54 protein-coding genes, 2 riboswitches and 2 other annotated features (2 of these 58 only partly in view) are annotated in these 57,671 nt (G+C 29.6%); of the genes, 6 read left to right on the top strand and 48 right to left on the bottom strand.

What is annotated here, in order from left to right; translation table 11 throughout:
- A protein-coding gene (locus tag BFN48_RS05955) for a DUF4364 family protein (protein WP_069649985.1) crosses the window boundary here: on the top strand, nt 1-99 show its 3' end. Its footprint begins 447 nt before the window's first position; the window shows 99 of its 546 coding nt (coding positions 448-546); the start codon falls outside the window, past its left edge; its stop codon occupies nt 97-99.
- 141 nt (nt 100-240) lie between these two features.
- On the opposite strand, the gene BFN48_RS05950 is transcribed toward BFN48_RS05955, so the two are convergent.
- The 6 genes from BFN48_RS05950 to pgsA form a co-directional block, all read right to left on the bottom strand.
- A complete protein-coding gene (locus BFN48_RS05950; RefSeq protein WP_069649984.1) occupies nt 241-1,182 on the bottom strand; it encodes a YncE family protein in 942 nt (313 codons plus the stop codon).
- 90 nt (nt 1,183-1,272) lie between these two features.
- On the bottom strand, nt 1,273-1,497 hold the full coding sequence (locus BFN48_RS05945) for a hypothetical protein (protein WP_069649983.1): 225 nt from the start codon (nt 1,495-1,497) through the stop codon (nt 1,273-1,275).
- 56 nt (nt 1,498-1,553) lie between these two features.
- Nucleotides 1,554-2,849, bottom strand: a complete 1,296-nt coding sequence (locus BFN48_RS05940; protein WP_069649982.1) for a bifunctional folylpolyglutamate synthase/dihydrofolate synthase — start codon at nt 2,847-2,849, stop codon at nt 1,554-1,556.
- Between the two features lie 329 nt (nt 2,850-3,178).
- On the bottom strand, nt 3,179-5,827 hold the full coding sequence (locus tag BFN48_RS05935; protein WP_069649981.1) for a valine--tRNA ligase: 2,649 nt from the start codon (nt 5,825-5,827) through the stop codon (nt 3,179-3,181).
- Between the two features lie 124 nt (nt 5,828-5,951).
- Complete coding sequence (locus BFN48_RS12425) at nt 5,952-6,122, bottom strand: hypothetical protein (RefSeq protein WP_176718834.1); 171 nt, start codon at nt 6,120-6,122, stop codon at nt 5,952-5,954.
- Between the two features lie 61 nt (nt 6,123-6,183).
- Nucleotides 6,184-6,404: a binding site (T-box leader), on the bottom strand.
- Between the two features lie 57 nt (nt 6,405-6,461).
- Nucleotides 6,462-7,010, bottom strand: a complete 549-nt coding sequence (pgsA, locus tag BFN48_RS05930) for a CDP-diacylglycerol--glycerol-3-phosphate 3-phosphatidyltransferase (protein ID WP_069649980.1) — start codon at nt 7,008-7,010, stop codon at nt 6,462-6,464.
- A gap of 378 nt (nt 7,011-7,388) precedes the next feature.
- Here pgsA and BFN48_RS05925 point away from each other — a divergent pair, with 378 nt between their 5' ends.
- Complete coding sequence (locus BFN48_RS05925; RefSeq protein ID WP_069649979.1) at nt 7,389-8,393, top strand: ABC transporter substrate-binding protein; 1,005 nt, start codon at nt 7,389-7,391, stop codon at nt 8,391-8,393.
- Nucleotides 8,394-8,474: 81 nt separating this feature from the next.
- Here the strand turns inward: BFN48_RS05925 and BFN48_RS05920 are convergent, their stop codons facing one another.
- Nucleotides 8,475-9,179, bottom strand: a complete 705-nt coding sequence (locus BFN48_RS05920) for a hypothetical protein (protein ID WP_069649978.1) — start codon at nt 9,177-9,179, stop codon at nt 8,475-8,477.
- A gap of 24 nt (nt 9,180-9,203) precedes the next feature.
- The gene (locus BFN48_RS05915; RefSeq protein WP_069649977.1) at nt 9,204-10,460 is read right to left on the bottom strand and encodes a M28 family metallopeptidase; all 1,257 of its coding nucleotides are present in this window, start codon (nt 10,458-10,460) and stop codon (nt 9,204-9,206) included.
- Nucleotides 10,461-10,605: 145 nt separating this feature from the next.
- On the opposite strand from BFN48_RS05915, the gene BFN48_RS05910 reads away from it, so the two are divergent.
- The gene (locus BFN48_RS05910) at nt 10,606-10,953 is read left to right on the top strand and encodes a hypothetical protein (protein WP_069649976.1); all 348 of its coding nucleotides are present in this window, start codon (nt 10,606-10,608) and stop codon (nt 10,951-10,953) included.
- Between the two features lie 87 nt (nt 10,954-11,040).
- Here BFN48_RS05910 and trpS read toward each other — a convergent pair whose 3' ends face one another.
- The 4 genes from trpS to BFN48_RS05890 all read right to left on the bottom strand — a co-directional run bounded on the left by trpS (nt 11,041) and on the right by BFN48_RS05890 (nt 22,288).
- Nucleotides 11,041-12,042: a tryptophan--tRNA ligase gene (gene trpS, locus BFN48_RS05905; protein WP_069649975.1), complete on the bottom strand. Its 1,002-nt coding sequence runs from the start codon at nt 12,040-12,042 to the stop codon at nt 11,041-11,043.
- A gap of 55 nt (nt 12,043-12,097) precedes the next feature.
- Nucleotides 12,098-12,304 (bottom strand) — a binding site (T-box leader).
- Nucleotides 12,305-12,361: 57 nt separating this feature from the next.
- Complete coding sequence (locus BFN48_RS05900) at nt 12,362-13,117, bottom strand: TIGR00266 family protein (protein ID WP_069649974.1); 756 nt, start codon at nt 13,115-13,117, stop codon at nt 12,362-12,364.
- 423 nt (nt 13,118-13,540) lie between these two features.
- Entirely contained in the window at nt 13,541-21,304 is a 7,764-nt protein-coding gene (locus tag BFN48_RS05895; protein ID WP_069649973.1) for a DUF11 domain-containing protein, read from the bottom strand.
- A gap of 147 nt (nt 21,305-21,451) precedes the next feature.
- Nucleotides 21,452-22,288 carry a DegV family protein gene (locus tag BFN48_RS05890; RefSeq protein ID WP_069649972.1) on the bottom strand — a complete coding sequence of 279 codons (837 nt, stop codon included), beginning with the start codon at nt 22,286-22,288 and terminating at the stop codon, nt 21,452-21,454.
- A 235-nt stretch (nt 22,289-22,523) separates the two neighbouring features.
- On the opposite strand from BFN48_RS05890, the gene BFN48_RS05885 reads away from it, so the two are divergent.
- A complete protein-coding gene (locus tag BFN48_RS05885; protein ID WP_069649971.1) occupies nt 22,524-23,375 on the top strand; it encodes a DegV family protein in 852 nt (283 codons plus the stop codon).
- 33 nt (nt 23,376-23,408) lie between these two features.
- Here the strand turns inward: BFN48_RS05885 and BFN48_RS05880 are convergent, their stop codons facing one another.
- Together BFN48_RS05880 and BFN48_RS05875 are read right to left on the bottom strand one after the other, a co-directional pair.
- Nucleotides 23,409-24,653, bottom strand: a complete 1,245-nt coding sequence (locus tag BFN48_RS05880; protein ID WP_069649970.1) for an MDR family MFS transporter — start codon at nt 24,651-24,653, stop codon at nt 23,409-23,411.
- A gap of 146 nt (nt 24,654-24,799) precedes the next feature.
- Nucleotides 24,800-25,234 carry a GNAT family N-acetyltransferase gene (locus BFN48_RS05875; RefSeq protein WP_069649969.1) on the bottom strand — a complete coding sequence of 145 codons (435 nt, stop codon included), beginning with the start codon at nt 25,232-25,234 and terminating at the stop codon, nt 24,800-24,802.
- Between the two features lie 155 nt (nt 25,235-25,389).
- Here BFN48_RS05875 and BFN48_RS05870 point away from each other — a divergent pair, with 155 nt between their 5' ends.
- The gene (locus tag BFN48_RS05870; RefSeq protein WP_242863224.1) at nt 25,390-25,710 is read left to right on the top strand and encodes an ArsR/SmtB family transcription factor; all 321 of its coding nucleotides are present in this window, start codon (nt 25,390-25,392) and stop codon (nt 25,708-25,710) included.
- Between the two features lie 19 nt (nt 25,711-25,729).
- Here BFN48_RS05870 and BFN48_RS05865 read toward each other — a convergent pair whose 3' ends face one another.
- From BFN48_RS05865 to BFN48_RS05815, 11 genes are all read right to left on the bottom strand, one after another.
- The gene (locus tag BFN48_RS05865; protein ID WP_069649967.1) at nt 25,730-26,476 is read right to left on the bottom strand and encodes an AIR synthase related protein; all 747 of its coding nucleotides are present in this window, start codon (nt 26,474-26,476) and stop codon (nt 25,730-25,732) included.
- A 1-nt stretch (nt 26,477) separates the two neighbouring features.
- Complete coding sequence (locus tag BFN48_RS05860; RefSeq protein ID WP_069649966.1) at nt 26,478-26,996, bottom strand: ECF transporter S component; 519 nt, start codon at nt 26,994-26,996, stop codon at nt 26,478-26,480.
- Between the two features lie 52 nt (nt 26,997-27,048).
- Nucleotides 27,049-27,627, bottom strand: coding sequence for an alpha-ribazole phosphatase (gene cobC / locus BFN48_RS05855; protein ID WP_083238827.1), 579 nt, complete (start codon nt 27,625-27,627; stop codon nt 27,049-27,051).
- Complete coding sequence (gene cobS / locus BFN48_RS05850) at nt 27,624-28,358, bottom strand: adenosylcobinamide-GDP ribazoletransferase (protein ID WP_069649964.1); 735 nt, start codon at nt 28,356-28,358, stop codon at nt 27,624-27,626. Before cobS ends, cobC begins: the two co-directional genes overlap by 4 nt.
- Nucleotides 28,359-28,365: 7 nt before the next feature.
- A complete protein-coding gene (gene cobU, locus BFN48_RS05845; protein ID WP_069649963.1) occupies nt 28,366-28,926 on the bottom strand; it encodes a bifunctional adenosylcobinamide kinase/adenosylcobinamide-phosphate guanylyltransferase in 561 nt (186 codons plus the stop codon).
- 32 nt (nt 28,927-28,958) lie between these two features.
- On the bottom strand, nt 28,959-29,741 hold the full coding sequence (locus BFN48_RS05840; protein WP_069649962.1) for a heme ABC transporter ATP-binding protein: 783 nt from the start codon (nt 29,739-29,741) through the stop codon (nt 28,959-28,961).
- A 12-nt stretch (nt 29,742-29,753) separates the two neighbouring features.
- Nucleotides 29,754-30,758: a FecCD family ABC transporter permease gene (locus BFN48_RS05835; protein ID WP_242863223.1), complete on the bottom strand. Its 1,005-nt coding sequence runs from the start codon at nt 30,756-30,758 to the stop codon at nt 29,754-29,756.
- Between the two features lie 64 nt (nt 30,759-30,822).
- Nucleotides 30,823-32,070 (bottom strand): helical backbone metal receptor, encoded by a 1,248-nt coding sequence (locus BFN48_RS05830; RefSeq protein ID WP_083238826.1) that lies wholly within the window; start codon nt 32,068-32,070, stop codon nt 30,823-30,825.
- A 115-nt stretch (nt 32,071-32,185) separates the two neighbouring features.
- A riboswitch (cobalamin riboswitch) is annotated at nt 32,186-32,376 on the bottom strand.
- Nucleotides 32,344-33,387: a threonine-phosphate decarboxylase CobD gene (gene cobD, locus BFN48_RS05825; protein ID WP_176718833.1), complete on the bottom strand. Its 1,044-nt coding sequence runs from the start codon at nt 33,385-33,387 to the stop codon at nt 32,344-32,346. It overlaps the preceding riboswitch by 33 nt.
- A gap of 30 nt (nt 33,388-33,417) precedes the next feature.
- A complete protein-coding gene (gene cbiB / locus BFN48_RS05820; RefSeq protein ID WP_069649960.1) occupies nt 33,418-34,374 on the bottom strand; it encodes an adenosylcobinamide-phosphate synthase CbiB in 957 nt (318 codons plus the stop codon).
- A complete protein-coding gene (locus tag BFN48_RS05815) occupies nt 34,374-35,867 on the bottom strand; it encodes a cobyric acid synthase (protein ID WP_069649959.1) in 1,494 nt (497 codons plus the stop codon). The genes cbiB and BFN48_RS05815 overlap by 1 nt, the downstream gene beginning before the upstream one ends.
- 121 nt (nt 35,868-35,988) lie before the next feature.
- A riboswitch (cobalamin riboswitch) is annotated at nt 35,989-36,169 on the bottom strand.
- Nucleotides 36,170-36,398: 229 nt separating this feature from the next.
- On the opposite strand from BFN48_RS05815, the gene BFN48_RS05810 reads away from it, so the two are divergent.
- Nucleotides 36,399-37,670, top strand: coding sequence for a M14 family metallopeptidase (locus tag BFN48_RS05810; protein ID WP_069649958.1), 1,272 nt, complete (start codon nt 36,399-36,401; stop codon nt 37,668-37,670).
- 458 nt (nt 37,671-38,128) lie between these two features.
- Here BFN48_RS05810 and ppsA read toward each other — a convergent pair whose 3' ends face one another.
- From ppsA to BFN48_RS05700, 23 genes are all read right to left on the bottom strand, one after another.
- A complete protein-coding gene (gene ppsA / locus BFN48_RS05805) occupies nt 38,129-40,477 on the bottom strand; it encodes a phosphoenolpyruvate synthase (protein ID WP_069649957.1) in 2,349 nt (782 codons plus the stop codon).
- A gap of 119 nt (nt 40,478-40,596) precedes the next feature.
- Nucleotides 40,597-41,430 (bottom strand): carbon-nitrogen hydrolase family protein, encoded by an 834-nt coding sequence (locus BFN48_RS05800; protein ID WP_069649956.1) that lies wholly within the window; start codon nt 41,428-41,430, stop codon nt 40,597-40,599.
- A 45-nt stretch (nt 41,431-41,475) separates the two neighbouring features.
- Complete coding sequence (gene ndk / locus BFN48_RS05795) at nt 41,476-41,871, bottom strand: nucleoside-diphosphate kinase (RefSeq protein ID WP_069649955.1); 396 nt, start codon at nt 41,869-41,871, stop codon at nt 41,476-41,478.
- Nucleotides 41,872-42,323: 452 nt separating this feature from the next.
- Nucleotides 42,324-42,695: a hypothetical protein gene (locus BFN48_RS05790; RefSeq protein WP_069649954.1), complete on the bottom strand. Its 372-nt coding sequence runs from the start codon at nt 42,693-42,695 to the stop codon at nt 42,324-42,326.
- Nucleotides 42,696-42,715: 20 nt separating this feature from the next.
- Nucleotides 42,716-44,071, bottom strand: coding sequence for a TldD/PmbA family protein (locus BFN48_RS05785; protein ID WP_083238825.1), 1,356 nt, complete (start codon nt 44,069-44,071; stop codon nt 42,716-42,718).
- Nucleotides 44,072-44,073: 2 nt separating this feature from the next.
- Nucleotides 44,074-45,462 (bottom strand): TldD/PmbA family protein, encoded by a 1,389-nt coding sequence (locus BFN48_RS05780; RefSeq protein ID WP_069649953.1) that lies wholly within the window; start codon nt 45,460-45,462, stop codon nt 44,074-44,076.
- A 24-nt stretch (nt 45,463-45,486) separates the two neighbouring features.
- Complete coding sequence (locus BFN48_RS05775) at nt 45,487-46,347, bottom strand: GNAT family N-acetyltransferase (RefSeq protein WP_069649952.1); 861 nt, start codon at nt 46,345-46,347, stop codon at nt 45,487-45,489.
- A 134-nt stretch (nt 46,348-46,481) separates the two neighbouring features.
- A complete protein-coding gene (locus BFN48_RS12420) occupies nt 46,482-46,640 on the bottom strand; it encodes a hypothetical protein (protein WP_176718832.1) in 159 nt (52 codons plus the stop codon).
- A gap of 81 nt (nt 46,641-46,721) precedes the next feature.
- Entirely contained in the window at nt 46,722-47,303 is a 582-nt protein-coding gene (locus tag BFN48_RS05770) for a hypothetical protein (protein WP_069649951.1), read from the bottom strand.
- A gap of 87 nt (nt 47,304-47,390) precedes the next feature.
- Nucleotides 47,391-47,915 carry a DNA topology modulation protein gene (locus tag BFN48_RS05765; RefSeq protein WP_069649950.1) on the bottom strand — a complete coding sequence of 175 codons (525 nt, stop codon included), beginning with the start codon at nt 47,913-47,915 and terminating at the stop codon, nt 47,391-47,393.
- Between the two features lie 30 nt (nt 47,916-47,945).
- Nucleotides 47,946-49,172 carry a WD40/YVTN/BNR-like repeat-containing protein gene (locus tag BFN48_RS05760; protein ID WP_176718831.1) on the bottom strand — a complete coding sequence of 409 codons (1,227 nt, stop codon included), beginning with the start codon at nt 49,170-49,172 and terminating at the stop codon, nt 47,946-47,948.
- A gap of 85 nt (nt 49,173-49,257) precedes the next feature.
- The gene (locus BFN48_RS05755) at nt 49,258-49,695 is read right to left on the bottom strand and encodes a C-GCAxxG-C-C family protein (protein ID WP_069649948.1); all 438 of its coding nucleotides are present in this window, start codon (nt 49,693-49,695) and stop codon (nt 49,258-49,260) included.
- 218 nt (nt 49,696-49,913) lie between these two features.
- Nucleotides 49,914-50,702, bottom strand: coding sequence for an ABC transporter permease (locus tag BFN48_RS05750; RefSeq protein ID WP_176718830.1), 789 nt, complete (start codon nt 50,700-50,702; stop codon nt 49,914-49,916).
- Nucleotides 50,677-51,630, bottom strand: coding sequence for an ABC transporter ATP-binding protein (locus BFN48_RS05745; RefSeq protein ID WP_176718829.1), 954 nt, complete (start codon nt 51,628-51,630; stop codon nt 50,677-50,679). Before BFN48_RS05745 ends, BFN48_RS05750 begins: the two co-directional genes overlap by 26 nt.
- 81 nt (nt 51,631-51,711) lie before the next feature.
- Entirely contained in the window at nt 51,712-52,035 is a 324-nt protein-coding gene (locus tag BFN48_RS05740; protein WP_069649945.1) for a hypothetical protein, read from the bottom strand.
- A complete protein-coding gene (locus tag BFN48_RS05735; RefSeq protein ID WP_069649944.1) occupies nt 52,036-52,734 on the bottom strand; it encodes a hypothetical protein in 699 nt (232 codons plus the stop codon).
- Between the two features lie 42 nt (nt 52,735-52,776).
- Complete coding sequence (locus BFN48_RS05730) at nt 52,777-53,295, bottom strand: hypothetical protein (RefSeq protein ID WP_069649943.1); 519 nt, start codon at nt 53,293-53,295, stop codon at nt 52,777-52,779.
- Nucleotides 53,296-53,319: 24 nt separating this feature from the next.
- A complete protein-coding gene (locus tag BFN48_RS05725) occupies nt 53,320-54,171 on the bottom strand; it encodes a class I SAM-dependent methyltransferase (protein ID WP_069649942.1) in 852 nt (283 codons plus the stop codon).
- A 213-nt stretch (nt 54,172-54,384) separates the two neighbouring features.
- Nucleotides 54,385-55,125 (bottom strand): M48 family metallopeptidase, encoded by a 741-nt coding sequence (locus BFN48_RS05720; RefSeq protein WP_069649941.1) that lies wholly within the window; start codon nt 55,123-55,125, stop codon nt 54,385-54,387.
- A 229-nt stretch (nt 55,126-55,354) separates the two neighbouring features.
- Nucleotides 55,355-55,906, bottom strand: coding sequence for a class IV adenylate cyclase (locus BFN48_RS05715; protein WP_069649940.1), 552 nt, complete (start codon nt 55,904-55,906; stop codon nt 55,355-55,357).
- Nucleotides 55,907-55,948: 42 nt separating this feature from the next.
- Nucleotides 55,949-56,821: a DMT family transporter gene (locus BFN48_RS05710; protein ID WP_069649939.1), complete on the bottom strand. Its 873-nt coding sequence runs from the start codon at nt 56,819-56,821 to the stop codon at nt 55,949-55,951.
- Nucleotides 56,822-56,839: 18 nt separating this feature from the next.
- Nucleotides 56,840-57,526, bottom strand: a complete 687-nt coding sequence (locus BFN48_RS05705; RefSeq protein WP_083238821.1) for a metallophosphoesterase — start codon at nt 57,524-57,526, stop codon at nt 56,840-56,842.
- Nucleotides 57,527-57,628: 102 nt separating this feature from the next.
- On the bottom strand, nt 57,629-57,671 hold the end of the coding sequence (locus BFN48_RS05700) for an AAA family ATPase (protein ID WP_069649938.1). The gene runs 2,705 nt beyond the window's last position; only the last 43 of its 2,748 coding nucleotides appear in the window; the start codon falls outside the window, past its right edge; the stop codon is at nt 57,629-57,631.

Below are 57,671 nucleotides of genomic sequence, written 5' to 3'. Positions count from 1 at the left end.
AAACAAGCAAAACTCATTTGTAATAATTGGAAAGAAAATCCTCAAGAAATCTATAAAAAAATATTAGATTTATTAATAGTAACAAAATCTTCGATTTAAATAAATATTATAAGGAAAATTTTCTTGAAATCCATAAACGGAAATTATATTCAAATTTATACGCAATTTAATAAGGAATATAATTCCCTATGGATTATAAAAAACAAATAGGCAGGTTTTTTCCTGTCTATTCTCTTTATATCATATTAAGATTAATCCATTAGGCTCCAAACCCACTGATATATTTTTTATTATTTTACCTTTTTTATAGTCAAATACAATAACACAATTTTTTAAAGCATCTGAAATAAATAATAAATTATCACCATTGTAGAGTATGCAATTAGGCATTCCTCCTAAATAATACTTTTCAAGTATATTTTTCTTCTCAATATTAATTTTATAGAGAAAACCGTCAAGAGCATTAGTTGTATATAATATGTCTGTATTCTCTATAACAACCATATCTAAAATTACCCCTTCTACTTCTAATTCTGTAAGTAATATATTATCTTTTATATCTAATACTTGTATTATACTTTGTTGCATTCCATTTGACTGGGTACATAATATATATATTCTATTCTTATTTATTCCAATATGAAAAGGATTAAACCTAAGTCTAATTTTATCTATTTTATTACTATCTAAGTAGATTACACTCAAACTATAACCGCTGCTATTAGCTACATAAATTCGATTTTTGCTGCTATTTATTTTAATATCATGAGGTTTCTCGCCTACAGGTATATTCTCTAATAATATAAATTCCTTCTCATCTATTACTGAAACTGAATTTGAATCTGTATTTGTAACAAAAATACATCCATCTAACAACTCTAAATGTTTTGGACAGCTTCCTACATAAACAGCATCTATAACTGCTTTCTTGTTTATATCTATCTTAAAAACACTATTATCATATGAATTAGCTGTATATATTATTGAGTCATTACTACCTCTAATAATATGATGAGGTCCTATACATGGTCTGTTTATACTTGAAATATTAACTCGTTTTTTACATCTACCAATATTATTATTATTGAGAAATATATTTTCTACTTCATATTTATTTTCTAAATCTACCAAGGTCAACGTATCATTCTCAGTATTAGCTACAACGAGTTTTTTCCTCTTCATAAAAATAATCACCTCTGTCTTGCTCGCCCTTATATCAGTTTATGCACATTTAATAATAAGGGTGAATAGAGGTGATTAATTAAATTATAATTATATATCAATTATTATTTTTTTAATCCATACTTCTTTATCAATTGTTATATTTCTTCTTTTTATCTCAATAATCAGTTCATTAAACTCATTAGCTTCTTCCCAGTATTTTTCTTCATCATCTAATGATGATAAAAGCCTTAGTTTTTCCATTTTCGAATAAGCCTCTTCTAGTAAAACATAATCTTCTAAATTTTTATATGGTTTGTACCCTGTTTCAGACATAACCAACCTCCCACTTGAATATATATATATTTTATTCAATGGGAGAAAAATAATAACTAATCATTCATAATAATTTTTCTGACATCACCTATTAAATATAAAGAGCCTGAAAATAATATAAGATCATCTTCTTCTGCCTTATCCAAAGCTTTATTTACAGCTTTCTTTATATCTTTTTCAATTAAATATTTCTTATTAAAATTCTCAATAATATTTGCTAATTTTTCTGCCGCAAGTTTTCTTGGATTATTTGCCTCTGTAATAATAATTTCATCTGCTAGAGGAACTAATTCATTCAATATACTATTAACTTCTTTATCGCCAAGTATTCCAATGCCTAGAATTAATTTATTATATTTAAAAAGTTCCTTGATAGACTTTTTTAAAGAATTTGCTCCTGCTAAATTATGTGCACCATCTATGACAAATGTCGGATTACGTCTTAATATTTCTAATCTACCTTTCCACTTAGTTTTTAATAAACCTCTTCTAATACTATCTTCATTAATATCTACATATTTATTTTCTAATAAAATAAATATAACTGTTAAAGCAACACAAGCATTATTTATTTGATGCTCTCCTATAAGATTAATCTTAAGATTTTTAAGAGTCTTTTCGTTAAATTTAAAATTAAATTTACTGCCTAGTTCCGTACATTCAATTACTTCTATATCTTCAACAGGTGCTATTATAAGCTTACTATTCTTATCCTTAACAACATCCTCAATAACTTTTTGTGCTTCATCTACTTGAGGATGGCTTATAACAAGTCCATTTTCTTTTATTATTCCTGCCTTTTCCCAGGCAATTTTTTCTATAGTATCTCCAAGTATATCCTTATGATCTAATGAAATTGGAGTTAAAACCGAAACCAATGGATTTTCAATAATATTGGTAGAATCATATCTTCCACCCAACCCAACTTCAAGTACTACAAAATCAACTTTTTCTTCTTTATAATAAACAAAAGCTATCGCAGTTACTATTTCAAATTCAGTAGGATGATTATAACCTTTTTTTACCATTTCTTCAACTTTCTCTTTAACTTTTGTAGTAACTTGAGCTAACCTTTCATCTTCAATTTCTATACCATTTATTCTAATTCTTTCTGTAAACCTCTCTAAATATGGCGAAGTGAATAATCCTACTTTATAACCAGCCTCAGTCAATATAGTCGAAATATAAGATGAAGTTGAACCTTTACCATTAGTCCCTGCTACATGTATTATTTTTAAACCTTTATGGGGATTGCCCAATAAATCTAGTAAAATCCTTATATTTTCAAGTCCTAATTTACTTCCAAATTTTCTTGTGCCATGAATATATTCTAACGCCTCTTTATAGTTCATCATCTCACTCCCCAAATTATTTATAAGCTAAGACTCTTAACAGGAGTCTCAGGCTGTAAACAAACTTTTTTTATATCTATGAAAATAAAAGCGAATGCTTGAAAGAATTTAGTTTAAAAAACTAGGTGAAAATTTTGAAGAAAATCCGTAAGCTTAGCAGGACGCTAAGCCAGCATCCTACAAGACAGGACGTCTTGATTAGGTGCGTTAGGATTTTCTAAAAATTTGAGCCTTTAGTTTTTTCTAAATTCTTTCGCATGAGCGTTATTTTCATGAATAATTTAATTTATCAACAAGCTAAGACCCCATTAAGGAGTCTTAGCTTTTCTCTATTTTCTCTTTAAACTTTCCAATCTTTCAAGCACTTTTTCCATCATATTTTGATACTTAGCTTCTTTTTCTCTTTCTTTATCAACTATATGCTTAGGTGCCTTGCTTATAAATCCTTCATTAGATAACTTGTTTCTTACTCTTTTTAATTCCCCTTCTAATCTCTCTTTTTCTTTTTCTAATCTTTCTATTTCTTTTGCAATATCAACTAGTTCTTCTAAAGGTAAATATATTTCACAATCTTCTACTACAGCTGACATCGCATCTTCACCTATACCATCTTTATTATCTCTAATTTCTATACTTGAAGCTCCTGCAAGAGTAGTAAAATAAATCTCTCCTTCGCTTAGCATATTCTTAATATCATTGTTGTTAGTTACAAATATCACTTTAGCCTTTTTAGAAGGAGCTACATTCATTTCTGCCCTTATATTTCTGATATTCTTTACAGCCTCCATTATAAAACCAATTCTTCTCTCAGATTTTTCAAAATTATATTCTTCTTTATATACAGGCCATTTTGCTATTATTAAACTGCTTTCTGTATTTGGTAAGTGTTGCCAAATTTCCTCTGTAATAAATGGCATAAATGGATGCAATAATTTTAGAAGGTCTTTTAATACGTATAATAGCACATATCTTGCAGTATTCTTGCTTGCTTCATCATCACCATATAAACGAGGTTTTACCATTTCAATATACCAATCGCAATATTCACTCCAAATAAAATCATATATCTTTTGAGCTGCAATACCCAATTCAAATTTCGTTAAGTTCTCTGTAACTTCCTTTGCTACCTTATTAACTCTAGATATTATCCATTTATCTTCTTCTTTTAGTGAATTAAATGCTAAATCATACTCGATTAACTCTTCACCTAGATTCATTAAAACAAATCTTGACGCATTCCATAACTTATTTGCAAAGTTTCTACTAGCTTCAACTCTTTCCATATGGAATCTCATATCGTTTCCTGGTGTGTTTCCAGTAATTAATGTAAATCTTAAAGCATCAGCACCATACTTATCTATTATTTCAAGTGGATCAATACCATTACCTAATGATTTACTCATCTTTCTTCCTAATGAATCTCTAACCAAACCGTTAATTAAAACATTTTTAAACGGAATATCTCCCATATGTTCTAATCCTGAAAATACCATTCTAACTACCCAGAAGAAAATAATATCATAACCTGTTACCAACACATCTGTTGGATAGAAATATTTAAGTTCTGGCGTATCTTCAGGCCATCCTAAAGTTGAAAATGGCCATAAAGCAGATGAGAACCATGTATCTAAAGTATCAGGGTCTTGCTTAATATTTGTACTTTCACATTTAGGACAGCTTTCAGGTTCTTGTCTTGAAACTATAACTTCCCCGCAGTCTTGGCAGTAATATACAGGTAATCTATGTCCCCACCAAAGCTGTCTTGAAATACACCAATCTCTAATATTTTCTAACCAATGAACATATATCTTACCAAATCTTTCTGGTATAAATCTAAATCTTCCTTCTCTATATGCTTTTAATGCTGGCTTAGCTAAAGGTTCCATTTTTACAAACCACTGTTTTGATATGATAGGCTCAACAACAGTATTACATCTTTCACAATGACCTACATTATGATTATGGTCTTCAATTTTTACAAGATAACCTCTATCTTCCAAATCCTTAACTATTGCTTTTCTCGCTTCATATCTATCCATTCCTTGATATTTACCACCTAATTCATTAATGCTTGCATCATCATTCATCACTTTTATTTGCTCTAAATTGTGTCTTAATCCCACCTCAAAATCATTTGGGTCATGTGCTGGAGTTATTTTAACAGCTCCAGTACCAAATTCCATTTCTACATATTCATCTGCTATAACAGGTATTTCTCTATTAACTAGAGGTAATATCAATTTCTTTCCAATTAAATGCTTATATCTTTCATCTTCTGGATTTACAGCAACTGCTACGTCGCCAAGCATAGTTTCAGGTCTAGTAGTAGCAATAACAATATACTCATCGCTATCTTTAACAGGATATTTAATATGCCATAACTTGCCTTGCTTTTCTTCATGTTCTACTTCAGCATCTGAAATAGCTGTCTTACAACTTGGACACCAATTTATAATTCTATTCCCTCTATAAATTAAACCTTTTTCGTATAATCTTATGAAAACTTCTTCAACAGCTTTGCTTAACCCCTCATCTAAAGTAAATCTTTCTCTTGACCAGTCACAAGAAACTCCAAGTTTTCTTAATTGTTTTCTTATATTGCCACCATACTTTTCTGTCCAATCCCAAGCTTCCTCTAAAAACTTTTCTCTACCTATTTGCTCTTTTGTCTTACCTTCAGAGCGTATTTTAGCTACAACTTTAGCCTCTGTTGAAATACTTGCATGATCAGTACCTGGTAGCCACAAAGCTTCATAACCTTCCATTCGTTTCCATCTTATTAAAATATCCTGTAAAGTACCGTTTAAAGCATGCCCCATATGTAGACTACCAGTAACATTAGGTGGTGGCATCATAATAGTAAATGGTTCTTTTTCTTCATTAACTTCAGCTCTAAAATAATTATTTTCATTCCAATAGTTATAAATTCTTTCTTCAAAATCCTTTGGATTATACTTTTTCGCTAAATTTCTTTCCATACTTTTCCCTCCTCATAATTATCGTCATTGGTCTTTCGCCATTCGCTATTCGTCAAACCAGAAAGTAAAAAGCTAAAGACTAAAGGTGTTAACTATTCATAAAACTTTTGTTATTGATATTTATCTATTTACCATAAAACATTAATAATGCTCCTAAAATTGATAAAAATAGTCCAAATATTTTTATTTTTAATAAGCCTTTCAGAGTTTTTATTTTACCCTTTTTAAAATATAAATCAGAACCAAATACAATTAATCCACTTATTATAAATAAAGCTCCTCCTAATTTAAACATATAATCACTTCCTTTAAGTGCAAAATCCTTTCAATTCCCAATAAAAAACCCTTCATCCAAACATAAGGACGAAGGGTATTTTCGCGGTACCACCTTATTTCCAGATATTAAAGGTATATCTGGCTCTCATTTAAATAACGGTAAAACCGTCCAGGCCTACTTAAGTTCAGCCTAGAAGCTCCAGAGCTACCTTCAGTAAACATTGCCTTGCAAAACCTTCCAGCCAATGGGTTTCGCTCTCTTGAAGGTTGTTTACCTACTCCTCTCCTTCAACGCTTTTATCTTATATTTTAACCAGTACCTAGCACCTAATTTTTAATATATTATATAATAATTATCTTATTTGTCAATGCTTTTTTCCTTATTTGTACGATTTATTTCTCTAAATCCAATCAAATAGTTAATAAATGCTACAATCGTAAGTACAACTGCTACTGAAACAAGTAAAAAGCTTATTAATTTATTTACTTTAAAAGCGATAGATAAAATCGCAATATAAAATGATACTGTTGCTATCTTACCATATTTATTAGCTGGAATAACAGTTTTATCAACGAAATAATATAAAAATAATCCTCCTAATATCATCAAAATTTCTTTTATACCTATAACTGTAATAACCCATAATGGTAAATATTTTTTATCTGTAAAGCACACTAAAACAGTAATCTGCATAAGCTTATCTGCTAAAGGATCAAGCGCAGCTCCCCACTTAGTTACCATATTATATTTTCTAGCAATATATCCATCTAAAACATCAGTAATTCCAGCCAATATAAAAATATATGTAGCATATAATATATTATTCTCTATTGATGAATAGAAAATAACTATAAAAATTGGTATAAATAAAAACCTAATTGTTGTGAGTATATTAGGTATGTTCATAATACACCTCTTCTGTTAAAATATGATAATGCTGTTATTTCCAATGAATACCAAAAGGCCTACATACAATATTATAACAAAATCTTCGATTCAAATAAATTAAGGAAGATTTTGCCCATATCCATTACGGAAATTATATTCAAAATTATTCTCAATTTAATAAGGAACATAATTCCCTATAGATTATAAATAATTATTAATATATGTACAAGAACTATGTTACCCATTTACTTTGCTTAATATAATTATTTGCACTTTACATTAAAAATTCCTGCATAATCTAAGATTTTATTTAAATATATTTTCAATTGCATGTGTAACAGTTGAAATTGCAACTGAATATAATAATTTTAAACCAAAAACTTAAGGGGGATTAATATGAAATTAGCAAAAAGCTTTTCTCTACTTTTAATATCCATACTTATAATATCTAGTTTATTAATAGGTTGTCAAAAAGAAGAACTTAAAACTGTAAGACTAGTTGAAGTTACACATTCTGTTTTCTATGCTCCACAATATGTAGCGTTAACAAAAGGTTTCTTTGAAGAAGAAGGTATTAAAATAGAATTAACTAATGGTAAAGGTGCAGATAAATCAATGGCTGCATTACTAAGTGATCAAGCTGATATAGGTTTTATGGGACCAGAAGCATCAATCTATGTGTATAATCAAGGTAAAAAGGACTATGCTATTAATTTTGCTCAATTAACTCAAAAAGATGGTTCTTTCCTAGTAGGCAGAGAAAAGGATCCTAATTTTTCATTTGAAAAACTAAAAGGGAAAACTATACTTGGTGGAAGAAAAGGTGGAGTTCCTGAAATGACTCTAGAATATGTACTCAAAAAACACGGTCTTCAACCTGGAAAAGATGTAAATGTACGTACTGATATACAATTTGCAATGATGGCAGGAGCATTTACAAGTGGAGAAGGAGACTATACAACCCTCTTTGAACCAACCGCTTCAATGATGGAAAAAGAAGGTAAAGGTTATATAGTTGCTTCAATAGGTAAAGAAGGAGGTTATATCCCATATACAGTATACTGTGCTAAAAAAAGCTATATTGAAAAAAATCCAGACATAATTCAAGGCTTTACAAACGCAATCTATAAAGGTATGCTTTGGGTACAAAATCATTCTTCTGAAGAAGTTGCAGAAGCTATACAACCTCATTTCCCAGATGCAGATAAGGAACTTCTAGTTACAGTTATCAATAGATATAAAGAGCAAGATACTTGGAAACCTGACCCTGTACTAACAAAAGAAGGTCTAGATCATCTAATGCATATCATGGAATTAGCTGGAGAACTTGATAAAAGAGCTCCTTATGATAAAATAGTAACAACTGAATTTGCTAAAAAAGCTATTGAAACTATTAAGTAGCAGAAATTACAATTTCTGCTACTTGATTTACATATAATAAAAATCATTCATTACTGGAATAAAATCTTCGATTTAAATGAATTAAGGTAGATTTTGTTGAAATTTATAATTAGTTAATTTAGAAACATCAACAAATTTAATAAATCTCTTAATATCTTCTATATTGTCAACTTTCATATCAGATTTTATTACTGGATTTTCTCTCTCAATAATCTCTCCTCTTAATAAAGATATATGTAATTCATCATTTACTTTAAAATTTATTTCCCATACAATATTAGTATTCTTATCATATAAGATAGTATATGCTCTGTTACCGACATAAATTGTTTTAGTTTCAAAAGGATTATCTTGTGATAATTGTGATAATGAAATTGGCAATGTACTAATAGCAACATAAAATCCCTTCGTTTCTTTATTTTTATTCTTATATATTAATTTTAATCTTTCAATAGTTTCTATAGATAATTGACGGTCATATAACTTATTTAACTCAATCGCTTCATAATCTACATCAGGACATGATAAATCTGTAATATTTATAAAACAAAGTTCATATCCACTATAATTTTCTTCAATATGTAATTTATCATAAATAGAATTCACTTCATCAACAGAATAGAAAATTTTGTTTATATTATAAATAAATATACCATTACCATCATATTTTACTACCTTGTATTTATCAAAAGGAACATTTGTTATTTGTTCTTGATAAAAAGCTTGATATTTTTCATCAAATTCTTCTTCTGCTTCGTTTGAAATATGTTCTTTACATTCGAACAAGTTTTCATTATCAAATATTTTATCTTACTCTGTTATTATGTATTCAAATAGCTCATTCACTAATCTGTTAATTCTCTGTATATCAATAATGTCTATCGTATCCTTTTCTGTATGAATATATGATATATCTTGTTCACCTATTGTTAATGCAGGTATATGTGCATCAGAAAAAGCAATATGGTCGCTCACTAAATTATTTGTATATAATATATTACACCTAATGTCTCGATCGTTTAAATATTTAGCTATTGATTCAATAAGCATTCCACTCACGTGCTGATTACCAACAATATCAAAAACTTTACCTCCTTTTAATCCAATCGTATCTAAATTAATCGCAACAACTTTATCATATTTCTGCTTTATATATTCTACAAAGCTCTTACTTCCATTTAGTCCCGTTTCTTCACCATTAAAAGCACAAATATAGATGTCTCTAGGAAATAAATGATTTTCACTATATTTTTTTAACCTCTTAGCTAATTCTGTAATAGCATATATCCCAGATGCATTATCTAATGCCCCATTGTAAATGGTATCTCCTGCCCATCCAACGTGATCAAAATGAGCTGATATAATTAATGCTTCTTTATTACCATTTCCTGTTATCTTCCCTATAACATTATTTGCTCTTATTTTTTCCTCAGTCATCTCTACTTTTATATGTGCTTTTGAATTAGATGCATTAACAAGTTTATCATATATAGACGGTTCTAATTGAAAAAAAGGTTTACTTTTTGGCCATACCCTTATATTTCTTCTTAATACATCTGTCTTAAATAAAACTGCTTTTATGTTTTCTAAATCCATAATCTTTGTAAGTTCAAAATCATCTACCTGCATTCCATCTACTAATATAAAAACATCTTTATCTGGCAACTCATTTATATTTGATATTACGGGACATTCCATATCAAAATTGGCTATAGGAATTTTCTCTAGAAAATCTTTTCCATATTTTAAACGATAAGACTTTTCATTATTAAACATTATCATCATCGTAATTTTCTGCTTGTCCAAAGGATAATAAGTTTGCTCATACTCATATAAGTAACTTTTTCCATCATAAGGTTCTAACCTTATAGTTTTAAAGATATCAACTAACTTTTGTTCTGCTAAAATATTCCCTTCTGTACCAATCATGCGTCCTCTATATAAATCTGAAGACAATGTATGAAGTAGCGTATCATTGTCTTTTGTTGTAAAAATTGACTGAGTGCATCCGGTTATTAAACTTATAATTATAAATAATGCAAATAGTTTTCTGATATTCGTATTCATATTATGCCTCCTATACCTTTTTTTAATATATTGTAATATAATATTGATTTTATGTCAATTTTTTCTTGACGTGTTAAAAAAATACATTATGCTACTATTAGGATTAATTTTTAATAAATTAAAACATTAAAAGGGGGTTTTTTATATGTTTAAAAAACGTTTTATATTACTTTTTCTTCTAGCTTTAATAATACTTGTGCCTATTGAATCCATATATGCACAAGAAAATATCAGCTTTAAAAAAGGTTCTTTAATTAGTCCAAACTATGTTCCTTGTCCTATATGGCAAGGACCGCATCGATATGAAAAAGCAGGAGACCCTACATATACTGATTGGATTTATTATGCTACACATTTGCACTATGATAGTAGTGATGATTATTATTTCAAATGTGATATTTATAAAAAATATAAAGAACAGGAATATCGCTGCCTTTGTGGAGACAGCTATGTAAAAAGAACTGTTGTCGATACTGTTCATATTGCTCAATAAAAATTTTATTTCACTAATATTCACTTTTCAAGATATATTAATACCCCCACAATAATGATTACACAGTGGGGGGTACTTTTTGCATCTTTAAAATTTTCTCTGAATAAATCCAACTTTTCTATAAACTTTGCTTAGAGTCTTTCTTGCTACTCTTTGTGCTTTATTTGCTCCTTCAATATAAACCTTCTCCAAATAATCTTTATTTTTCATTAAATCTTCAAATCTTTCCCTTAAAGGTCTTAATCCTTCAACTACTACTTCAGCTAAATCATCTTTGAACTTCGCATATCCTTGTCCTTCATACCTTTTTTCAATTTCTTCAATACTGTCACCTGAAAGCTTAGAATAAATAGTAATCAAATTTTTAATTCCAGGCTGTTCATCACAATACTTAACTCTATTCAATGAATCTGTAACAGCTCTTTTTATCTTTCTTCTGATAGTATCTGGACTATCTTTAAGTAAAATATATCCATTTTCATTGCCATCTGATTTAGACATTTTACTTGTAGGATCCTGTAAGCTCATTATTCTAGCTCCTATTTTAGATATATAAACTTCTGGAATTTTAAATGTTTCACTATATCTATTATTAAATCTTTTAGCTATATCTCTAGCTAATTCTAAATGCTGCTTTTGGTCTTCACCAACAGGAACTAAATCAGCCTGATATAATAATATATCTGCAGCCATTAATACAGGATAAGTAAATAACCCCGCATTTAAATTAGCTTCGTTTTTTCTGGATTTTTCTTTAAACTGTGTCATTCTATTTAATTCACCCATATAAGTTAAACAGTTCAAAACCCAAGCTAATTCTGCATGCTCACTAACATGAGACTGAATAAAAATAGTATTTTTATCTGGGTCTATCCCACTAGCAATATACTGTGCTAAAATCTCTAAAGTATTTCTTCTTAAATCTTTTGGCACTTGAGGTACAGTAATAGCATGTAAATCAACAATACAATAAAAACATTCATACTCATCCTGAAGCTTAATCCAATTTTTTATTGCTCCTAAATAATTACCAAGTGTCAATTCTCCTGAAGGTTTAATTCCGCTTAAAATTACTTTTTTATCGCTCATTTTCTCACCTTCCTTTTCTTTTTAATCTATGAAAAAAACCTTTCTTCTCTATATTTATAGAGACGAAAGGTTAGCTTCCGCGGTACCACTCTACTTGACTCTGTGTCCACTTTGGCCCATAACGCAGGCATGCGTTGAATTCTACTTGAATTTCGAATCCACACTCCTAAGTCCATTCAGCATACCCTTAACTTCGAGCTCCCACCATCCTCGAATCGCTTTAGTTAGGTATATGCCTACTACTCTTAGTCATAGCTTTTTGTTCTATTTTTTTCTATTATACCATATAGCTTAATATATTCAATACAAAAATATCAATCTAATCGCCATCAAATATTTCTCCTAAAATACTAGCTCCTATTCCTCTTTTTTCACCAACTTGATGAAAACGTGCTGCTGCATATATTCTATCAGCTAAACGTGATAAAGGTAGACTTTGCAAATAAACCTCTCCAGGTCCTCTTAACTGAGCTAAAAAAAGACCCTCCCCGCCAAACAATGCATTTTTGAATCCTCCAACAAATTGAATATCATAATCAACAGTCGGTGCAAAACCAACAATACATCCTGTATCTACACGTATGGTTTCATTATGGGCTAGCTCTTTTTTTATAATTGTACCACCTGCATGAATAAAAGCCATACCACTACCTTCTAATTTTTGAAGTATAAAACCTTCTCCACCAAAAAAGCCTGCTCCTAATCTTCTTGTAAAAGCTATATCTATATCAATACCTCTAGCCGCACATAAAAAAGCATCTTTCTGACAATAAAATCTTCCACCATATTTTTCTAATTGAATAGGTATTATTTTCCCAGGATAAGGTGCTCCAAAAGCAACGTGACCTTTTCCTCTACCCTGATACATAAATGTTGTAATAAAAAAGCTCTCTCCTGTAATCATCCTCTTGAAACCTTTAAACAGTCCTCCACCAGTAGAAGTTTGCATAACTATACCGTCTTCCATATACATCATAGCACCTGCTTCTGCTCTTACTCCCTCATTAGGATCTAATTCAATCTCAACAATCTGCATGTCATCTCCATAAATTTTGTAATCAATAATATCACCCATAAATTTACCACCCTTCATAATATTAGTTACTATTTATTATTTAAATTATATCATCATTCAAAAAAATATATCCATATTTTCTTAAGTATATTCTAATATAAATCTATCAAAAAATAATCCCCGAAAAAATCAGGGATTATTTGAACTTGTAAACAAAGTTAATCTTTTAAAAAATACATGAAAATAAAAGCAAATGCTTGAAAAAATTTAGTTTAGAAAACTAGGAGAAAATTTTTGAGAAAATCCGTAGGCTTAGCAGGACGCTAAGCCAGCATCCTACAAGACAGGACGTCTTGATTAGGTGCATTAGGATTTTCTAAAAATTTGAGCCTTAAGTTTTTTCTAAATTCTTTCGCATGAGCGTTATTTTCATAAATAATTTATTTTATCTACAAGCTCAATCCTAAAAAATCGGGGACTATTTTATTCTTGCTTTGGATAAAAATCTTCATATGAATTTATATTCATATCACCAAAATCTTCACACATACCTTCACATTCATATTTTAAAATATCTTGACAATAACCAAATGAAGGAATTAGTAGTTGTGTTTTTAATGCAGCCGATACAATATTATAAATTCCTACTATAAATGTTTTATTTATTTCATCAATATAAAGTACATTACTATATGTGTCTAGCAAAATATCAAATTGTTGTTCATCATTATGTTCTGGTATGAACATAACTATATTGACTTCATAATCCGGTAACTTGCATTGTAACTCTAAATACTCATTCAGTTCATTTCTTAACCTTATAATATAACTAATTGTTACTAAAAAAGTAACTCTTCTAAAATGCTGCTTAGCTGTTTCTATTATTTTTAAAGAACCAGGTACAATTTCTCCTTTATTAAATTTTATACTATCTATCATATAACCCTGTGGAATATTTAGCTCTATATCATAAAGACATATCTTTTTCAAACACTGACTATAAATCTTTTCTGCAATAATACATTCAGATTGAAGAGGTATATTTATCTGAGTTGTATTTGATGACAAATTACCAAATCTATCTGGATTTGTTTCACTAATTCTAAAACTAGCCAAAGCTTTATTGAAAATAGGACTTATTACAGCATCAAGTAATTTTACTGAAAAGATAACCTCCAAAGAATCTCCTGGCTCAAGTAATGATATCAGCCATTTAACTGTACCTCCCTGAGTTTCACCACTATGAGTTAAAATGGTACCTGCTGGTACATATATAGACTCAATAAATTTCAATTTGTCTGATAATATATCAGCAACTTCAATATCATAAACTGTTCTTGGCCCTGTGTTAACTATTTGTATCTTAAACTCTATAGTTTCATTTGGATAAGCATATATTGGATTATCTGTGAAATTCTCTTCTTTCGAAGCATTTCTTTGAAATTTATAAATATCTACTGTACTATCTGTAACTTTAATCTCTTTGACATCATTTACTGGATTAGCTGGAATACCTGGTTCAAGATCCCAATTACCATATCCTTCATTAGTTTGTGTTTCTACTAAACTTACAGGATCTACAATAGCTGATACAACTTTAGCTTCAAACTTATACTTAAATACAGCATCTGCACCTACAGCTTCTGCATAAGGGACTTTTGGAAACGCTATGAATTGACCAACCACTTCTTCTGGAGTAATAGGAACCCCATTTAGTGTTGCATTACCATTATATATTTGTCCTATTGGTAATATATCAGTAAATTGTCCATTATATGCCACAGTTCCTTTCGGTAAAATAAATTCAACAGTATAAGTTATTATATCTCCAACAGCAGCATTATCAATATTTGATGTTTTTGCTATCCGTACATTAGGGTATATTTGAACAACTTCGTTAGAATTAAATGGTCCATAAGTTATAGGAGTTATTTGATTAGTGTCGTAATAAGCAGTAGCTATATTAGAATCTTCACCACCTGCAGATATTCCTCCTAATATTTCTACTCTAAAACTTAACACTTCTACAGTATCAACATCTAATACATCTATTATCCAAGTAAGCTTTTTATTTAATGCATCAAATGCAATAGTACCAGCTGAAATATCTACTACTCCTTTATAATCTTCAAATTGATCTAGTACATCTGTTATAACAACGTTGTAAGCTGGCGCTTTACCTAGATTTTCTACTGATAATCTAAATTCTACTATATCACCTGTTTCTACAAAAATAGGATTTATCTCATAACCAGTAAATTTTGTTACATTGCTTTGTTCTTTTGTAATTAGGAAAAATGGACTTCTTACTATAACATCTTTTGATGTCTTTGAAGGTACTGCAGGTGTACCTGATGCATCTATATTCCAGTTTACTTCTGCATTATTTATTTGAGTTTCTATATATGGATCTGATGCAGCCCCCATTACTATTCTAGCTTTGAAAGTGTATACAATGGTTACACTACTTGTCGTTGCATTTATTAAATCTTCAGTATCAAATGTTACTAATTGTCCTGATATGCTTGGAAAAACTAATACTCCATCTTTAGTAGCTTCACCTACATAAACTTGCCCATTTGGTAAAATATCTGTCAAAACCACATTATATGCAATAGTTCCTTCTGGTACTGTAACACTTAACGTATATTCAATAATTTCGCCTATTTCTACATCATCTTTTGACACAGATTTATCGATTTGTAATGAAGGAAGCTTAGCTTCAACTGAATTTGATAGTATAGGTCCATAGGTTGGGCTAGGTCCACTAACTACTGAAAAAGTTGCTGATATATTATCTGAAATACTACTTTGTGCTACTCCTCCAGGTAATACTTTAACAGCAACAACTGCACTATAACTTGTCAATGGTGGAATAGATGGTATCGACCAAATGATTTTGCCATTACTCGATTCTCCTGTATGAACAATAACTCCAGCTGGTGGCAAAATAACTTCACTAATAAATTTTAGTAAATTATCTAAATTATCTTCAACAGTAACATTATAAAGTGTATAAGTTGGACTTGGATTTGTAACTGTCAATTGATAATGAATAATATCTCCGACAGAAACTTGTATAAGATCAGTCGTGAATGAACCTCCAGTAGTAAAATTCTTTTGTTCTTTTAACAATTCAATATTAAGATCTGTTACATATACTTCTACTGTATCAGTTTGTGGTGTTCCAGCTGGCCCTCCTGGAGCAGTATTCCAATTAATTGTTGCTGTATTTATCTGTATATCCTGTGGAGACGTACTTACTGAATCAATAACTGCCTTAAATGTATAAACTATCGTTACAGCCCCTGCTGTAGCATCTATTGTACCTTCTTGCGGGAATGTTAATGTTGGAGATGGTATGATCGGAACTCCATTCCTTGTTAAACTATCAGGTACATAACTTTGATTAGGTGGCAAATTATCTACTACTTGCACATCATAAGCTATATTACCATTTGGTATAGTTATTTCAATCGTATAAGTTACAGTATCGCCTACAAAAACACTACTCTTATCAACATTCTTAGTTATTTTAGGTAGAGTATAATTAAAACCTACTATATTTGATAACTCTGGTCCTAAAGTTGTTGGATTTGTTGGCGAAGTATCATATACTGTTGAAGTTTGATTTAATATACTAGTTCCTGGTGGTGGTCCAGAATTCACTTGAACAGAAAAAACTAATACTCTACTTTCACCTGCCGCAATACTTGTTTCTGTCCAAGTTATAGTACCATCAGGCGAACCTAATGGAACAGATGACGTTACAGTTCCAGGTGGTGATATTACAACACCAGTAAATGTTAGAGAAGGATCAAGATTATCTGTCGTTATAACATTATATGCTGTATTTGCACCATCATTTGTAAGCGTTATTCTATATTCCACTATATCTCCTGTAGCTACTCCTAATAAAGTTCCTGTTGTAAAACTACCACCTTGCGTAACATTCCTTTGTTCTTTTAGTACAATTATATGAGGACTTCTAATTTCAACATCAACATAATCTGAAACTGGAGGTGCTTCAGGTCCTGTAGGTGTAATATCCCATATAACTTCTGTTAAATTCCTTTGTATTTCAGTATATGGATAGGTTGTCGTACCACTTATGACAGTTGTTTGAAATGTATAAATTAAAGTCTGTGGTCCTGTTTGTGGTGTAGTTGGTTCATTAAATGTTATTTCATTACCCGATATAGTTGGTGTTCCTGGTGACCAGCTTCCAGGTACATACTGCTGTCGAGCTGGTATTACATCCTTAATAACTAAATTATATGCATTAACTTTATAAGGTATTGTAACTTTTAACGTATACGTTATTGTATCTCCAATAGCAGCAACATTCGTAGAAGCTGTCTTTTCAATTTCTAATAATGGTATATTCAATAAAACCGAGTTCGAATCTTCTGTATACGTGATAGGATTTACATCATTAGAATCATAAGTTGACGTTACATTATCTGTTATCTCTGCTCCAGCACCTATTCCTGAATTTATTGAAACTGCAAATTCAAGTGTTGCTGAATTTCCAGTATCTAACTGAGGTATATTCCATGTCAATATATTTCCAGATAATACAACACTTCCTTCTGTAGGCCCTGAAATTATACCTACAAACGTTACATTACTGTTTAACACATCCTGTATATTGACATTATAAGCTGGCGAAGCTCCATTCGAAGTTACTGTCAAACGATAATATATCAAATCTTCTGGTAAACCTGATATATTTTCTGTTGTATAACTTCCTCCATTCGTAAAGTTCGTCTGCTCTTTCAATATTGCTATGTTTGGAGTTCTTGCTGTTATATTTATTTCATCCTCTTCTTCTCTCTTAAATGAGCCGCCAGAAGTAATAGCCCATTTTACCTTTGCAGTATCAGTTTGAATTTCATAAAAAGGTGGATTATGAGTAGCACTAGTAATTCTTGCAAGGAAAGTATAGATAATAGTTCTCTGACCACTAGTTGCATCTATATCTGAATTAATAGGAAAAGTAACTGTCTGACCCGATATTGTCGGTACGACTGTTGTTGGTGGGTTTGGTAATTCTTGTCTGGTAGCTGGCCCTATATATGTCTGCCCTACTGGTAATATATCTTCTATAAGTGGCGTATATGCTATTGTTCCATTTGGTACTGTTATGGTTATTGTGTATGTTATGTCGTCTCCTATCTCACCTTCTGTTATCGATGCACTTTTCTCTATACCAACCTTCGGAGCTCTTAACCTAACTGTATTTGTTTTATCTGGACCATAAGTTACTTCAAATCCATTATTATTAGTGCTATAAACGAAAGAGGCTTTATCTGGTATTCTTCCTCCTGCAGCAACCCCAGGTAATGTCGTTACTGAAAACATTAATGTTGCTGTTTCCCCTACATTTAATATCGGTATATTCCAAGTAATAGTACCTCCTGATTCTATTGCTGTGCCATGTGTCGTTATAATTGAACCTGAATTGAATGAAAGAAGTGAATTTAATTCATCTGTAACAATTGTATTAAATGCCGTCTCTGCTCCATCATTCGTAATTGATATTCTATATTCTATTACATCTCCCACTTCATAATTAATGCCTCTTTTAGTAAATCTGCCTCCTTTAGTTACATTGCGCTGTTCCTTTAACCCTCTTAAATGAGGAGTCCTTACTTCTAGTGTTGCTGAAGTACTAACTGGCACAGCTGGTGGTCCTGAAATATCCATATCCCATTTTACCTCAGCTTTGTTTATCTGCTTTTCAATATATGGGTATTCATGAGTTCCTCCTATAACTCTAACATCAAAAGCATATATTATATCAACAGAACTAGCCGTAGCATCTATATACGGTATCACTGGAAATATTACTGTTCCTCCTGAAACTGTAGGTGTAATTGGTACTCCATCCTTTGTTGCACTTCCTGCTATATATGTTTGCGTTGTATCTGGAAAAGTATCTATAACCTGTACATTATATGCGTTTGTACCTTCTGGTATAGTTACTTGTATTATATAAGTGACTATATCTCCTATTTTTGCAAAAAGTGGTTTAACCAATTTAAATAATTCTATACTCTCTGCTTTTAAAGTAGTTTGAGCTGTAAAAGGTTCACCTGGATATTGGTATGACCTATCAGGCTGAGAATAAGGTCTTTGTAATACAGCATTATTTGTAAATACTTGGCCACTTACTATCGTCGAATCTACTGTTACATCAAAGCTTAATGTCAAACTCTCGTCTGGTGCTAATTTCTTTATCGTCATTGATACATTCTGACCTGAAAATACTGGATCGTCATATTCTCCTGTTCCTGTAACTGTATATGTCCCTGCATATGTCAACCCATCTGGTATTACATCTGTTAAATCCATCTCAAACGCATCTACTACTGTTCCTTCTGCATTCTGCATATTCGATATTGTTATGCTATATGTGTATGTCTCTCCTGCTTTTATTGCATTTATATTCGGTCCTGTTACTGTCTTTTGAAATTGTATATTAGGTTCTCCAAATACTACTTCTACCTGATCTCTTTCGCTATAAGCAAAACCTTTTGTATTTTCTCCTGCTAACTTGGCTAAATTATTTCTTGCACCTACAAAATCTATATTTTGTACTGGTACTTTAAACGTAGCTGTCCATATTGTATTCCCTGGTACTGTTCCTGCTGACCATCTAAGACCATTTGGTGATACTGTAACTGGTGTAAATGGCCCTGGTAAAGTCCCACCATAAGTTATAGGCATACCCGCTGTTAATGGCCCCATATTAAGTGGAGCATATTCATCTATCTCTATATTTTTCTGTGATGCTGTTATTCCTACTGAACTGTATGTTATCCTAAACTCTACTTCATCACCTGGTGCTGCTACATTCATAGGCTTTAAGGTCCCATCTTTATAGTAATAATTTAATATTTCTTTCTTTATATTTGGCTTTCGTATTATTGAACTTGCACTCGAAGTATCCGGTGTATTTGTTAATGTTGTTTGGTTAATACCATCTATGTTTACATTATCTGATAAAACATCATCAGAACTTACTGGTTCTCCACTTGAATAATTTGATTTTACTGTTGTTGTGAAAGTTATTGTTCCTGTTGTTCCTTTACTGAGATAACCTAAGTTCCATACTAATTCTGTAGTTCCATCTGGATTTACTGTAACTGAATCAGGAGCTAATGATGCTGAACCTACATTGTATTCCTGACCGTCTTCTATTATATCTGTTATCGTAAATGAATCTATATCATCATATTGATTTATTTTATATGTCAAAGTATATGTGTTAATCTCTCCTACATCTGTTATTTTTTTATCTACCGTTTTATCTATTGTAGCATCCATTGCTCTAGTAGTAGCTACTGCTTGTACCGGCCCTGATATCCCTTCTAATATCGCTACATTCTGAAGTGGTGTTGAGTGCGGTATCCTTTCTCCGCTATTTTCTTCACATCCCTCTGTATAGTTATCCCAAATTGCTACATCAAAAGTTATTATGTTTACTGAACCCTCTGATAACGTTACTGTTTGCCAATCTAAAGTTACATAATCCTGACAATCTGGTCCAGGAGTTGGTACGATTATATTCGGTGATGATAGTTCTATTGAATCTGGACCACTTACTGTTAAACCACCTAAATATCTTACTCCATTTGGTAAATTATCTATCAGTGTAACAGTAGATGGTTCTCTTATATTATTCATTACTGTCAATTTATATTGATATGGCCATAATGGTGATAAATCTGGTGATATTAATCCTGCTCCTTTAGGCATCTTACTTGGAGCTGTTTTTAAAAGATTATATCTAAGAGGTATGAAGTTTGCTGAATCTGTTTTGGTTATTTTAACATTACCTATATCTTCATCTCCTCTTGGCAGTGTATCTACTGTCGCAGTTATATCTACACTTACCAAAGGTACATCAAAAGGCACAGGCAGTCCTGTACTTCTGAATGTATCATCTGATTTCACCTTGACTTCAATACTGTAATCTATTTCATTTGGTGCTAAATCTTTTATGTTTATCCATGATACTTTAACAGTTCCATCCGGGTTTTCTTCTACTGATGTTGGTATTATTGAACTATCCACATATGATACTCCATCTGGTAACGTCATTTCTACAGTTAGATTATATCCTCTTTCTGTCGCACTTGTATTTTTAAACATCAACCTAAAAATTCCATCCATTCCTAAAACAACTTTTATTGGATCAGGAATTTCACTCAAAACAAAATCAGATTGAGAAATAGCCATATATTCACCTCCATTCAACCTTATAATATCAATATATTCACTAAATTAGCGTTTGTGATTATAGAACAAAAAAAGAGTGGCAGACTCACTTATACCACTGAATTAAAAGAAAAAAACCCACGATTTTCAAATCGTAGGTTAAATATACTAAAATGCTATTATTATGCCTCCATCATTTGCGTAAACTGTGCTTATACCACCAGCATCTACAATAATGATATCTTTAAAGTTGTATCTTTTCATAACTTCCTCTTTAAATTTTTCTGCTTTCTCCAAACAATTACAATGAGCTATTCCTAAAATCTTTTCTTCTAGCTTTTCACCTTTTTCACCTATCAACTCAACTAGCCTTTTAAATGCTTTTTTCGAACCTCTTGCCTTGTCTATCAATTCAATTTTACCTTCTTTATTTCCACCTAAAATAGGTTTTATATTTAAAGCTGTTGCTATTCTGCCTTTTAACTTGCTCATTCTACCTGACTTGATAAGATTTTCTAAAGAATCTAAAATAAACAAAGTTCTCATTTCATTAATATATTCATTTACCTTTTCAACGATTTCTAAATTTTTATAATTTTTCTTAGCAAGTTCTAATATTTTCAAGCTTATCAGTGTTTCTGCAACTGAAGCACTCAACGAATCAAAAACGTGTATAAATTTATCTTGAAACTGTTCTTTATACATTTCTTTAGCCATCAATGCATTATTATAAGTACTACTTAATGAAGATGACAAAGTAACTACAAAAATACTTTCAGCTTCCTTAAATCGTTTTATAAATTCCATAGGTGAAGGACTTGCTGTTTTAGGAACATTGTCACTATTTTTCATTTGATTTAGTAAATCTTTTGTATCTAATTGCTCATCGTCTTTATAATGTTTATCATCAATTTGTATTGATAAAGGAACAATATCAATTTCCCTCTCTTTCTTTAACTTGTCATTTAAATCACAACCACTATCGGCAATAACTTTAATACTCATCAAATTCCCCTTTCAATTTATATATATATCTATATTATACTATTTAGCATAATGTTACAATTAAGATTTAAAATACCTTTCAAAAATATTGTTTACTTTAATTTTATCTAAACTGAAGATTTGATTCTTCTTTATATTTTACCCTATCTAATTTTATTTAAACTTTAATATTTTCTTGGATTTTTATAATATAATTAATGTGAACAGTTATTTTAAAGAAAAAGGGGGATGCAAAATGAATAACATAAAAATATTTACTGATAGTACTTGTGATCTTTCGACTGAAATCCTTGAAAAATACGATATTTCTGTAGTACCTCTTTATGTAAGCTTTGGTAATGAAACATATAAGGACGGAATAGATATAAATACAAAAAAATTATATGACTTAGTTGATAAATATGGAATACTGCCTAAAACTTCAGCACCTTCACCAACTGATTTTTATGAGGCTTTTAAACCATACATTGATGAAGGAAAAGATATAATATACATTGGATTATCTTCAAAGATATCTTCAACTTTACAAAATGCAAAAATTGCAGCTAGTAAATTCCCAGATAACAGAATTGAAATAATAGACTCTTTAAATCTTTCAACAGGCATTGGTCTGTTAGTCTTAAAAGCTGTTGATTATGCAAAAGAAGGTTTAGGAATCAAAGAAATTGGTGATAAATTAAGAAATAAAATACCTTTAGTAAAAACATCTTTTGTAATAGATACTCTTGATTACTTATACAAAGGTGGAAGATGTTCTGCTCTACAAAGTTTTGTTGGAAGTATGCTAAAAATTAAGCCAATAGTAAAAGTAGTAAACGGTACAATGATATTAGGACAAAAAGCCAGAGGAAAAAGAAGAAAAATAATTGATAAAATGTTAGAAAATACAATAAAAGAAAGCAACAATATAGATTTAGAACGTATTATAGTAACTCATTCTATGGGGTATGAAGATGCTTTATATTTAAAAAATGAACTTGAAAATAATTTAAATGTTAAAGAAGTTATTATCACAGATGCAGGTTGTGTAATTTCAAGTCACTGTGGTCCTAATACTGTAGGTATACTATACATAAATAAGGAGTAGAACTTTCTACTCCTTTTATTATGCAAAAATACATTAATTATCTTTAACAAGTCGCACTTCAGTTCTTTCAGTTAAAGAAAGCAAATACATCAAAGTTGCAGCTCCTAACGATAATACAAATAATATTGGCCAAACCATTCTTACACTATTTGCTTCTATATATTTACCCATAATTACAGGGCCAACAGCATATCCAAACCCAGATATAATTGGCAGCACTGCATTAAATCTACCTCTATGTGAAATTGGTGTATGATTTGCAATGTAGACACTTGAATTTGTAACAATAAGTATTTCGCCTATTGTCCAAACAACTGTAGATAATATAACCAGATAGAAACTATTAATGTAATATAGCATTCCAAAGCCTATAGAATAAAAAATTCCAGCTACAGCTATATTAGTTGTTGACTTATTATTTCTTGTAATTACAGTTATAAAAACAGTTAAAATTATTACAGAAAGAGCATTTGTTGTCATAACCCATCCAAATACTTTCGGTCCGTTAACAGCAAATATTTCTCTTACTTGAAGAGGTATACTAAATGAATGCTGTGAATACACAAATGAATAAATAGTCGATACTGCTGAAAATGCTAATAAAGCTGGTCTTTTTAGTAAAACTAAAATTATATTTCCTTCTTCTGCTTTTTCATCATCTTTCTTATTGAATGAATCTTTTACTTCATCCTCAGAAGGAATAGTCTCTTTAACATAAATCAAAACTAAAAGCAAAGAAATAAATGTAGTTATAGCATCACCTAAAAAAATCCATTCTATATAATTATTGTATAGAAATCCAGCTATCAATGGGCCAACAGCTATCCCTAAATTAGTACCAAGATATAGTAGAGAAAAAGCTTCTTGTCTATTATTGGGATTAGTTAAATCTGTAACCATTGCTCCACTCGAAGGATTTGCAGCCCCACCAAAAAAACTAGATAAAATTAAAAGCCATGGTATCATCATAGAATTTCCTAAAAAAGCACACGGAATCAATGTTAAAGCTGCTAACCCTTGAAATAAAAGCAAAATTTTCTTCCTGCCAAAATGATCTGCTAATTTCCCTCCTATTAATGAACCAGGTACAAAAGCAGTTGACGCTAATAAAATATATTCTCCTGCTGTATGTTCTCCAAGACCTAAATTTTCAACAAAAAAATAAGTTAGAAAAGGATAAACAAAAGCCCCCATACTGTTTATTATTCGAGCTAAAAATATTATATATATACTCCTTGGTAATCCTCTGTAATTATTAAATCTTTTAAGTACCCCCATAGTATCCCTCTTTCCTTATAAATTTCCTTACATTATATAACAACTATATATTCTTTTCAATCTTATAATAACTGTATTTGGTTAAATATTCTTAATATTTTGTTGATTTTATAGATATTTAAAAGGACTCTTACCGAGTCCTTATTCTATAGATATTTTTTAAAAGCTAAATTATTTTTACTGTTATATCCAAGTTTTTCATAAAATTTGTGTGAACCTACTCTTTTTATGTTAGATACAAACATTATAAAATAACAATTATGTCTTTTTGCAATATTTTCGATATGTTCAAATAATTTTTTTCCAAAGCCCTTTTGGCGAAATTCTTTTTTAATTATCACATTTTCAACAACCATAAATGGTCTGCATTCGCCTGTAAGGTCATTACAAATTATAGCCATAGCACTTCCAATCAATTTATTGTAGTATTTTACACCTAGTAGAAAATAATTGGGATTATTTTTAATAGTAGAAAAAACGTTATATATCTTATCCATATCACTTTTCTTACATGTTAATTCTTCATATAACAGCGATAAATCATCTAATTCAGATTCTTTAATACTTTCAATACTTACCATATTATCATCCTCCACCACTACCTATATTTAGAATATGTACTAAGCACATGTTTTGGTGCGTACTAAATAAGTATAAAGTATTGACTTTATTAAAAAATTCTTTTAATCTGTAGATAGATTTAAATATATCTATAGGTAGCTTAGGAGGTTTTATTTTGAAAGAATTAGTAAACATTTTTAAAGCACTATCAGATGAAAATCGACTAGAGATAATCAAAATGATTTCAAAAAATGAATTGTGTGTATGTGATATTTGTGAAAACTTCGATTTGTCTCAACCAACTGTTTCTCATCATTTAAAATTACTGCAACAAGCTAATTTAGTAAATGTAACAAAAAAAGGTAAATGGAATTATTATTCTTTAAATACTAACATACTTAAAGATTTAATAACATTTTTGAATGATATTGTTCAGGGAAATTTAGAAATAAGCTATAAGCTTTGCAATTCTGACTGCGATGGAACAAGAGAATGAAAAATTTGGTTTTCGTTTTTTAGTAGAATTTAGCAACTTTATTTATAGGTATTGAACATTTATCTTTCAGTATATCAAAATATTTCTCTTCTATTGAAACAATAGCACAAGTAGCAGGTCCTGCTGATTTATACAAATCTACTTTTGTATCACTAAATATGCACAAATCCAAATTATTCGTTCTAGCCATTTCCTTTAGCTCAAATAAAATACCTTTAGAGCCAACAGGAAGTATTTCTTGTATAAAAGGATACTTCTTTAATTCTAAAAGGATATTTAATGAAAAAGTTTCTTCCCCATTATCCGCTATAACTTCTTCCCCTAATTTAGGTAAACCAACTATTGCAGCAATAGCTCCTTTTTTTGTCATAGGCATAGTCCAATTTTTGGTATTTATAATACCAATAACAGTAATACCCATTCCAGTTTGAATAACAGGAAAATTTTCTTCTGTACTCCCTGTAATTATAATATCTTTATTAACTAATAAAGGTTCAATGGCTCTTTTTATACCTTCTATTATTTTACTTCCTGTATCATTCATTTCTACAGATAATGTATTGACTACAATTAATGGCTCTCCACCAACAGATAAAACTTCACATAAAGCAACATTTGTAGTAAAATATCCTAAAACATCAGGAGAAACTTTTACAATATCATTCTCCTTACTCCCTATGGCTCCACTTGAATCACAAGCTATAACTAATAATTGCTCTTCATTAATTTCTACAAAAGTCAAATCTCTAAATTTTCTTGCTCTCATTTTATACCCTCAACTTATACTTGTTTGTTATTTTAAAAATCAAATAAGCTAATACAATATTTGCAACTGATGCTAATGTAAGAGGTATAATTACAGCATAAAATAATACCCAACCACTAAAAGGTAATCCAAGTAATACTGAAGCAAATGCTGCAACAAGTGCCCCAATAGGACCATTTAAAATAATTGCTAGTATTATAGCTATTGCATAATTAAATTTTCTATAAAATACTCCAAACAAATAACCGAATAATGCCATTTCTAAAGCTATTATAATATGCATTGGAAGTGTTAAAGGAAACCCACTAGTAACGGCTGTAAGTATATGTCCTAATCCTGCTACTAAAGCCCCATAGCTTGGCCCTAAAAACAGCGCAGCAAAAAATCCAGGCATTGAATCAAATGCTATACTTCCCTGTATTTTAATCAATGCCCCTACTGCTGAAAGTGCAATAAGCACCCCACAATATACTATTTTCATAGTTTTATTATTTTGCTTAACTGATTTAATTGTATTCATTTCCTTACCTCCCTAATTGAAATCTAGTATTTTTAATTTTTGTGTTTGTTTACTAAATCAACCTTGTTAGTACACCAAAATCATTTTCATACAATATCTCAACTAAACATCCAGGCAATATTTTAAAATGCCACATTTTATCCATATTTAGATTTAACAAATAAGTAATCACAATTCTGATTACTCCTGCATGAGTGATCAAAAGAAAAGTTCCAGTTCTATCTTTTAATTCATCTATAAACTGAGTAACTCTATTATACATATCTATTAAACTCTCGCCATTAGGTATCCTGTATTTGATATTATCATTTGTCCATTTCTCCCATTCTAGATGATGAGTTTCTGATATTTCTCTATAAGATTTCCCTTCAAAAATACCAAAATTCATTTCCTTTAATTTTTCACTAACATAAATTTTTTTACCTATATATTCTGATATAATCTCAGCTGTGACTAAAGCTCTAGATAATGGACTTGAATATAAAACATCAATATTTTCTTTACTTAAAATCTCTAATAGATTGTTAATTTGTTCCTTTCCTCTATCTGTTAACGGAAAATCAGTCCAACCACTATATATCCTTTCTACATTCGCCTGTGTTTCTCCATGCCTCACTAAGATTAATTTCAAAATATCAATCCCCTTAACAAATAAAATAATAATAGTGAAAAAGTCTGAGATAATTCAATAACTGCTCCTATAGTATCTCCTGTCATTCCGCCTATTTTCTTTTTAAAATATATGCCAAGTAATAAAGCATACAAAAATATGAGTATTTCACTGAAAGCTAGCATATAATCAAAAAACATAATCGTTATTATAATTGTAATAAGTATAACGAATATAGCATTTTTGAAATTCGAATATTCAACAAAAGTCTTCCCCATCCCCTTATCTTTTCTAGCATAAGTATTAATAGCACATGAAAGTATTCCACAGCTTCTACCTAAAACAGGTATAATTAATAGTACTTTGAAATCTATGAAATAACTTAATACGATATTAAGTAATATAACAAAAATAATGCCTATAACACCAAAAGTACCTATTCTGCTATCTTTCATTATGTCTAGTATTTTTTCTTTATTGCGATTGCTAAAAATACCATCAAAAGAATCGGCTAAACCGTCAATATGCAATCCTCCAGTAATCCAAATATAAAACATCCAAACAAATAAGACTGTTACAGCTCTATCTATTAAATGGTTAATTTGACTTACAGCCCATAGCAATATACCAATTACCAAACCAACTATTGGTAAATATTTAATACCTTTAATAAAATCTCTTTCGGTAAATTTAAGCTTAACTTTAATCGGCAATCTAGTTAAAAATGTTATCATTAATAAAAAACTCTTCATAACGACCTCACTTAATCTTAATAGGTATTCCTGAAACTGTTAAATAAACGTCTTGTGCGCGTCTTGCTAAATACTGATTTACTCTACCAGCTATGTCTCTAAATATGTTTCCTAGTCTAAAAGTTGGTACAACTCCCATACCAACTTCATTTGTAACTATAATTAATCTTTTATTAGATTTTTCAACTATAAATAACAGTTTTTCAATTTCATCAATAATATTTTTTTCAACTTTTTCAACATCAAACATTGAGCATCTGTCAAAATCTAGTCCACTTTCTAATAACAAATTTGTTATCATAAGTGTTATACAATCAAGTAATATAGTATCTGCTTTAATAAAATCTTTATTATTTATAAGCTCATTAAAATCTCTATATCTTTCAATAGTTACCCATTCTTTAGGTCTAGAATTTTTGTGCTTTTCTATTCTATCAATCATACCTTCATCAAAAGGTATTGCTGTAGCTATATAAACTACATTTTTCCCTAATTCTTTAGCTAATTTTTCTGCTAATGTACTCTTACCACTTCTTGCACCACCAGTTATTAATATAAGATTTTTCAATATTCCACCTTCTTTTGTTAAGACTCTAATGACTAAAAACTTAATGGAACTATATACGGTACTTTATATTCATGAAGTTTTATTAGTTTCACTTCGATACCATAAACGTCTTGAATATTCTCTTTTGTCAATACATTCTCTGGCAAACCAAATGCCTTTATTTTTCCTTTATTCATAAGTAAGATATAGTCGCTATACCTGGCAGCTAAATTTATATCGTGTAATGTTGTAATTATAGTTATTTTTTCTTCACTGTTAAGCCTTTTACATAAATTTAATACATTTATCTGATGTTTTATATCTAGCTGTGAAATTGGTTCATCTAATAAAAGTATTTTTGGTTCTTGTGCCAATGCTCTAGCAATCATAACTCTTTGTCTTTCTCCACCACTTATTTCATGAATACTTTTTTCTCTTAAAACCCATGTTTCAGTATTTTCCATAGCTCTTTTTACAACATTTATATCTTTTTCAGATTCAGGTTTAAACCTTTTTTGATATGGATACCTGCCCATCATAACAATGTCATGAACTGTAAATTCAAAATTCACATTAATGTCCTGATGTACAACAGCCATTGTTTTTGCTAATTCTTTAAAAGCTATTTTATTTAACTCTTTATCATCAACTAGTATTTTCCCATCTAACGGCTTCAATAATTTACACATATTTTTCAGTAAAGTCGTCTTACCTGAACCATTAGGACCTAATATACTAATGAATGCTCCTTGTTTGACAGCTAAACTAATATCCTCTAATACATTCTCAAAACCATAGCTAAAATATATTTTTTTAAGTTCTACAGCATTAGACATAAAGATACTCCCTTATATAAATTTATTACGCTTAGATTTTCTAAGAAGATAAAGAAAGAAAGGTCCGCCAAATATAGATGTAATGATTCCGACTGGTATCTCAATTCCATTTAAAACAGTTCTAGCCAAAGTATCGCAAATCAATAAAAAAATTGCTCCTCCCACAACTGAAATCGGTATAAGTATTCTGTGGTCTGAACCAAATATCAGTCTAAATAAATGAGGTACAATCAATCCAACAAAACCGATAATTCCACTTACCGAAACTGCACAAGCTGCTAAAAAAGATGACAATAATAATATTACCTTCTTTATTAATTCGACATTCACCCCTAAATTTTTTGCACTTTCTTCTCCTATCACTACTGCATTCATTTCTTTAGTCATTGAAGATAAAACTACTACTCCAAAAAATATAGGGATAATAACAATAATTATTTGCTTCCAATTCGCTCCATTAAAGCTCCCCATTGTCCAAGTCACTATTTTCGCAAGTTCTCTATGATTAAATACCATCATTATCGAAATTACCGATGATAATAAAGAGCTTACAACAATTCCTGCTAATAAAATAGAAGTTGTAGATATTTTATTACCTACTTTCGCCAGATTATAAACTATCAATGTAGTTAACAACGCTCCAGCAAAAGCAAATAAAGATGTTAGTCCAAATCCTAAAATTGTATTATTTAGTCCAAAAATTATACCAAAAGTAGCACCAAAGGCTGCCCCCGAAGAAGCACCCATAACATAAGGGTCAGCCATTGGATTTCTAAAAATAGCCTGATAACATGTACCTACAATTGAAAGTACTGCACCAACTAAACTAGCCAGTATTATTCTAGGTAATCTAATATTAATAACTATAAAAATATTCGATTTCTTTACATTACTAATATCAATCTTTTTGCTTAAAAAACTTATTTTACTTAAAATGATTTTGACAACATCTTTTGCAGGTATTTTTACTGTTCCCAAAGTCGTTGCTATTATAGAAATAAATATAAATATTAACAATAATGTAAATATATAAATTTTATAATATTTCTTTTGCTTTAAGTACGTCATCTAAATCACCAAACTAAAAGTCTAAGTCTTTAATTTTTTCTTTATGGAAAGTTTCTATCAGTATTTTAAGTCCTTCATTAATAGCTCTTGGAGCTGCTCTAACAAATATGTCTTCATTTACTACCTTATATTTTTTATTTTTAATTGCTGACAACACTTGATAGTTTTCACCATTAACCATTGTATCGACATTAAACTGTCCACCTATGATAATATCTGGATCATGGTCTATAAGTTTTTCAAGACTATACTTCCAACCTACCACATCATCAGCAACATTCTTACCACCTGCTAGTGAAATAAGCTCTGATATAAAAGTATCTTTACCTGCTGTATACTCTCCCCATTGTCCTGTTCCTACTATATAATATACTTTCGGCTTATCGCTTTCCTTTAAATCTTTCAACTCATATTTAACCCTATCAACCTTTGCCCTTAAACTTGATACTAGTGCTCTCGCTTCATAGTTTTTATTAACTATAGCTCCTAATTTAAGCATATAGTCATATACACCTTCCATATCCTTAGCTGTTGATTTAGCTACAACTTTTATACCAGCTTCATTAAGTTTAGCTATAACCTCATCTTTAAAATGAGTTTCGCCAATAACCAAATCAGGATTTATATCTAATATTAACTCTAAATTTGGTTCATACAGAGTACCAATACTTGGAATATTTTTAACTTCTTCAGGATAATTACAATATTGAGTTCTGCCCTTTATCCTGTCTCCAACACCTAAAGCAAATAGTTTTTCTGTTACTCCTGGAGCCATAGATACTATAGTTTTAGCCTCTTTTTCAACAACATATGTATTGTCACCATCTACGATTGTAATAGGAAATGTTAACTCCTTAAGTTTTTCAGCTTTAACTTTTTTAGCCTCATTATCCCAACCTATCTTATAATTTAAAGTCTCAAGTATAAATCTTAATGGTAAGTATACATCCTTATCATTTTTATATGGTCTAGCATCTAGTGTTAAACATAAATCATTAACCTTAACTTGATTACTTCCTATAATAAACTCAAATACTACATCATCATTCCTAACAACTATTACATTTCCTTTTTCAGTTGTAGTTAATCCAAAGTCTTTTAAGCTTTCTGATGCAACATAAGATCTAGCATTAATAATTTCAATATTAAGGTTTTTGTCCAAACCATCAACACTTATCTTTACGTCTTTAGCTAATGCCAAGCTTGATAATATTAAAACTAAAACAAGTGATAAAACTGTAATTCTTGAAATTTTTTTCATGATACCCCTCCTTATAATTTAAAAATTAAAAAAACCTTATCCAAAAGGATAAGGTTTAACTTAAGCAATATTAAAATAAGTAATCTTAAGTTAAAGCCTATATCCCCGTAGACTTTAAACTTAAATATATAAGCGAAGTATCCTGACTTAGATTCATCACCTATTAACGCCTTCCCAAGAATTAACTCAGTGGCAAATGTTAATAGGCTCCTCATCACAGTGGCGGGACCGTATGGGATTCTCACCAATTTCCTTCTGCTTATATATTGTATTTTATTGTAAAATCTCTTTTATAGCATTAATTAGCTTCACATTATCTTTATGACTTTTAATAGCAACCCTAAAATAAGTATTGTCTAACCCAACAAAATCATCACAAACTCTAATATAGATATTATATTTCATTAATTTTTCTCTCATCTCATATGCATTGCCTTTTTTAACTCTGCATAAAATAAAATTCGCTTGACTATTAAAAAAATCAATACTTTTCATTTTTTTTAGCTCTTTATATAAATAACTTTTTTCAGCTTGCAGCCATTTTTTAGACTCTTTATAAAATGCTTCATCATCTAAAATTGTTGAAACTATCGATAAAGCAAAAGTATTTATTGTCCAAGGCTCTTTGTATTCATTCAATTTATTAATAATATTACTATTAGCTATACCGTATCCAAGCCTTAATCCTGGAATAGCATAAAATTTTGTCATTGACCTAAGAATAAATATAGGAAATTCTTTAACATGATTTACACATGATTCTTCGTCAGTAAAATCTATAAAAGACTCATCAAGCAATAAATATGCTCCAATTTCTTTAATATAACTAATAACAGGTAATAAGTCTTTATATCTAATAAAATGACCAGTTGGATTATTAGGATTGCAAAGTATTAATAAATCAGGCTTTGTTTCTTTCAAATACCCCAACAAAGCATTTGTTTCTAAATTAAAATCATTAGAATATGTTAGTTCATAATTGCAAATAATACTTCCTGTTAAATTAAATGCTCTTAAATACTCATTAAAAGTCGGCTGTATAATAACTACTTTATTAGGACAAAAAGCTCTTGCAAATAGGTATATTAATTCAATTACTCCATTCCCGATTATCACTTGAGAAGTTTCAACATTTAATCTATCGGCTAATACTTTCTTTACGCTTTCTCCATCTATTTCTGGATATCTATTTATTGTATTTATGCTTTCAATGAGCTTTTCTTTTACTTTTTCAGTTATACCTAGGGGATTTATATTAACACTAAAATCTAAAACTTTTTCCTGATTTTCTCCATAATATCCTCCGTGCTTATTCATATAATACTCCTTCCATTCAGTAAACTATAGTTACAGTAATTTTAAAATCGTAACAATAATTACTATTAATAGAACCTCTGCTGCATACATAATTTTTATTACATCTTTTATATTGATAATACTTAGCTCTCTATTTTTATCTCCTATAGTAGGTTTGTACACTTTCTGTCCAAAATAAATATTTGTTCCACCTAGCTGAATATTTAATAGTCCTGCAACCACAGCTTCAGAATACCCACTATTAGGACTTTTATGATTCCTTTTGTCACGTTTTAAAATCATATATCCATTTTTAAAATCGTACCCAATTAAAAGCCCAGAAATAAGCATAAGTAAGCTGCCTACTCTGGCAGGTATGTAATTCACTACATCATCTAATTTTGCAGAAGCGTAACCTATTTCTCTATATAGTTCGTGAATATAACCTACCATTGAATCTAGTGTGTTAATAGTTTTATAAAAATAAGCCATTTCTACAGGTATGCCTAGTGCTAGTCCAAATCCTATAAACATTAATGGTGCAATTACTCCATCTATTGTATTCTCAGCAATAGTTTCAACTGTTGCTCTAATTACCTCTTTCTCTTGAAGTTGACTTGTTTCTCTTCCAACTAAATAAGAAAGCAGTTTCCTTGCTTTATTAATATTCTCTTCTTTTAATGCATAATAGACTTTCATTGTTTCTTTCTCAAGACACCTAGCTGCTATGGAAGCATATACTAAATAAACTGAAAGTATGAAACCTAATTCAAAATGTATAATATATGCAAATTTTATTAAATAATGAATTATAACCAGAACTGTTGTTAAAGTTGCAAAAGTTAAAATAAATCCACCTTTTCTTTTAGATAATATATTGCTTTTTCTAATAAACTTTTCATATTTTGCTATTAATTTACCTATATACTTTATAGGATGTGGCCAATTATGCGGATCGCCGATAATGTAATCTAAAATAACTGCTATTATTAGAATATATATTTTCATTATTTCAACCCCATAATTTTCTTTATACCATCTAAATCAACATGTTTTCTAACTATTTCAGCTAATTTAGCATATTCTTTCTCTTTAATCTCCTTATAACTCATATTGCAATTAGATACTTCTATACCTTTCTTTTGTTTCAGCCAATTAACAAGTTTTTCTCTAAAATTATCATTTTCAAATATCCCATGTAAATAAGTTCCAAATACCTTTCCATCTGCACTTATTGCCCCGTCATATCTTCCTTCATCCAATTTGATAAATGGCTTTGAATCCCCAATAAGTTCTGTCTCACCCATATGAATTTCATAACCTTCTATTTTGTAATCAATATTTTGCTCTAAAAAACAATTATCTGCAATTATTTTTCCAAAAACCTGTTTTGTGCACTTAGTTTTCTTCATAGTAGTCCTTATCTCTAATAAAGATAGTCCATTAATTCTTTTTAATATTGACTCTACTGAATAAAAGTCAACAATTTCTAAACCAAGCATTTGATATCCACCACATATGCCCATAATTGGTATGCCTTTTTTATGTTTTTTATAAATTTCTCTATCAAAGCCTTTTTCAAATATGTAATTCATATCGGCTATAGTATTTTTACTGCCCGGCAATATAATCATATCAATATCATCAAAGTCTTTCTTTTGTACTATATATCTAACATTTACATCTTTTTCAAAATCAAACGGCGTAAAATCGCTAAAATTAGAAATATAAGGAGTTTTAACCACTCCAATATTAATACCACCTGTATTTTTTTGCTTGAATCTTGAAGTTTCACTATCTTCGTCATCTATATATAACTCCATATAAGGTATAACCCCTAAACATGGCTTGCCAATCTTTTCTTCTAACATTTTGATACCTGGTTCAAGTATTTTTATATCTCCTCTAAATTTATTTATAATAAACCCCTTAATTCTATCTCTCTCTTTTTTTTCTAAAAGCATAATTGTTCCATAAATTGAAGCAAATACTCCACCTTTATCAATATCCCCAACTAAAATAACTGGAGAATCAACCATTTCTGCTAACCCCATATTTACAATGTCATTTTCTCTTAAATTGATTTCAGCTGGACTACCAGCACCTTCTATAACTACTATTTCAAATAACTTATCAAGCTTATTAAAAGACTTTTTAATTATTTCCACCAATTTATGTTTTTCTTTGTAATAATCTTCTGCTTTCATATTTTTATAAACTTTACCTCTAACTATAACCTGACTACCTATTTGACTAGTTGGTTTTAGTAAAATAGGATTCATATCAACAATAGGCTCAATCTTTGCTGCTTCTGCTTGTACAACTTGAGCTCTACCCATTTCTAAACCATCTTTTGTTACAAAAGAATTTAATGACATATTCTGTGATTTGAAAGGTGCAACTGAATAACCGTCTTCTTTAAAAATTCTGCAAAACGCTGCTGTAATAATGCTTTTACCCACAGAAGAACCTGTCCCCTGAAGCATAATTTTTTTAGCCAACAAACCAGCTCCTTACATATATAGTCAAATAAGGGAAAATGTAGTTGAGAGAAGAAATAAAAAAACACATAGAGGTAACTATGCGTCTATGAAAAGAACTACATACTTCCCTCCGAAGTATAAGTCTACGACTTTCAAGGCAGGTCTCCTGGCTCGTAGTTCATCTTACTCTCTTCCCCTTCCCGGTTACCCAGTGGTTATGGAAGATTTCATCCCTACTCACAGTAGCGGGGGCTGCAGAGGATTTTCACCTCTTTCCCTTTTAAGTTCCGTAAAGGAACACCTTGAAATCTATGGAATTGTATCAGCCAATTACATTATATTTAAATTAGATTTTTTTGTCAATTAAATTTTCTTTAAATTGTGATTATTTTGTGATAATGCCATCTAATAAATATTGTTTAAAAAATGAAATTAGAATAAACTTTAGTAACTAAATCTATTCTTTATCAATAAATTAATAATAAGGCCACTTAGTTGTATGTCATTTATTTTTTTAACTCTAAATTTTAATTTAAAAGAGGTGTGGTTATGAAGATAATAAGATTTGGCACAACTGGAACTGAAATAATGAAGATACAAGCAGCTTTAAAGAAAACTGGCTACTATACTGGTCCTATAAATGGTATTTTCAACATTAATACTAAAATAGCTATAAAGAATTTCCAAAAAGACAGAAATCTCCCTGTCACAGGAGAAATTGATAAAGCTACTTACTACCAGATTAAAAGATTAATCTTAGGTTATGATTACTATATTATACAAAAAGGAGATACACTATTTGATATTGCTGAAAAATACGATACGACTATCGATAAAATCATTACAGCTAATCCAAATTTAGTACCTTATAACTTAAACATTGGTGAAAAAATAGTAGTTCCTTATAATATTGATATTGTTGATACTAACATAAATTACACCTATGATATTTTAATAGGTGATATAAAAGGTCTTTTAGCCAGATATCCTTTTCTACAATCAGGTAGCATTGGTAGAAGTGTACTTGGTAGAAAGCTTTATTATTTAAAATTAGGTAAAGGTAGTAATGAAGTGTTTTATAATGCTGCTCACCACTCATTAGAATGGATAACTACTCCACTACTAATGAAATTTATTGAGAATTTTTGCAAAGCATATAGCGAAAATAAATCTATTAAAGGTTATAATACTCGTGAAATATTTGAAAAAAGCAGTATTTATATAGTTCCTATGGTAAACCCTGATGGAATAGATTTAGTACTGAACGGCTTAGATAATAATAATCCATATTACGATGATCTAATTAAATGGAATAATGGAAGTATGGATTTTTCTAAAACATGGCAAGCTAATATACATGGTGTAGACTTAAATCATAATTATGATGCTTCATGGGAAGAGTCCAAAAAAGCTGAACCTTTATATGGAATCTATGGTCCTGGTCCTACAAGATATTCAGGTCCTTATCCTGAGTCCGAACCAGAATCCAAATCAGTTGCAGATTTTACTAGAAAACATGATTTCAGGCTCGTTTTAGCATATCACAGTCAAGGAGAAATAATCTATTGGAACTATAAAAATCTAGCCCCAGTTGAAGCATTAGAAATAGGAAAAAAACTTTCTCAAGTAAGTGGCTATTCATTAGCTGAAGCTTATGGTATTGCTAGCTATGCAGGATATAAAGATTGGTTTATAAAAGAATATCATAGACCAGGATATACAATAGAAGTCGGAAAAGGAAAAAATCCACTTCCTATATCTCAATTTGATAAAATATACGCCGATAATGAAGAATTACTGCTATTGGCGGCGATTGTATAGGTACTAGGTACTGGGTACTAGGTGCTAGGTGTTGGAAATATAAAGTTGAAAATTGAAAATGGAACAAAATCTTTGTTTTAAATAAATTTAGGAAGATTTTGTTGAAATCCATAACGGAAATTATATTTAAAATTTTTTACAATATTAATAAGTTTATAATTTTCTATGGATTATAAAATTATTTGGCTACTCGTCATTCGCTATTCGCTTTTCGAATATCGAACAACCTTTCTAAAATATTTATTAAAATAAAAGCGAATGCTTGTAAAAATTTAGATAGAAAACTAGATGAAAATTAAAAGAAAATCCGTAGGCTTAGCATGGACGCTAAGCCAGCTTCCCAGAGTCAGGACGACTCATTGGGAGCGTTAGGATTTTCTGAAAATTTGAATCTAAAGTTTTCTCTAAATTTTTTCGCATGAGTCTTATTTTCATAAATATGTTTACTTTACTCACTTTTATAGCTTTCTAATTTTATTTAAAATAATTTTCTGTTCAACATGTGCAACTAATCTTCTTGTATAATCAACTACATCTGGATTGACACTTATACTATCAATTCCTTCTTGCACTAGAAATTCAGCAAATTCAGGATATAGTGAAGGAGCTTGACCGCATATAGATACAGTCTTACCATATTTATGAGCTGCTTTTATTAATGTTTTTATTGCCTTCTTAACTGCTGGATTTCTTTCATCAAAATATCCCATACTATTCAAAATTCCTGAATCCCTATCTGCACCTAATATAAGTTGTGTCAAATCGTTACTTCCTATACTAAATCCATCAACAAGTTTAGCGAATTCTTCAGCTTCAAATATTACAGAAGGGACCTCTGCCATTATCCAAATTTTAAAGTTATTTGTTCTTTCTAAACCTTCTGAAGCCATTATTTCCATTACTTTTTCCAATTCCCATGTTGTTCTTACAAAAGGAAGCATAGCCCATACATTTATTAATCCATATTCTTCTCTAACTTTTCTTAATGCTTTACATTCTAATCTAAAGCCTTTCTCGTATTCAGGAGATATATATCTTGAAACACCTCTCCAACCAATCATAGGATTGTTTTCAATTGGTTCTACTTCTTCTCCACCTTTTAACCCACGAAATTCATTAGTTCTAAAATCACTTAGCCTTACTACTATTGGTTTTGGATATACTTCTTGAGCTACTAAAGTTATTCCCTCTGCCATTTTCTCAATGAAATAGTCTTCCATCCCATTTTTTAATAAATACATCGGATGAGCTCCTACTAGATTTGAAAAAATAAATTCTGTTCTCATAAGCCCAATTCCATCAAAAGGTAAATTTTTATACTTACTTATGATTGATGGTTCACCCAAGTTCATATATATTTTAGTACCTGTAATAGGTGCTAATTTGTACAGTATTTCTTCATTTAAACTAATCCCTTCTGTTCTTTTGTTTTTATTCTCATCATCTGTGCCCAATACTTTACCTTCATAAACAACTCCTCTTGTAGCATCTACTGTAACTATCATACCTTCTTCTAGTACTTCTGTCGCCTTTTTTGCTCCAACAATACATGGGATTCCTAATTCTCTTGATACAATGGCAGCATGACAAGTTCTTCCACCTTCATCTGTAACAACAGCTGCAGCTTTCCTCATTGCCGGTACCATATCTGGATTAGTCATTACAGTTACTAATATATCTCCTTCTTTAACTCTTGAAATCTCGTTAATATCATTTATCTTTATGACTTTTCCACTATTTATACCTGGTGATGCAGATAATCCTCTAACTAAAACATTCAGATTAGTCTTGATCTCAGTCATATCTTTACTCTCCTTTAAAGTTGTAATTGGTCTAGCCTGTAAAATATATAATTCTTTAGTATCATTATCAATAGCCCATTCTATATCTTGTGGTGAATTATATAACTTTTCAATCAAAATTCCTTGTTTGCTTAATAATTTTATCTCATCATCATTTAAGCATTGTGAAATAGCTTTATCATAACCTAAAAGGTCTTTGACACCAATCTCTACTGTACCAACCCCATTGTCTTTTCTAACTATCATAACGTTTTTCTCTGCGATATTCTTATCTTTAATCTGTAATGTATTTTTATCAATAATATATTCATCTGGTGTAACTATTCCAGAAACTACAGCCTCACCAAGTCCCCAGCTTGCATTTATCATTATCTCATTAATATCATTAGTTACAGGGTTTGCAGTAAATAAAACTCCAGATTTTATACTGTTAACCATTTTTTGCACAACTACACTTAATGAAACTTCAAAATGATCAAAACCTTGCTTTTCTCTATAATAAATAGCACGTGCAGTCCAAAGTGAAGCCCAACATTTCTTGATATGCTTTAATACTTCTTCTATTCCCTTTATTTCTAAATAAGTGTCCTGTTGACCTGCAAATGAAGCTTCTGGTAAATCTTCAGCAGTAGCAGAACTTCGAATGGCAACATACAAATCTTTTATATTCAACTCTTTAATAATCTCATTATATGCATCTACTATTTCAGTTTTAATATTTTCAGGTATATCATAGCTTTCTATATATTCTCTTATTTTAGAACTTCTTTCATATAATTCAGAAGAATCTTCTATATCTAAGTCATTTATTAAATCTTCTATTTTTTGTTTAAGACTATAATATTCAATAAAATAATTATATGCATCTGAAGTAACACAAAAACCTGGTGGAACATTAATTCCATTTCTAGTTAGCTCTCCAAGGTTTGCTCCTTTACCACCAACTATAGATAAATCTTTCTTATCTACTTCTCTAAACCATTTTATATACTTGTATACTTCCATCAAAGGCTCCTCCTTTATAATAATTCTATATATATATTATATCACATTTCATTAAATGTGTTATACTTTTTAAGTTCTTTTTGATTTGGTATGTATTAAAAAAAGGAGCATTATGCCCCCTATTTTTGCAAACTTATCTGATACAAATCTTTCCTCAAGTGTTTCAATATAGGTAATTGTTTTCTAATCTTTTCTACTCTTTTTAAATCTATTTCCTTAATTAAAATTCCTTCTTTTTCATCTAATTTTCCTACTATACCTCCCCAAGGATCAGTTATAATTGAATTGCCATACGATACATACGATGCACTTTCATTTCTAGCTGGTGCTGTACCTATCATATAAATCTGATTATCTAATGCCCTCATTCTAAACAATAATTCCCAATGAGCAGGCCCAGTTGTCATATTAAACGCAGCTGGCACAATTATAACTTTGACACCTTTTAGAGCCATCAATCTAAACAATTCAGGAAATCTAATATCATAGCAAATTGCCACACCTATTTTCCCATATCCCGTATCTACAATAGTTAAACTATCCCCTCTGCTCAATACATCTGATTCTCTAAAACTAATTCCCCCTTCAACATCTATATCAAACAGATGTATTTTTCTATGTTTGCCGATAATGTTGCCTTTTTTATCAAAAACAAAGCTCGTATTATATATATTACCTTCATCATCTTTTTCTGGTATAGAGCCTCCTATTAAATAAATACCTCTTTTTTTAGAAACTTCTGATAACATTTTGATAGTTTCCCCATCTGGATATTTTTCTGCATATTTAGGAAAATAACTATTATTATAAGGACAATTAAACATCTCAGGTAGTACAACAAGCTCAGCTCCCATGTCAGCTGCTCTATTTATCATTTCTTTTGCCTTTTTTATATTCTCTTTCTTATCTTCACTAACTAATAACTGACATAACCCTAATTTTAATTTCTCCAATTTACTCACTCCCCATTCTATTACTTAACCTTATTAAACTTTTCTTTAAAACCATATATTTATCTCTCTCTTAGCAGCTTCTATACTGTCAGATGCATGTACTATATTTTTAGTTACACTATTTGCATAATCCCCTCTAATAGTTCCAGGTAATGACTTCTTAGGGTCTTTATGTCCATTCATATTTCTTATTACTTCTATTACATCTTCACCTTCTATAATCATTACCATTACAGGACCTTCCATCATATAAGCAACCAGTTTTTCAAAATAATCTTTACCCTTATGCTCTGAATAATGCTCCTCTAAAGTCTTTCTATCAGCTCTTATTAGCTTTGCATCTAAAATTTTAAAACCTTTTCTTTCATATCTACTAATTATCTCACCTATCAGCCCCCTCTTAACACCGTCTGGTTTTATAATAACTAATGTTTGCTCCATAAAACCCCTCCTTCTGTATTAATTATAATTATACCCTATATACAAAAAATCCAACCAATAAGGTTGGATTTAGCTTGTGACAAAGTTAATCTTTTAAAAATACATTTTCATTTTATCAGTGATACTTCTCATAGTATTACCAACGATAAGAGTATTAGCATAATCATCGAAGAAAATCAATATACCCATTAACCAAGTTGCAAATAGTGTAGATTTGCTATTTTTTGCTTTGGAAACTATAAGCTTAGCAATTCCATTTGTACCTCCATTTTTACTTAAGATACCTATAAGTCCTCCTATAGAAAGTTAGGTGCGTTAGGATTTTCTAAAAATTTAAGCCTATAGTTTTTTCTAAATTCTTTCGTATGAGCGTTATTTTCATAAATATTTTATTTTGTCTACAGTCTGAATCCAACCAATAAGGCTGGATTTTAAAATTTAATATATTAATTTTACTTACTAAATATTGTAAACAGTAAAGCAATAACTATCATAGCCAATATATATATTAAATTAACATTTTTATACCACTTAGTTTCTGAATTAAAAAATACCTGTTTTACCTGTTTGACTTTATCGTTCTCTTTCTGTTCTTTTTGTTTTAATTTAGGATCAATTTCAAATATTTTTTTCTTGAAATAACTTGATAAAGTATTTTTGACAACAATATAATATACAAATGTAGCAAATACAAATAATAATTTGTTTTCGCCTATATTAAAAATATTAAAATACTTAAGAGCTAAAAATATTAGAAAATATGCAATAAGCATTGCAACAAGTGTAAAGTAATATTGTTTAATGATTTTTCTTTTTTTATCCATATAACTGCCCTCCTTACTACTTATATACCAGAAACTGAAAGCTCTTTTATCTTTAAAGATGGTGAACCAATAAAACCATTCCCCATAGGTAATGCAAACTTCAAATCATTACCTACTTCTAATACATTATTTAATAAATCATAAAAATTACCAGCTATTGTTATCTGATTTACAGGTCTATTTATTCTTCCATCTACTATTTCATAACCTGATGATGCAAGCGAAAAGTCTCCAGAAACAGTATTTAAGCCCGAATGTAGCCCCTCTACATTGGTTATAAGTATACCCTTTCTAATACTTTTTATCAGTTCATCAAGACTTTTATCTCCTTTTTCAATATACATGTTTGTTGGCGATATAGAAACAGGTGATTTAAATGAAGATTTAAAGCCATTCCCTGTCGACTGCACTCCATCTTTTTTAGCAGTCTTCGTATTATGCAAGTATGTTGTAAGTACCCCTTTATCTATAACCTTTTTATATTTTGTAGCTACCCCTTCACTATCAAAGCTGCAAGAAGCAATTCCACCTTTCATAAATGGATCATCTACTATTGTTATAATTTCATTTGCTATCTTTTTATTTAATTTACCCTTAAGTAAAGATAAATCTTTTTGAACATTCTCAGCTGAAAAGATAGGTGAAAAAGCTTCTAAAATATTAGCTGCAACATCATTTCTCAATATTATTGGATAAGCATCAGATTTAATACTCTCTGCACCTAACATCGAAATCGCTTCATCTACCGCTTGCTTAGCTAATGCTTTATAATCAAATTCAGAGAAATCATTTGAAATTACATATTTACTGCTAGTCTTAACATCATCGTTTTCTTTTACCATTACATTCACATAAGCATAAGCAATATTAGACTTATTCTCCAAATCCAGTCCTTTTGTATTGACAAGCATTGTGTATAGAGACTGCTTACCAAAAATACAATGAGGTACAGATACAACCCTACTATCAAGCTTTAGAGCTTCCTTTTCCAATAATTTTATAAATTCTATTTCATCTTTAGCGCTAACATTTTCTAATTTATCATTAAAACTGTTAACTTCTCTATAAGTGTTTGACCCCGCAAATATTTCTTCAATATCCTCACTGTCTATTACCTTTGCATTTTCTATAGCCTCATTAATTAGCATATCTATCGATGTTTCATCTATCTTTTCTGTATAAGAATATCCCATTTTACCATTATACAAACATCTGAATGAAAGACCTTCTTCTTTTGAAATACTATAATTATCTATTTCGCCTTTAAATACTCTTAAATTAAAATTATTACTTCCTTGGATATAAACTTCCATATCTTCTAGACCTGCTTTTCTACCTTCTTCAAATATTTTATTTATCAAATCTCTCCTATCCACTTCTATTCACCCTTTCTTCCGCCTACTGTCATAGATTGAACTCTAATGGTAGGTTGTCCTACATTAGCTGGAATACTACCGCTAACTGACCCACACATTCCCTGACCAAATCCTAAATTATTGCCTACCATATCTATTTTCTTCAAAACCTCTAAACCATTGCCGATTAATGTAGCTCCTCTAACAGGCTTCTCTATTTTTCCGTTTCTAATCAAATAACCTTCCATAACAGCAAAATTAAAATCACCAGTTGATGTATTTACTGAACCTCCACCCATATATTTTGCGTATAGACCATATTCTGTATTGGCTATTATTTCTTCCTTAGTTGATTTACCATTAGCAATATATGTATTTGTCATCCTTGAAGTCGGAGCATATTTGTAAGATTGTCTTCTGCCAGAGCCTGTTGATTTTACTCCCATTCTTCTACCGTTTAACTTATCAACCATGTAGCCTTTTAGTATACCATTTTCAATAAGTATATTCTTCTGAGTCGGAGTACCTTCATCATCTATATTTTGTGAACCCCATGCATTCGGTATTGTACCATCATCTATTGCAGTAACAATCTCTGATGCAACTTTTTCCCCTATTTTCCCTGCAAATATTGACGTTCCTTTTGCTACAGAAGTAGCTTCAAGTCCATGCCCGCAAGCTTCATGGAATATTACACCACCAAATTCATTATCAATAATTACTGGCATTTTACCACTTGGACAATAATCTGCATATATCATAGTTTTAGCGATTCTTGCTGCTTCTTTTGCATAATCTTCAATATTTATTTTCTCATAAAACTCAAACCCCATATGAGCACCAGGAGCATAAAATCCTGATTGCATTTCTCCATTTCTTGAAGCTACAGTTTGTATAGCTGTTCTCGTTCTTACTCTTTTATCTTCTACATAAAGTCCTTCAGTATTAGCAATCAAAACATTTTGCTCTTCATCTAAATATCTAACAGTAACTTGAGTTATAACTTCATCATAATTTTTCGCTGCAAAATATGCTCTTTTCATCAATTCAATTTTTTTAGATTTCTCTATAGTGCTTGGTAATAGTACTATGTTATGTATGTTTTTTATATCGCTTTTCATCAAATTTAAAGTAATATCGCCTTTTGCCCCATCTAAAGCCAAAGCTGCCTCTTTTGCTACTTTTAAAAGATTTTCCCTTGAAGAATTATTTGTATATGCATACACACTATTTGTTTTATTAAATATCCTTATTCCTATTCCAAAATCTCGTCCTGATACTGCTTTCTCAATCTTTCCACCTATCATTAAAAGACTATTATTAAATTTGTCTTCAACAAATATTTCTGCAAAATCTCCACCTGTAGATAGAGCCTCAATCAAAACATCTTCTATTACTGATTTGCTTAACATTTTAATTCCCTCCTTGTCCAATAATTAAACATATTCATACACAAATACATCTGCCTGATAATTTCCAAAAGTTTCAAAACCAGCTTTATAAGCAGATTCTTTTATATCTTGTATATCTGGACACATAAATGAAAGCCAATCATATCCACCTTCTAAATATTTTGAAAAGGCAAAATTGATACCATCTAAATAATATCCTTTTCCACCTAAATATGATATTGAAAGACCTTTCCCCTTTGCCTTTTTATTGCTCAATATAATTGTAGACTTAATATTTTGATCTTCTTTTAATACATATACTGAACCTTCATTTATCAATTCTTCAAGTAACTCTTCTGTTACTTTCATGAATGTCCAATCAAATGATAAATATTCATTGCTAGCTTTCATTTCATTACTATTTAAAATATATTTGACTTCTTCAACTCTAGTTGCCTTCTCAAAATGTTTTATATTTGATAGGTTTAAATTAATCTCACCTGATTTATAAAAAAATCTAAATGCAGTAGTCTTTTTGAAACCAAACTTTTCAATAATTTTTATGCTTTCATAATTCTCTATATAAGTAGATAAAGCTAAAGACTTATACCCTTTTTTCTTAGCCTTATCAATATAATATTTGGTTATTTCTTTTCCTATCCCCAACCCTCTAGATTTACTATCTACTCTTATTCCTTCAAGCCAATATTCTTCAGGTCTTAATACTGTAAATTTAGCAAAGCCTTTTACCTTCCCATCAATTTCTGCTACTGTAAATTCTCCTTCTTTATCAGCTATCCATTCGTCTACAACTAACGGAATATAGTCCTCCCCATCCCATATAGTCTTTGAAATACTTAATATTGACTCTTTATCTTGTTCTGTTGCTCTTCTAAGATTAATCATAGTTAAATACTCCCCCATCAAAATATTATCTGTTAATAAAAATCTATCAATGAATCCAACTATTGTCAACAATTAACTTTATCAAAGCAAAATTTTAGCAGAGGTTTTTAACACCTCTGCCTAAAGTAGGTATTTTATTGGCAATAGCAGCAAAACAATACTACTAACAATAAGAAGAAGAACAATAAGCTATCGTTTCCATCTCCGCACCAACCACAATCATTAAAGAATAGAACTAATAATAAGAAGAAAAATAATAAACTTTGATCATTATAGAACAATCCTTCAGCCACTCAAACTCCCTCCCCAAATATGTTATAGGTTTCGCCTAATACATACTATTCTAGAAGGGAGTTTTTGGTTACAAAACTTAACTAATATATATCATCTGATTTAATTATTTCCATTATTTTTTCTATTTTTCTAATTTGCTTATTGGTTTTCTCGTCTAGAACAGGCTTAAAACATTTTATAAAATTCACCATAGATTCAACCTTATTTGCATTAGATTGTATAGCCTGTTTTTTATATCCTGCTATATTAGCTTTTGCTTCATATATTCTTTCTTTAGAATCTACAGCCATACTAATTATTTTTTTATCTTTCTCATTCACATATTTTGATATTTCTTTTAATATTCTTTCTTTTCTCTGTATTCTGTCCATATCTGATAATGTATTTACAACTTCTTTTGAATAATCACCATCTGCAAGCCTGTTAATCTTATAAATTATCTCTAATACATCTTGTACTTTACTTAAAATTTTCTGATCTTTTTCATAAAAATAAGGTTTAATATTCTTCATCATCTCAATTCTATCTTCAACATTAATATTTCCTAAATTAATATTTAAATTTTTAGCTCCAAATAAAAGGAATAAAGGTATTATTATTCCAATCGAACCGAATGAATTCTTAGAATTTTGACTTTCATTATTAAGTAGTTTATTATACATACTTAGATTTCACCTCTATTCTTTTTAGCATGTCTAGTCATTTCTAATATATTTTATGCAAATATAGAATAAAGGTGAAAAAAGATATCAATCAATAACATGTATATTTTTTACATTTTCAATAAAGCGTTCTATCTCTTTTTTACCTTTCAAAATATATATCTCTTTTTCTGTTAAGCAGTTTTCTAGCTTAGCTAATATTTCTGGCTTATTCTTAATTGGATATTGCCATATCCACTTTAAAAATTCCCAATCAATTTTTTCATCACATCCTTGAGTTATATCAGGCCTTGATTTCCCTTTATACATGAATCTTCTTTTTATTGCTCTATATATACAAAATAACCTTGACATATCAATAAAAATAACTGTATCAGCTAACTCCAGTCTCATATCTAATGTACTTCTATAATTACCATCTATTATCCATGAATCTTTTTCTAAAAACGCTTTTAACTTACTTAAAAACTCTTCTCTTGGCGCTTCTATCCATCCTGGTTTCCAATGGATTGTGTCTAAATGCAAAACATCTATACCTGTTATTTCTCCTAATCTTTTTGCTAAAGTCGATTTTCCTGAGCCTGCTGAACCGAGAATTAAAATTTTTTTCATTTCTACACCTCTTTATCTATCTTGAAAAAACTACTTTTTAATTTCAATTTCTGACCATGTATATCCACTATCATTAGTCTTATATAAGTGCCAAGTTCCCGATTTTGAAGTATCTTGTCTGGTAATCCAACCAATATTACTATTAACTAATGTGAACTTTACATTCCCCTTAAGATTTATATCTGTTGTAATTTGCTCCCAATGTCGTGCTCCATTTTTTGTTTTATAAATATACTGATCACTAATAATCCATCCTTCTTGTAAATTAATAAAATCTATCATAAATTTTCCAGATACGGTTATAGGAATAGATGATTTCCAAGTAGCTCCTCCATCTTTCGTTTGAAAGAAAACTATCTTACTCTTGTCTTTTGTATCTTCAAGAAATACTCCCCAAAACACCCCCTCTTTATCTGAAAAAAATTTTGGTAGTGATATATGTAAGTCGGCATTAAGCAATTCCATTTCCTTAGGAATTGGAAGTTCTTCTGCATGCCATGTGTAACCACCATCTCTTGTAATATAAAACATTCTTTCATCTGCTCCACTACAATCTACTACTATCCATCCAGTCTTTATATCCCTAAAACTTATTCCGTATTTATGTCCAGCAAATGGCAATGCACCAAGTGTTTCTTTATCTGGTTCATTCGTCATTATTTTTATCCAGTTATCTCCACCATCTTTAGTATAGAAAATTTCTACAACTTCACTTCCTAAAGCTCCGTCAGTATTTGCCATAAGCCATCCATTATTCTGGTCTATAAAATCTAATGCAGCAACATTCCTTATACCATTAAGTTCTTTAACATCCCAAGTTTGACCTCCATCGGCAGTCTTAAGGATTATTGCCTTAAGTTCATCTGTATTGCCTATTACGATCCAACCCAAATTGCAATTAATAAAATCATATACAATACCATCTGGCAATTTCCCAATTGAATATTTAGCTGGAGTTACTTCACTCCACGTCTTACCTCCATCAATTGTTCGCAAAATATCATTCTCTTCAAAAATAAACCCTAACCTCTCATCAACCATTACAATACACTTGATTGCCAATGATTGTTTTACTTCCTTTACTGTATCAGTTTTATCATTTATTTTTTTAGTTGCTGGCACTTCTGTTTCTATAGACAAGTTTTGCTTATCTTTATATCTTGTATCAAAATTAAGAAGCACAAATAATGTTAATCCAACCAACACTATGATTGAAACTAGTTTCCAACGAACCATATGTTTTCTTCTCCTATCCATATTCATAAAACCTAAGCCAATTAATGTAAACTACTATCTTAAATGTTTATAATACTAGAAAAACTGTACCATTATCATACTCCTATCATAAATTACATATATTTTCAATAATTTCAATTGCATCAACAACAAACTTTGGACACTGCGTTACAAAAAGTTCTTTCTCTTCTGCTATTCTCATTCCTTCTTCAGTACTTATATCACACTCTAATAATTCCTTACATATAACACTACCATTACGTAATCTAAATTTATTTAAGAATTCTTCTATAAGTGTGTATGTCTTTTCTTTTGCTAATTTATCTTCTGAATCTTTAGGCCCATATTTAAGCCCTATTACCATTAAGGCTCCAGTTACTGCTCCACATGTTCCGCCTTGTCTCATTCCTCCACCAAAACCACAAGAAATCTTTAATGCTATTTCAGAACTTAATCCTAATTTTTCGCTAAACATTGAAAATACCGCTTGTGAGCAATTAAAACCTTTATTAAAACACGATATTGCATAATCTTTTTTATTCATTAGCATCTTCCTCTCATATGTTATTAATCTCTTTCGAGTTAATTTTAACATACAATATCCGTATCAATTAACATAAATATAGAAGCTGTAATTTGTAAGTAGAAAAACTATTCGTCAAATGGAGTCGTACCCTTTGAGTCCTTTATTAATACAACATATTAAAAATAATCAGTAGTAACTCCTCTTCCTACTTTTTAACCTCGTTCTATATTTAAAAATTAAAATCTTGATGTTGACCCTTCAGAAGTTGCTTTATCAAAAGCTAACTTAAATATAATGATCCCTATGATTAAATAAATCAAAGAATTTATCGATAGAAATACTATATCTTTTAATCCAACAAAATTTCCATTAATAATTGTACTTTTCATTAAATCTGTTCCTTTTGTAAAAGGTAAAGCATAAAAAACATTTCTTAAACCCTTCGGAATATTTGAAAAGTCAATAATACTAGTCCCTAAGAAAAAAATACTTATAATAAATGCAAGTTGTCCTGTTCGCTTATATCGAATTGTTATACCTCCTAATAGATATGAAAACCCAATTGTTCCAATTAACATAATCAAGAAAATAATTATTAAATCTCTATTTATCATCAAAGATACTCCAGTAGATAAAACTAATAACAATCCCAATGGAAAAATTATTAAAGTATTTATTAAAGAATATACAAGTAATTTGACAAAGTAAATCTTTATTATACTGTTATGAGTAAGACATAATTGTTCAAAAGTCCCTTCTACTAGTTCTCCATAAATACCATTACTCATAAAACTTATGGTAAATGAAAAGAAAAACCATGACATATAACCAACTATTTGCATTGATATTATTCTTTCAATTTCTTCTTTAGGCATTTTGCCCATATTATTTACTATAAAGAAATAAAGCCCCATGAATAAAACATAATAGACTACTATATCAGTAAGAAAACTTAACATATATCTTTTTTTAAGTATAATACTTTTTCTCAATTCACTTTTAAATATTAATATTGATTCCTGCATATTTCTCATCATCCCCTTTTATAATATCCATAAACACATCTTTAAGTTCAAAATTGACTTTTTTGATATTAAATAACTTGATAGAAAGACTATTTAAATAATTTAGGATTTCTAATATTTCATTATCTTCTTTTAAAGTAATTCTTATTTGAGTTTTGTTGTCACTTTCTTCCATGTAAGCTGTAAAATTTTCATAAATATTATTTTTAACCTCTTGCTGTAATATCTGAGTCTCTATTAAATATGTAATATTGTCCGAGTAACTCTCAAGAAAACTTATATCCTTGTCTAATACAAGAACTCCTTTATAAATAATAGTTATTCGGTTACACAAATCACTTACAAATTTTAAATTATGAGAAGTTATGATAATAATTCGGTCTTTTGAAATAATCTTTTTGATAATGTCTTCCATCGAATCAACTGATTCGACATCTAACCCCAATGTAGGTTCATCTAAAAATAAAATTCTAGGTTCATGAATCATCGCACAACATATTGCTACCTTTTGCTGCATACCTCTTGAAAGCTTACCACATTCAACATTTCGCTTTTCCTTCAATTTAAATATTTCTAAGTATTCATCTATTTTCTCTCTAATTTTTTTACGGCTTATACCTCTTAGTCCTGCAAAATATTCCATATTTTCAATTGGTGTTAATCTCCAATAAATATTCCTATTTCCTTCTAATACTGCACCAATATTTTTTATGTATTCTCTTCTGTTTCTATTAATAGATACTCCAAAAGCTTCTATCTCACCATAAGTCGGTTTTATTAACCCACAACTCATTTTAATAGTTGTAGTTTTACCAGCCCCATTCGGTCCTAAAAAACCTAATATTGTTCCTGTTTCAATATTTAAATTTAGCTTATTAACAGCTACAAGTTCCCCAAATGATTTGCTTATTTCTGTATATTTAATCACTATAACCACTCCCTCATAATTTAAGAAAATTACAATATGAGACTTAATAAATTTATATATAACATCCTTTACTTACTAAATTCAATTAACTTTATAAATATCGTCTAATAATTTTAATTTTTGTTCATACTCATTAGATGATAATAGACCTATATTTTTTAAAACTTCCAATATTTTCTTGTCTGCTTCATAATTACTATTTTCTGTCTGTTTAACTGCTTTATCAACAAAATCTTTAAATTCATAAGAGGTGAAAACTCCAATCTTTTTCAACCTTAAAAGTTTGCCCATTATTTCACTTGAAATGATAAAACCCTTTTCCTGATTTTCCTGCAGTAAATTCACTCTTGAAAGAATAGCAATGTTAAGTAAAAAAATAATTAAAATAATTAAAACAATTAACATTTAAAACCCCCCTTTAACTTCATCCAAACAATAAACCTTATATCCATCTGGCAAACTAAATATGCTAATTGTTTTTAAATCATTTATTATATACTCTTTTATTCCATTATTTGACTTTATTTCTTTTATTTTTTTACCATCAACCTTTTCCTTCACATCTATAATTTTTTTATCAACAATATTTACTAAATAACAATTTTGAGTTTCATCAATATTAAAAAAGGACCTTGGTATCATATGTAAATATGAACTATCTTTATTTTGCAAATCATCTATAATTGGATTTCTTATTATAGATATTAATTGTACAAACTCATCTAAAGTAAAATAATTACTTTTTATCACTCTATTTTTCTCTGAACCCCCTATTAACTTATCCCATACAATCAATTCATGATCTCTTCTATTTAAATGCATAATCAGTTTTCTGTCTCCAAAAAACGTTTCTTTAAATACAGTAATATTCATACTTCTAATAGTTTTATCATTTGATATAAGCATAGTAAAATTTGCAATATAATACTTAGATTTATCAACATCATTACCTTCAACTAAAGCTAACATCTTTCCTAAATCAAAACTTTCAAAGTTTAGTTCATCGATTTTTACAATTTCTTTTTTATCTTTATTAAAAGTAAATACTATAGAAGAAATAATTATAAATATTAAAATTACCACAACAATAAAACTTTTTTTCATAAAATCACCTCTAAAATTGCACAATACCCTCAATAGTCTTTTTTATAAATCACCATATTTTATTATTTCATCTCTTATAAGTTCTTTCGATAAATTAAGTGCTTCTTCTCTACTTTTAGCTGGAGCTGATATCATAAGACCATTCTTACAATTCCAATGACCTTTTGAATAATCCCCCTTATCATCAGGCTCAAATAATAGTATTGCAATTTTATCAAAAGTATTACTAAAATAAATTTTCCCATACATTCTAAATTCACCAATATCTTCTTTATACCCCATTAAAATATCACTATTGTATTCATTAAGTTCTAGATTTACATTTAAAAGTTTTTCATCACCTAAACAAATTTCACCTTTAAATTGGTTTCCTAAAAATATCTTTTTGGTATACCACCCTTTAATTCTTACTACAATATCTTCTTTATATGAAATATCTCCTAATCTGTATTTAATACCATGAAAAGTAATATTATATTTCCTAGGAAAAGTGTAAAAAAAATAAAATCCTATTACTATAATTAAGCATGCTAAAATAATTTTTCGATATTTTCTTTTCATCTAATCCTCCTAGATCTTATGTTGTTAATTTTGTTTTTTCCTTGCAATTGCTATAAAATGAGGGCTCATGCCCATTATGCTTTTTTCTTCCTCCACCATTCTTGCTATTTTTAGCATCCTTTTCCTACTGTCTTCAAGACTCCATTTTTCTTCAAATGCTGGTACTATCCATATTGGTCCTTCTACAGCTATATTTTTTTCATGCTCTAGTCCTACTTCTTTAATTTCGTTTGCTAATTCATCAGGTAAATGAAAATAAGCTCTTGCTATAAATCCAGGATATTTTTCTGGTCTTATATGTTGCCCATCTGTTAATTCTCTTTCAATCATTTCCATAAATTCATCTTCTTCAATTAAATTATTCTTTTGTCCGTATACCGATAAACCATATAAAGTCGAACCAAATCTAGTTATCGCAGCTATTATCACTATTCCTTCTTCTTTAAGTACTCTTTTCGCTTCTTTTAAAGCCAATAGCCTCTCTTTTCTTTCTGTTAAATGATATAGAGGACCCATTAATAAAACTATATCTGCACTTTCATCTGGTCTATTAATTCGTCTTGCATCTGCTACTTCTATCTTGTAAATATTATTTTCATTTTCGTTTTTTGATTTTTCTTTTGCTATTTCCACCAGTTTTGGAGATAAATCAAATAAATGAACTTCATGTCCTAGTTTTGCTAACCATCTTGAATATGTACCAGCACCTCCACCTATATCGTATATTACTAACTTTTCTTTTGATAAATATCTCGATATTATATCTTTTGTTCTTTCAAATTCGATTTTACCTATCCCACACTGTAACCTATCTGCTTCTATTCCTTTATTATAGTATTCTAATATTTCCTCTACGTTTTTTCTGTTATCAGACATTTAAATCTCTCCTTTCAGAAAATTACTTTTTATTAATATTCGAGTTCATTGTCAAATTAAATTTAAAAAAATATATGAAAATAAAAGTAAATGCTTGAAAGAATTTAGTTTTTTCTAAATTCGTCCGCATGAGCGTTATTTTTATATATGATTCAATTTGTCTACAGTCTGTTAATATTCTATCTTACCATTTCAACATACCTAACACTTCTTTCAATTTATTACATCTTTGGTTTCATAATATATTTTATTTATTCGTTTAATTAGATTAGGGTGGCTTGAAAGCTTTTCAGACAACCATATCCAAAAACCTTTTTCTTCCTCTGATTGTTTGATTATTTCCAATATATTTAATTTCTGATATAACCTTTTCCCTGTTGCTAATACTGTAAGGCCTTGTATAGCTCCATTTGGTACAAGTTGAGCAGCAATTAGATCACTCGTATACTCACAAGCCCTCAAATATGCCGATCCTAAAAACGGAACAAACATTGCAGGATAGAGTATATATCTCCACATCAAATGTTTTGCTTTAATATGTGCTAACTCATGAGCTACAATAAATGCAACAGCAGACTCGCCTTCTTCATATGCTAACTCTAATACATCAGAATAAATAATAACAAAATTTCTTCCTAGAAACTTCGTTGCAAAAGCATTAAGCATACCACCAGACTCCATTATATATATAGAAGGTACTTCATCTAACCCAATTTTCTGAGATAGCTCCTCTGCCATTTTGTGAACTTCTGGAAATTGGTTGTTAGATACTCTTACGCTATTACCTCTTACACTTCCAATAAATATTCCATGTGTAAAAAAAGCAAAAATAGCAACTATTAATAAATATATAATCCCTACTATCGAAAAAATTAATATAGCATACGTTATTAAACTTATTATAAACATCAAAATCAAATAAAGTTCTTCTTTTGGATATACTTTTAACTCCATTAAATTCCCTCCTGAAATCACTTTTCTATTTTTTACCTATTTACACATATAGTATTTTTATATTCTACATATAATTCCAATTTCCTCTAAATTTATCTATTTTTGTTTGAAATTTAACAACAATTATTTTTCAAAAACTGCAAAAAAAAGAAGGTAGCGTTAGCCACCTTCTTTCATTAATTATTTTTCAATACGTATAATTTTTTTAAAATCTAGTCATACAAATTAACTACAAATCTCCTAATCCTAATTCCATTCTAAGCTCAGCTAAAGATTTTATTGTAACTTTACTTTCATCTAAGTTAAGTAGTTTAATTGCTCTTTGTAAATCTTCTTTTTGCTTAACTTCTATCTCAAGATATGTATATGGATATGTTTCCTTATCCCAAGTATCTATATCAAAAGTAATATCTTCATACTTATATTTAATTCTTTCCTTAGTTCCCTCATGCACAATTTTTAAATTTAATGACTCTAATATCTTCGCAAGTGCTTCTTTATTTTCGACTTTAGTCTCTATTTCCAAATTTTCTCTAACACCATCTTTTGAAATATTTTTCTTTAACGTGAATATGTAACTAACCAAGCCCTTGTCTAAATCTCTTTTTTCTCTGATTCTAAGATATCCATTTTGCTTATTCTTTATAAATCTATCTTTCGTATCAAAAATTGTATTAATTTGATATTCTCTGCCTATAAGTTCTGCTCCTATTTCCTTTAACCTTTTTTCAATTTCATCCTTATCTATATCGAGTACTTTTACTTCCAATTCTTTAGCCATATCAATCAACCCTTTCAAACTTTATATTCTAAATAAGCATAACTAATTCATATTAGTTAAAAGAATCCAACCACCAATAAGTATTAATATAGAACCTGGTATTTTCTCCTTAATATTTTCTTTAAAAAATATATACGTAAATATTAATGTTAAAATCATAGAAACTTGAGTTATAGGCTCTGCTATACTAAGTTCTATATTCTTTAAAGCAACTAGCAAAAACAAATAAGAAAAACCATTAATACATCCACTGATTATCGATATACCTCTCTTAGCATTAAACACATCTGATATATATTTCGTTTTCTTTGTAATTAACAGAAAAATAAGAAGATTTATAGATATAAAAAAGTACAATATAGTTGCATAAGTAACAGGATGTACTGTAACATAAAAATATTTGTCTAATATTCTACCCATTGACTGTAAAAAAACATATAAAAACATTAATCTACATGCTTTATTGTTAATTATATACTTTAATGATTTTAACGGATTCCCTTCCTTTTTTAAAATTGAAAGACCAGTTACTATAATAACTATACCTATAAATTTTTCGATTGTAATTTGCTCATTTAAAAAAACAAAAGATAATATCATTAAAAATAATGAATTTAGACTATTAATTGGTGTAACTAAAGATACTTCTCCAACAGATAATGATGTAACATAAGCTACAGCACCTATTGTATAAAGTATACTGCTTATATAACAAGGTATTAGAAAATCAAAATCGTTTATATTTATAAAAAGACTAAAAGGTAATAAGCTCAAAGCACCTATGAAAAAAAATAAAAATGTTGCACTTACATTTGAATAAATATTTTTTTGGTTATTACCTAATAATCTTACAACTATTCTTTCAAGTGATAATAGTAAAACTCTCCCAAGCAAAGCTATATAAGATAAAAGCATACTTGTCCCCCTCAAAAGCTACAATAATCTCTTTGGCCTAAAATCTATAAAATCACAGGAAATACAGTGAAATTTTATACCACCTATCTCACCTTCAACAGCAAACTTATGCCCTTCTCCATGTAGATGTCCATACACACAAGTAGATACATTGTACTGATTCATTATTTCAACAAATTCATTAGGACTTCCATCAATATTAAAAGGTGGATAGTGAAGCATTACAATAATCTCTTTTACATCTTCTTTAATAGATTCTAATGAAAGCTTAAGTCGATTTAACTCCCTGTTAAATATCTTTTCATCTTTTTCTCCAAACTCATCATTATCTTTACTAATCCATCCTCTAGTTCCACAGATTCCTATGCTTTTATATAAAAAATAATCATTTTGTAAGAAATGAATTGTATTAAACTTTAGTGCTTTCAATTTAGATTTTGTACTCCACCAATAGTCATGATTCCCCTTAGTTATCACTTTAATACCAGGTAATTGATCAATTTTTAATAAGTCTATGTATGCATCATCAAGCTTCATAGCCCAACTAACATCGCCAGGCACTAATACCAAATCCTCTTCATTAACAATTTGCTTCCAGTTTTCAAATATTTTCACTTCATGATCTAGCCAATTATCTCCAAAAATGTCCATTGGTTTTTCGCCAGAAAAGTCTAAATGCAAATCTGATATTCCATATATACTCACGATATTCACCTCAACTAGTTAATATTAAACTTTAACTTTAAGTTATAAACGTTGAATTTCTCAGTTTTATAAAGGTTAAAGTTGTGCTTTAAATGCTTAACATTAATTAATATCAATATAATTATAGTTAGCTTTTAATTCATCA

It is taken from the genome of Caloranaerobacter ferrireducens (assembly GCF_001730685.1).
GTDB classification, from domain to species: Bacteria; Bacillota; Clostridia; order Tissierellales; family Thermohalobacteraceae; genus Caloranaerobacter; species Caloranaerobacter ferrireducens.
This window is presented reverse-complemented; position numbering and strand designations above follow the sequence as displayed.

Bases quoted from the DNA above. Each gene is read 5' to 3' on its own strand.
- BFN48_RS05950 (WP_069649984.1), bottom strand. From the start codon at position 1,182: ATGAAGAGGAAAAAACTCGTTGTAGCTAATACTGAGAATGATACGTTG.
- BFN48_RS05945 (WP_069649983.1), bottom strand. From the start codon at position 1,497: ATGTCTGAAACAGGGTACAAACCATATAAAAATTTAGAAGATTATGTT.
- BFN48_RS05940 (WP_069649982.1), bottom strand. From the start codon at position 2,849: ATGAACTATAAAGAGGCGTTAGAATATATTCATGGCACAAGAAAATTT.
- BFN48_RS05935 (WP_069649981.1), bottom strand. From the start codon at position 5,827: ATGGAAAGAAATTTAGCGAAAAAGTATAATCCAAAGGATTTTGAAGAA.
- BFN48_RS12425 (WP_176718834.1), bottom strand. From the start codon at position 6,122: ATGTTTAAATTAGGAGGAGCTTTATTTATAATAAGTGGATTAATTGTA.
- pgsA (WP_069649980.1), bottom strand. From the start codon at position 7,010: ATGAACATACCTAATATACTCACAACAATTAGGTTTTTATTTATACCA.
- BFN48_RS05925 (WP_069649979.1), top strand. From the start codon at position 7,389: ATGAAATTAGCAAAAAGCTTTTCTCTACTTTTAATATCCATACTTATA.
- BFN48_RS05915 (WP_069649977.1), bottom strand. From the start codon at position 10,460: ATGAATACGAATATCAGAAAACTATTTGCATTATTTATAATTATAAGT.
- BFN48_RS05910 (WP_069649976.1), top strand. From the start codon at position 10,606: ATGTTTAAAAAACGTTTTATATTACTTTTTCTTCTAGCTTTAATAATA.
- trpS (WP_069649975.1), bottom strand. From the start codon at position 12,042: ATGAGCGATAAAAAAGTAATTTTAAGCGGAATTAAACCTTCAGGAGAA.
- BFN48_RS05900 (WP_069649974.1), bottom strand. From the start codon at position 13,117: ATGGGTGATATTATTGATTACAAAATTTATGGAGATGACATGCAGATT.
- BFN48_RS05895 (WP_069649973.1), bottom strand. From the start codon at position 21,304: ATGGCTATTTCTCAATCTGATTTTGTTTTGAGTGAAATTCCTGATCCA.
- BFN48_RS05890 (WP_069649972.1), bottom strand. From the start codon at position 22,288: ATGAGTATTAAAGTTATTGCCGATAGTGGTTGTGATTTAAATGACAAG.
- BFN48_RS05885 (WP_069649971.1), top strand. From the start codon at position 22,524: ATGAATAACATAAAAATATTTACTGATAGTACTTGTGATCTTTCGACT.
- BFN48_RS05880 (WP_069649970.1), bottom strand. From the start codon at position 24,653: ATGGGGGTACTTAAAAGATTTAATAATTACAGAGGATTACCAAGGAGT.
- BFN48_RS05875 (WP_069649969.1), bottom strand. From the start codon at position 25,234: ATGGTAAGTATTGAAAGTATTAAAGAATCTGAATTAGATGATTTATCG.
- BFN48_RS05865 (WP_069649967.1), bottom strand. From the start codon at position 26,476: ATGAGAGCAAGAAAATTTAGAGATTTGACTTTTGTAGAAATTAATGAA.
- BFN48_RS05860 (WP_069649966.1), bottom strand. From the start codon at position 26,996: ATGAATACAATTAAATCAGTTAAGCAAAATAATAAAACTATGAAAATA.
- cobS (WP_069649964.1), bottom strand. From the start codon at position 28,358: ATGAAGAGTTTTTTATTAATGATAACATTTTTAACTAGATTGCCGATT.
- BFN48_RS05840 (WP_069649962.1), bottom strand. From the start codon at position 29,741: ATGTCTAATGCTGTAGAACTTAAAAAAATATATTTTAGCTATGGTTTT.
- BFN48_RS05830 (WP_083238826.1), bottom strand. From the start codon at position 32,070: ATGAAAAAAATTTCAAGAATTACAGTTTTATCACTTGTTTTAGTTTTA.
- cobD (WP_176718833.1), bottom strand. From the start codon at position 33,387: ATGAATAAGCACGGAGGATATTATGGAGAAAATCAGGAAAAAGTTTTA.
- cbiB (WP_069649960.1), bottom strand. From the start codon at position 34,374: ATGAAAATATATATTCTAATAATAGCAGTTATTTTAGATTACATTATC.
- BFN48_RS05810 (WP_069649958.1), top strand. From the start codon at position 36,399: ATGAAGATAATAAGATTTGGCACAACTGGAACTGAAATAATGAAGATA.
- ppsA (WP_069649957.1), bottom strand. From the start codon at position 40,477: ATGGAAGTATACAAGTATATAAAATGGTTTAGAGAAGTAGATAAGAAA.
- ndk (WP_069649955.1), bottom strand. From the start codon at position 41,871: ATGGAGCAAACATTAGTTATTATAAAACCAGACGGTGTTAAGAGGGGG.
- BFN48_RS05790 (WP_069649954.1), bottom strand. From the start codon at position 42,695: ATGGATAAAAAAAGAAAAATCATTAAACAATATTACTTTACACTTGTT.
- BFN48_RS05780 (WP_069649953.1), bottom strand. From the start codon at position 45,462: ATGTTAAGCAAATCAGTAATAGAAGATGTTTTGATTGAGGCTCTATCT.
- BFN48_RS05775 (WP_069649952.1), bottom strand. From the start codon at position 46,347: ATGATTAATCTTAGAAGAGCAACAGAACAAGATAAAGAGTCAATATTA.
- BFN48_RS05770 (WP_069649951.1), bottom strand. From the start codon at position 47,303: ATGTATAATAAACTACTTAATAATGAAAGTCAAAATTCTAAGAATTCA.
- BFN48_RS05765 (WP_069649950.1), bottom strand. From the start codon at position 47,915: ATGAAAAAAATTTTAATTCTCGGTTCAGCAGGCTCAGGAAAATCGACT.
- BFN48_RS05760 (WP_176718831.1), bottom strand. From the start codon at position 49,172: ATGGATAGGAGAAGAAAACATATGGTTCGTTGGAAACTAGTTTCAATC.
- BFN48_RS05755 (WP_069649948.1), bottom strand. From the start codon at position 49,695: ATGAATAAAAAAGATTATGCAATATCGTGTTTTAATAAAGGTTTTAAT.
- BFN48_RS05750 (WP_176718830.1), bottom strand. From the start codon at position 50,702: ATGCAGGAATCAATATTAATATTTAAAAGTGAATTGAGAAAAAGTATT.
- BFN48_RS05740 (WP_069649945.1), bottom strand. From the start codon at position 52,035: ATGTTAATTGTTTTAATTATTTTAATTATTTTTTTACTTAACATTGCT.
- BFN48_RS05735 (WP_069649944.1), bottom strand. From the start codon at position 52,734: ATGAAAAAAAGTTTTATTGTTGTGGTAATTTTAATATTTATAATTATT.
- BFN48_RS05730 (WP_069649943.1), bottom strand. From the start codon at position 53,295: ATGAAAAGAAAATATCGAAAAATTATTTTAGCATGCTTAATTATAGTA.
- BFN48_RS05725 (WP_069649942.1), bottom strand. From the start codon at position 54,171: ATGTCTGATAACAGAAAAAACGTAGAGGAAATATTAGAATACTATAAT.
- BFN48_RS05720 (WP_069649941.1), bottom strand. From the start codon at position 55,125: ATGGAGTTAAAAGTATATCCAAAAGAAGAACTTTATTTGATTTTGATG.
- BFN48_RS05715 (WP_069649940.1), bottom strand. From the start codon at position 55,906: ATGGCTAAAGAATTGGAAGTAAAAGTACTCGATATAGATAAGGATGAA.
- BFN48_RS05710 (WP_069649939.1), bottom strand. From the start codon at position 56,821: ATGCTTTTATCTTATATAGCTTTGCTTGGGAGAGTTTTACTATTATCA.